This window comes from Gottfriedia luciferensis, assembly GCF_002156865.1.
In the GTDB taxonomy this organism is placed as follows: Bacteria; Bacillota; Bacilli; order Bacillales; family Bacillaceae_G; genus Gottfriedia; species Gottfriedia luciferensis.
On sequence record NZ_NCTA01000001.1, the window covers coordinates 230434 to 288104 of the forward strand.

Here is a 57671-nt window from a genome sequence, read left to right on the forward strand (position 1 = left end):
TACTAACTCTTTCAGTAAAGATCCCAAAGTCGCGCTCATAACTCCGGCTCCAATTAAGATAACGTCTGTTTTTTTCTGTATGTTGCTCATTATTATCCATCCTCATCCCAAATATTTGCTTAAAAGAGTAGGCGCTCCTGCTCGGGTATACAAAAAGCAAAGTGCCAACTAGGAATACAATTTTTCTGTTTCAAATTGAAAATATTATAAGTATATCATCTATTTTATTACAATCTAAAAAATAGTATAACACATTTGATTTAATTATTTAATATTAGTATATCACATTTTAACGTTAGTTTTTAGAAAAGAAAATCTAAATTAAAGATATTTAATCTTTCAATTTCATCACCCACATATAGGCAAATGCATATATTGCTAATCAATATATAGCCTAAAAAGGGGTGAATTTTATGCACGTCGACTTAACTGCCATTCACTGGCTTTATGTAGCATTTATAGGTTTAATTATTTTATTTTTAATTTTAAGACGTGACACAAGCCTAGTTTGCCTTGTAGGAATCTTTCTATTAGGACTAGTAGCAACACAGTCACTAACTAGTTCCGTCAGCATCTTGTTCTCAAGTTTCATATACGCCATCACAGAATTACTTTCAACCATATTGGTTATCTCAATTATCGTTTCAATGAGTAAAGCACTAACTGATAGCGGTGTACACCAAGCACTCATCAGTCCATTTACAAAAGTAATGAGAAACGCTACATTAGCATATTGGACAATTGGGATCGTTATGATGGTTGTATCATGGTTTTTCTGGCCATCTCCGGCTGTTGCACTAATTGGTGCAGTATTACTGCCAGTAGCATTAAGAGTTGGTTTACCAGCATTAGGTGTAGCAATGGCAATGAACTTATTCGGGCACGGTATCGCTCTTTCTTCAGATTACGTTATCCAAGGTGCACCAAAACTAACTGCCGACGCAGCTGGCATTCCAGTTTCTGACGTCATTCACGCTAGCATTCCACTTGTTATCGTTATGGGTGTAGTGACAACTGTAGTTGCTTTCTATTTCTTAAAACGAGATATGAAAAATGGTCTCTTACCAGTAGAAATAACTGAAAACGATTCCAAAACTGAGGAATATCTTCTTTCTTCAACACAACAAAAATGGATGGCCGCTCTGATTTTCATCCTATTTGCAGTCGATATTTGGGCAATGGTCCATTTCAACTTACAAGGTGGAGATGCAACAGCATTAATCGGAGGAACTTCACTCATCATCCTATCAATTCTTTCAATGCTCGGACATAAAAATAAAGGCTTTGAAGAAGTTACAAACTATTTAATCCACGGCTTCAAATTCGGATTCAAAGTATTTGGACCAGTCATTCCAATTGCAGCCTTCTTCTATCTTGGTGATAGTGGGTTTACTGCAATTATCGGTGATTACTTACCAAAAGGATCACACGGAATCGTAAATGATTTAGGATTCGCATTAGCACACTCAGTACCAGTAAACCCTGGCGTAGCAGGAGTGACATTAACAACTGTTGGAGCTATTACAGGGTTAGATGGATCAGGTTTCTCTGGCATTTCACTTGCAGGATCTGTTGCTTCGTTATTTGCAACAGCAATTGGTCATGGGGTTGCAACACTTACAGCTATGGGGCAAATTGCAGCGATCTGGGTTGGTGGCGGAACATTAATCCCATGGGCGCTAATTCCTGCCGCGGCTATTTGTAATGTTAGTCCGTTTGAATTGGCTAGGAGGAATTTGTTACCGGTGTTGATTGGATTGGTTGTTACTACTGTTGTTGCGATATTTTTGATTTAAGATTTAATTAAATAATATAATACGAGATACTTATAAAAGTATCTCGTATTTCCGATTATCGACAAAAAGGGGTTCAGAATGATCTTATTCCGAACCACTTTTGTCATTTTTTATATTTTAAGTGAGAATAGACTTTTATTATCCTCATGGTCCGTGATTAATGAATCTGTCAACACCATAAAATCTCGACCTTACAGTCTTTCGATTTACCGTTGTCATATGAAAAGAACTCATACTTTTTCGAAATATCATCTTTTATATTACGTTCTTATTTATTTTTGTTTTCTAATTTTTTTACATATTTAGCACAATACACCATTCCCCAAATACTAGCAACGATACCTGCTAAAAGAATTATATTAAATAAAGTACCTTCCATGCCGATCACCTCATTTATCTTTTATCGTAACACCATACATCTGAAATAAAATAGTTTTAGACTGTGACTGAATACATTTTCTCGAATTCATTCGGCGTAAAATAGCTAAGAGTACTTTTCTTTTTTCCATATACAATAATCTTTATATATTATATTTTATGCTATTCTAGTAAAAAGTTTATTTCAATTTTGAATTTTATGGTTTCATATTTAAAACTAGAATTTCACAAAATATACCAGCAAAGCAAAATTTTAATAAAATAATTTTGTTAAAATTGAATTATGCACGATAGAACGGCATCAGCTGGTGATACCAAAACTGAATACACGGAGTGTTGAAAATGAAAAAATACTTAATCTATAACACATTAATAGAAGGAAGCTACCTAGTTTTATTGATAGTAATGTTTATTAATTTTTCATATGAACCCATTACATTTAAATATATATTAATAGGTTCATTACTCGGGATATTTTTGTGTTTTATTAACTTAAAGAAAAATCATCCAAAATATACTAAAAAATAGTAAAAAAAGGAGAAATGCAGATTATGGATGAGAATATTTTCCTAAAGGAAGAGAAAGCTTTTCCCTTGTATAGAATACTATCTATTTCCTCAGGGATGCAGTTTTTCTTTATTATGTTAAATACACGTTTTACCATAGATGACATCGTTAATGTCATAGTATCATGTTTATTTTTATTAAGTTACTTAATTATCTTTATAATAATGCCTCGAACTAAACGAAACTATCAATATATTATTTTAAGTTTTTTATTATTTTTATGTGTATTAATAATAGGGATTGGAGGCCTTATATGTTAATTCTTAAATGTAGTTTTAGTATATCAATAGTTGAAGTATATCAATATTAAGTTTAACAAACGTATCTAATATGAAATACAACATATCAAATAAGGACTCACGCTTACTTCTATTAATGGATATATCCATGTATTTTGTAACCTATTGAAAATGTTTGTGAGCTAATATTGGCGTTGATATGACAGCAAAGCAAGTAAACACATAAATAGTAATTATGATAAGTCCAATTAACTTTCTAGTCATATATAATTCCTCGTGTTCTATGTATGTATTCTGATACTGATTTTCTTTTCATTACTTAATAAAACCCTCTGCTTTCTTTTTAGAAAATCCAGTAAAAATTAAACATGTAATAAATGCAACTGTAGTAACTACTATAGCTATTGCTAATCCGATAAAACTCATAAAAGTATCTTCACCAGGATAAGAAGGTTTTAAATTTACTATCTTATATAAGAATATTAAAGACATGATTACATAAAAACTACTACCAACTAATCCTAGGATAATCCGATTTTTGTTTGTACCTTGCCATGCATTATTAATAATGATCCACATATAAACACTTCCAATGACAGCAAAAAGCATTACAAACAAATGTAGAAAAGGAATTAAAAGAAACATAATTAGATAAATACATAGACATGAAATAAAAAACAAACTAGCATTCATGCCAAACAAGAATAATCCTGATTTCCACTTATTTTGAAACCAATTAGCATTTTGCAGCTTGAGTACAAGATTGTTATTTTCTCCACCCATTTGCATTAACTGATTCTTAGCAATTATGATAATTAACACCACTAATGGAATGAATAATAAAAATAAAGTTAATGACATTTAGATCCTCCAATGTGTAGACTTCTTTCTAATAATAAAATGAAATATTTCCCAGTTGCTTAAAAATGTGAAAATTTCATATTTAGATAGCAAAAAAAGCCCTTAAAAAAGGGCTCACAATCAATTCCATTCCATATTCAACAATCTCTTTACCTTCTCAACTTCAGTCTTTCCACTATCCTTATCAACTAGAGAAGTATACAAATGAGGAATGACCAACTCCGCTCCATTCTCTAAACATGTCTCAACAATCACCTGAACATTCTCCATATCAATCCCACCAGTCGGTTCAAAAACGTTAATCCCAGCATCAACTGCTGCTCTTACCATTGCCGCTACTTCATCCAAACGATTCACAGCATCAATCGGATAAAACTTAACTGAATGAACGCCAATTTCTGAAAGCATTGATGCTGCCATGTCACATGATACTTTCTCACGTTTTTCATAGCTTGAAGGACCAGTTGAAATAATAACTTTCCCTACTTCACCCGATGGTTCAATCAAAGCATTTACAATTGTATTTTTAGAATCTACTTGTTCCATTCTTCCAAGTGTATAACCAGCAGCTGGGAATACTTGATTAATATGCTTTGGTTTAGTAATCGATGATACATTTGCAACCATCTTCCACATGCTTGGGTCACCGGCACCAAGTCCAACTGAAACATGTACGCCATTTTCTTGATATGCTTGAACGTGTGCTATCGCTGCTTCTTCAGATTCAAATCCCTTCATCATCACACCGATTAAAACGCGATCTCCGCCGATTTCTGCAATTTCTTTTGCATTTTCTAAGTCTTTTGCAAGTACGTTGAAAATTACTTTTTCTTTCATTTATTTCACCTCAGCTAGTATTCTTTTAATCTCATTTGCTATGATTGTTTCTTGTCCTTCGAGCAGTGGACGGGGATCAACTGATAAAATTCCAATATTGACGTAATGATGTCTTAAATAAATGGCAGGGTTCCCAGATTCAAGTTTATGTAAAAGCGATTCCGCATCGATTCCAGCTTTTGCTGGATTCACTTCGATTTGTGCCCGGTAAATTGCTCTCCCTGCTTCATCTTGTTTAATCGAACAAGATAAACCTTCAATTTCATTTAATGAATTGCATAAGCTAGTCATCCGCTCGATTTGTACTTCTACATGATCTTCTTTAAATGGGTACTCATTTAGTGCAGTAATCAAGCCAGTAATATTTTCTTTTCCTACCTTCATTGCTCGCCCAACACCTTTATATTGTTTCCGGCAAGCTTCCATCAGCTCTTTTTTTCCACAAATGAAACCTGAAGTTGGCCCTTCTAACGCTTTTCCTCCACTATAAACCGCAATGTCAGCACCCATTTTTATATACTTTTTAAAGTCCTCTTCCGCTGCAGCATCAATGATAAATGGAATCGCATGTTTCTGTGCAATCTCGATCATTTTTTCAACTGATACCATACCTTTTTGAACAGCATGATGTGATTTTACGTAAAAGATTGCCGCCGTTTTATCTGATATCGCTTCTTGTATATGATCCACTTCTACCTTATTTGCATTACCAACTTCAATGACTTTTCCTCCACCAAGACGAATCATTTGGTCGATACTTCCACCGAAATGTACTTGATGTCCTTTTTGAATAATAATCTCGTTTTTTAGGCCATCTGAATTGGGCATTTTTTCAATTAAAGATAATTTTTTTCCTGCTATAACGGCTGCAGTTGAAATGGCTATACCCGCAGCTGCACTACTTGTAGGACAACCATCTTCTGCACCTGTATGTTCTGCAATGACTGTTCCTGCATATTCGATTAATTGATCGATTTCAACATAATCCTGAGTTGCATTTTTTACTGCTTCAGCAATCTTGTCAGTAACCGCTGAAGCTCCTAAAGCAGTCATCTTTCCACTAGCATTAATGACTTTTCTTAAGCCTAATGATTCATATATCCCCATGTTTTACACCTCATTGTATCGGTATTGGAAAGAATGCTCCTAACAGCATTGCACCTAAAATTGCACCACCAGCAACTGGTTTTTTCCATGCATAGAAAATTGCTGCGCCTATAACTGATCCAACTCCAATTGGGATGGATGCTGAGCAAGCTGAAATAATAATTAATGGCCCTAAAAAGCGACCTGATGCATTACCAGCACCCATCATTACATCTGCACCAAAAGTTGAATTAGATTGTTTAACAGTAAACTTACGAATTCCAATAATGATATACCCGGTTACAAGACCTAAAACTGCACCAGTAATTAATGAAAGAGCAAATGAATCAATTGGTGCTGTAATACCCGCCCCTAGTAAAACTGCCGGTACCCCAATTCCAATTCCCGTCTGAATGGCTCCACCAATATCTAAAATTCCGACTAGTGACCCTTCTAATACACGAGCAAATAAGAAACTCGCACCGAAAGCTGCTGCAGCGCCGTATCCTGCTCCTTCAATACCTGCCTGAAGCATTGCGACGATTGCAACATCATTAAATGCACCAATTTTATAGACATAATACATATGTGTCCCAGCAAACACTCCTGCAGATAATAGGGCTACAAATATCGGAAATGACCAATCCGCATACCAAAAATTCTTTTGGAGACTGACTTCATTTTTATTATTTACTACTTCAGTACTCATTTATTTCACCTCTAATCCAAGCATTTTATGAAGATTAATTAACCAATTTGGTACATCTAAATTAAATCCTCTTATGAAATTAATATCGAAGCCTCGGAAGAAAGCACTACATACAAATAAAATAATGACCGATGTTAATAAAGTTTTGGTTACCTTATTCCAACCATTTTCGTCGACACCTTTACCAATTAAGATCCCAAGAACAACACCGGGTACTGCATTTCCCATTACAAGGTGAGCAATTCCACCAAAGATTGTTCCCCACATACCAGAACGTTTTCCAGCATCCAATGCTGCTAGCCAGAAGATAACAGGCATGACCGGATTAATTAATAAATTTGCTGCTGGTACTAGTACTTTTAAAGCTATTGCTTGAAGTGATTCAGGAATTGCTGAAGCTGTTGAGTTCAAAAAAGTTACAACTAAGACACCAATAATTGCTCCTGCAATGGCCATTTTCTTTGGATTATGCAAAGTGTCTTCTGGTTTTCTACCTTTTCGCATTAATACAGCCGCTGCCCAGTTTGGAATAATTCGATGATCAACGTCTTGTGTAAACGCACCAGCACCTACTGAGGAAGCCCATGCATTAAAGAAAAATCCTAATCCGAATGAAAAATGTGAAGCTGCATCTCCTGCACAAGCATTTAACTCACCCAATGTACGAAACGCACCCATTCCTTGTACCTTTGGAGCATGAAACATACGAGCTGCACCAGCACCTACACTCAAGCCAACTAGAGCTCCAATAATGATCGACTTAAATATAATTTCAACCATTTCCATAAAATCCACCGCCTATCTCATTGATTGCTGTCCACCTAATATTGAATTCATTACACTATTTGATTGTTCGACTTGTTCAAATTGAATTTTATCTACTTCAAGGATAAAAAGATTTACATCAACATCCAGTACAACCTTATATTTTTGTCTTTTGCGCGGAAAGAAAATGAACAGAAAACGTTCTGTGTACGTCAATTCTTTCGCTTCAATTACTTCTACATGTAAAGGCTCGATTCGAATGATCATTCCTTTTTGCTCTGAAAGTATTTTTTTCTGTATATTTCCTAACGCGATACTGATTGCTTGTTCTTTTGTGTTTCCTACTCCTTCAACACAAACCGTTTGTTTTAACGTTTTTTCCATCGGTCTATCCTCTTACTTTCAGGAATGCTTCAGTTATTCTTTTTCCTAGTTCTTCTACATCCATAAACCCAAATCCTAGTACCTTCTTACCTTCTTGAATTGCAGTTATCCCCTCTTCAATAGAGCGCATTCCATAATGAGCTGGATAGCCATATTTTGACTGAGCAGTAATTGCCCCTGCTCCTCCACTTCCACAAAATGAGATTCCTAAGTCAGCATTTTCAGCTTTCATTACGTCACCTAATTTCATATCTGCACCAAACCCATCTATTACAATCGCTTTTCCACCTGCTGCCTCAATTCCTTTTGCAACATTTTGACCTTTCCCTAAACGATCTCCAATGACGATAACCACTTCGCTCATTTTAGTAACCTCCTTATAATGAATGATTCATTTTTGCAGCTTCAAAATGAATTGAAAGCAAGTATTTTTCATCTACATGTAAATTTGGCAACATCATACATATTTTTTCTGCTAGATTAATTGATTCGAGTGAAACCTCATTAAACAAATTCACATCAATCGGTGCAATTTGCTCCTTATGAATCGATCGATAAACCATTGCTGATAGATGTGATGTTAATGATAGCCATTGTGTATCATTCATCTTAACTTTCTCTTCTATTAATAAGTTTTGAGTATTGATCAACAACTCTTTACAAATTATCGCATTCCCACTTTTTTGAAGAAGAACTTCAATTTGTTCTTCCATCCCTTGTTTACTCATTTTTTAAAAACAACCTTTCCTTCTCTGATCGTCAAATTCGGTTTTAGTAATTTTTTACAATGTAATTCTTTTCCTTCAGAGTCAATTAAAGTTTCATTTCCATCAATAATTTCAAATACAGTTACATCTGCTCTAGTACCAACCTTGAATGTACCTTGGTCAGAAAGACGGATTGTATTTGCAGCATCCTTTGTTACCTTTTTAACAAGTACTTCTAACGGATAACCAAGTTCAAGTAGTTTAGACATTGTTTGCATTAAACTACCAACTGGTTTTTTATAATTTTTAAGATAAATATCTGTACTGACTGTAAATGGATAGTTATATTTCGATTTAAACTTTTTTAAAGTTTCATAACTAAAGCTCGAAGTTCCATGTCCCACATCAAAACAAACTCCACGCTCTAAAGCTTCAAATGCTTCATGAATCATTTCACCTGAATCACTTAGTATTCCATGTTTTTTACCGTGAAAAGCGTGCGTTACAATATCTCCCTTTTTTAATAGAGGAAATATTTCAGTTAAATTTGGTGGTGGATTTCCAATATGAACCATAATCGGAAAATCAAGTTGATCAGCTACTTCCCTAGCATGTTCCAGTGGTTTAATTCCACTTTCTTTTACAACTGAACCACTCATTCGTGCCTTTAACCCTACTATACTAGGATTATTTTTCATTTCTTTCGCTTCTTCAATTGTCATTAAATCCTCTAGATTTGAAAGCTCAGATAAACCGTGGCATAACCCTTTTCTAGATATATTTAAGAATGATAGAATCTCAGTTTTACTATGGTCAATTACCGTTTCTTTAAAGGTTGAATAATTTTGAGCACCTGCACTCCCTGCATCGACAATTGTTGTAACACCTTGTTGAATTCCAATTAGATCTGGATCGATACCAAGCTCTGTATAGTCTTTAAATACATGAACATGTAAATCAATAAATCCAGGTGCTACATAGCTACCTTTAATATCAATTACTTCGATATCCTCAAATTGCAATAAGACTTCCAGCTTTTCGAACTTACCATCTAAAATGGCAATATCACGTTTTTCAATTGTCAATGTTTCAGGATCAACAGCATAACCATTTTTAAGAATGACTCGATTTTTCATCATTAGACCACATCCATTACTTTAAATATTGGCAAAGTGTAATCATTTCTGTTTCGTTAATCTGAATCTCTTTTTCTTCTAAAATTTGTTTCAACTTTTCAATCCGTAACCCGTTCACCTCAAGGCTTTTTACTTTTGAATAAAGGTTTTGATCATACTGTTTATTAAAATAGTAACGATGTACCATTAGGAAAATATGTAGCATAAATGCACTTTTTCGATTTTCTTCAATCTCATCATGGAATGTTCCTAAGATTTCGTGGGAGATTTCAAATCCTTTTAGCAGAATTTCTTGGCTAATTGCTTCAGCATCGTCATTTTGTATTTTCTCAACCAATTTCGGTTTACTAGCTAATTTCCTCAATCCCATATTCACTATTTGCGTTACTTGATTTTGTATATCTTCTAGATCTCGTTTCGTTGGCACTGCTTCAACGACTACAACAGGAATATCTGATTCGATTGGAAAAACGCTGACGATTAAATCTATTTCTTCTAATTTACAAATCTCTTCAACCTCTAAAATTGAACAATATGTCACAAATTCAACTTCTTTAATTTCTTTTTCAACTCTATTTTTAATAAGTTTTGCAACACCTCTTCCAGTGGAGCAAACATATAGTGCACGTGCTTTTTGATGATTTTGAAAAGTATTTTCATATGATACGAGAAAGTGAAGCGCAATAAATGCGATAAATGAATCTGGCGGAGCGATTACTTGGTTTTGAATATGCTTATGACAAGCTTCCTGTATGCTCTTAAACAAACTTGGCTGATTTCGTTTAATTTCATCAGTAAAGGGATTATTTTCAGTAAATTGAATTGCCCCTTTTTGGAACCGTATTGTTAAATGGGCAAATAGATTACTATAAAGCTTCGAATCTTTATAATAGTTAATTCCTTCTTGTAAACTGACATGTTTAATAATTCCCTCTGTTATCTCAACTAAATTTATACTTTCAGTTTCTTTCACTAATCCTCCTGAAATGTATTGATATTCATCTTCAAACATCGGTAATCTTAATTCATTAAATATTTTTTCCATTAAATTAATAACAAAAATTGAAATGTCATCGTCGTAATGCATTTGGTCAACTAAACGATATCCTTTTAAAGTTGTTCCCATATTCATTCGCATGATCGAAATCGTTAGCCGAATTAAGATTCTAAGCAAGTCAGAATGATGTATTAATTTTGATAGCTTAGAGGTGAACGTATTTTGCATATGTTTTTCAACAATTGAATAGACAGATTGGAGTTGCTCTTCTAAAATCGGATCTGTCTCTAATTCATTTACATTTTTCATAATTCTTGTTGTTATTTTATAAATTTGGTAATTATTTAAACTAGTAAAAATTAAATGCTCTAAAAGCACCCGCAGATTAAGCTCCTGCCCAACTAATCGATAACCAGTACGTTGCTTCCGCTCAAGCTGAATCATCCATGACTCCACAAATTCTTCAACATGGTTCAAATCACTTAAAATTGTATTTCGACTAACCTCTATTTTCTCCGCCAATTCTGCTGCCGATAAATACTCATTTTGTAATAACAAAAGCATCGTTATTCTTTTAACTCGAATTGATTGATCAGGATAGATGCTAAATCTCTCAATTTGTGTTAACTGATTTCGCAACTCTTTACGCATTAAATCATCACAATCAACCCACAATCCTTTATTCGTTTGTGAATGTAACAAAATGCTTTGATCTTTAAACCAGCTCCGGACATTCTCCAGATCATATTTAATTGTTCGCGTACTAACTTGAAACTCATCAGACAAATCCTTAATCCGAACTAAAGACCTCGCATCTAACAGCTTAGTCACAATTTGAAGCTCTCTAACTGTTAACATTCTTATCACCGCTCTACTAGTAGTTAAAGATGTTGTAACCGATTACATCTTCATTATATTAATCTTCTAAAAAGTTAAACAGACAAAATGTTTTCTCTTTAATTGGTGAAGTAATTCTTCAAAGTAATTTTGAATCCTTTTAATGTTTCAAAAAAATTAAATAAACACTAAGATGATAACTCACTTACTTCGCGGTCTTTTATATAAAATTTGATAAGTTTATGAATTCTGATCGTAGTTGTAGTAATTTGTCACAAATACATCAGAAGTAATTACTAAAAAAATTTTAAAATTAACGAATCAATAGTAAGGAGTGAGATTATGAAAAACATAAAATTTAAAATTATATTGACTATAATTGCACTTTCATTAGTTGGATGTAATAGTAACAGGGGTTAAACAGCTAGAAGTATTGATGATATAAAAATAAGTGAACTTAAAAGCCACTTGGACTTTCCAGTAGTACGAAATATAAGTGAATTAGAAAATCGTTCTGAGTTCATCGTAAAAGTTAAGACGATTCAAGATGATTCTCAATTTATTCTAAATGGAATACCTTTAGGGCAAAGAAAACAAGTAGAAATACTAAAAAGTTATAAAGGTAAGTTAAAAACAGGCGAGAAAATTATGATTATTGAACGAACCTTCCTATTTTAATAAAAATGAATACGTTCAAGCTGATGCCTATGTAAAAATGAGTGATAATCAAGAATATATTTTATTTTTACGTCAGGGTGATACATCAAATGAATACGGAGTTACCTCGATTGGATTTGGAAAATATAGCATTACTGGCAAATCTCATTTAGGTAAGCTCTCTGAATTTAATAAATTCGGTGAAATTAAAAAATACGATTTTATTTCTGATGACGAATCGTTCGTCAATTACTATAGTGAAATTAAGAAAAATGTATTAAAAAAGTATATAAATTAGGCGATTGATTAAAATGACTCAGGTGGTAGATGTATTCAAAAAGGGCTGTCCCATAAACCAGTTTCCTAACTTATGGGACAGCCCTTTTGATAACTTTATATTGTTTTATTTTCCCTAAATAAAAACCGAATGATTACACCTATTATAAAAATAACAAAAGCCATTTTTTCTCCAACAATCTTTTGATCATACAAAAGAATGGGGCTGGTAATCATAAATATACCTATAATCCTAAAAATACTAATTTTCAAGTTGGAATACCTCTCTCCATTAAACGCCGTTACTTTTCTTTTTCAAAGTAATAAAAGAAGAAAATACTCCTAAAAACAAATATATTATGACTGGTATTAGCATACTCCCCATATTATACAAAATTGAAATTGGTAGGATAATTGCTAAAGATGATATTAAATATCCCACAATTAGAACTTTTTTTGAGTTTGAACAAAAAATACTTTGGAGTATAAATACCAAAGGAAAAAAATATATATTCCTAGTATTATATATTTACTTTCGGGATACAAAGAATCGACCAATATAAATGTGAAAATTAATAAACCAGGTAATATAGAACATAGTAAATTTTTCATGGTACCTTCCACTTTCACAATTTTAAAAATAATATACTTTCCAAGCACAATCATTTCAACTAGGTTTATTAAAATTTCATAGAAAATATACATTATTATGTCAATTTATTGTACTTTTAAATAAATGGGTACACGTAACAAAAACGGAATCTACTATAACTAAATTTATTTCATTTGTGAATTGTTGATTTTTACAAAACACATATTTAAAAAAGATTTTATGCAATTTAAAGAGATTGATTGGAGTGGAAGGTGGGAGACTCCTATGGGAGTAGCGGGAAGGGTGAGACCCCGCAGGCTTGCCGAGGAGGCTCAGCTCACGCCCCATGGAAAGCGAGCATCCTGCAAGGAAATCATCAACATTCTTTTTTTACAGAGCCAAAAATTAAATAAATTAATAAATTTGAGGATCATTTGTAATTTAATAATAAAATCAAAATAAACTTATGTTTCTATACTTGCTCTACAAAAAACGAAACTTGATTTATTTACCACTAAAAATGATATACTTAAACTATTAAATCCCTAATAAAGGAGAAATGATAAATGAACGAACATGAACTAAAAGAATATCGCGAAAATGTCATTACATCACTTGAAGAGGAAATTGCTTACTATGAAAAATTAATTAAACTAACTAGACATAGTAAACGTAAAGAACGCCATACATACAATCTTAACTTTATGAAAGAGCTTTTAAATACTGAAAAAGCAGAACAAAACATTTAACATACCCTTTTTTACTAAAACAAGAGGCACCCTCCTAAACTGAAGGTGCCTCTTGTTTTTTCTATCCTATAGTCTTAATTGTTTAATCCAAAAGCCTTAATTACATCTTGTTTAATGCTATTCCCTTGCTCATCCCAAGCGCTAGCTCGAAGTGATACAGAAGATGCGCCTTTACGATTTTCAACGTCGGCTGACCAACCATTTCCTTCAGCATTTAAATCTACTTTTTCCCATGACTTACCTTCGTCATATGAAACTTCAAGTGTAGCTCCTTTAATTTTACCGCTTCCTGGAGCATCAGCTACTTGAATCGCAGTTAATCCTAATTTGATTTTACGGCCTGCTTTTGCAATCCCATTCATATCAGTATCGACTTTATAATCAAGCGATAAGAATGGTAATTCTGTTTTATATTCTTCTTGTTGTTTAGACCAGAATGTCCATTCTGTATGTGTGCTAACCGATGTATTCCAACGTGCAGGGTCGCGCCAAGCATCAGAAACTACTTTGTATTCCGTGTTTTCAATTGGATAATTGATAAAGGAGTAAATTGCTTGTCCTTTTGCTTCTTTCATTAGTTTTGATCCTTGATAAAGTTTTACAGTTTGTGTACCTGGATAAGTAGTGTCCGACCCTGTGCTTCCAACTCCTGAGTCAGCCCATGCAGGTACGTTAATCACTAAGCTATTTCCTGTTCGATAAGGTTTCCAGAATCCATCCCCTAAACGAGGACGTGCAACTGGAGCGAACCATTCTTCATCAAGCGTTTGACCAGGTTTGTACATCGCTTTTGGTTGTCGCACTTCCCAATTTGCATCTAATACGCTAGCTTGATGGTACCATGATGTCCCCTCTTGCGCTGATACCCACTCAGTTCTAACAGAAGGTAGATTTAATTTAAATCGGAACCCTACTCCAGATGGACGGTAAGATGGGATATCCCAACGGAATTCCGCACCCGGTGCCGGACGGTCTGATTTATATTGAGTATTAATTTTTACAAGATCTTTCGGTTTTGGTGAATACGTTACGTCATTTGGAATTGCTTCATCGTGGTTATCAACAAGATCATAAACGTATTCAGTATCAGGATTACCTTTTACGTTTAGTCTTACTTTTCCAGACTTGGCAGCATCAATAAGATTAACAGCATCAATTCCATAGTTTCCTTTTAATAACGTACTTCCAGCCTGTGGGATTTCATCCAATATTTGGCCGCGGAAGTTAATCGTCATTACAGGTTCTGCAAGGCGCCAACGCGTGTTCATAGTAAACGTACCATTTTTAACTTTCGTTGTTGGGGCAGCATACATTTTATCCACCATAATTGGCATAACATAAATGTCGCCGACGCTATTTCCATCGATTTCACGGTAATATTCCATTTTTCTAAACGTCGCCTCGGTATCCTTTTGAACATTTGCTGTAATTTCATTTGCTTTACGAGCATCCAATTCAACTGTTTGCGGACCATTTAAGTTAATTTCTGGATTTCCGACAAGAGCAACTCCAGCATGATCTGTTTCGCTATCTACATCCATCATGGACATCGCTGAATAAGTTCCTGGTTTTAATCTTAATTCTGTTGTACCATTGACAGCTATAAACTGCGGAATCCCGTCAGGACCAAGTAAATTGATATATGCTAATGCAGGAGACCCGTCGCGATCAATCGCTTTTAGTGTAAGCGGATATCTTTCCTCTTCTTTAATTACTGCCAATGCTGTATGAACAACTGTTTTACCTTCTGCATTGGCTGAAATTTGTCCTTGATAACGTTCACCATTTGCAGCAACTTTTGGATCCAATGTTACAGTAACTTTAGCACTTCCTTTTGCTGGTACAGTAATCTTGTTTGTTGATAGTTTGAACAAATCAGCTGGTGCATCTGAATTATTTTTACCAGTAACCTTAGCTGAAAGGTCCAATGTTACAGGCTCATCACCATCATTTGTATAAGTTATTGTTTTATCAACGGATACGTCATTCTCATGTGGCCACTTATAGAAACCAAAATCAAGTGAACCTGTTGCACGTAACTTTCCTAAAGTTGCAGCTGCTACATCAAGTCGCCCAGTTCCACCCTCGAACGGCTTAATAGCATCTAGTTTTTTCGTTGTACTCATTAAAGCATCTTTCAACTGAGCACCTGACCAATCAGGATGACGCTGTGATAAAATAGCAGCCGCACCAGCTACGTGTGGCGTTGCCATCGATGTTCCACTCATTGAAATATAAGAACCGCTTCCTTTGTTGGCAAATTGTGATCTAGCCGCGTTAATGTTTACACCCGGTGCCGTTAGGTCAGGCTTTAATCCTGAACTTCCAAAACGAGGACCTTTTGATGAAAAGTATGCTAGATTATCAGATTTATCCACCGCACCTACTGTAAGTGCTGCATCTGCTGACCCTGGTGAACCAATTCCCTCAGCACCTGTGTTACCTGCTGCAATTACAAACAGCGATCCTGTCTCAGCACTTAGATTATTTACTGCTTGAGCCATTGGATCTGTTCCATCAGTTGGCTCACTACTGCCTAAACTCATACTGACAATTTTGGCATTGTGTGCAGCCCATTCCATTCCATCAATAATCCATGAATCAAGTCCAAACCCTTCATTACTTAGTACTTTTCCTACTAGTAAACTTGCACCTGGTGCTACACCTTTATTTTTCCCACCTGAAGCCGCTCCTGTTCCTAGTACAGTCGATGCAACATGTGTACCGTGTGCATTAAAGTCACGTATATCTTCACCTGGAACGAAGCTTTTTGCTTCCTTCACTTGACCTGCAACATCAGGATGCTCCGCGTCAATTCCTGTGTCAAGAACTGCCACCTTTACACCCGTCCCATTGTAACCAGCATTCCAAGCAGTTGGTGCCCCAATCTGTGGAACACTTTGTTCAAGTGTCGCTTTTACAAGACCATCTAACCAAATCTTTTCGATACCTGGTGCAAGTAATGATTTTGTTGCTTTTGAAGATTGTATATTTTTCTTAACATCCTGCCAGAATAATTTCGAATCCTTCTTATCAGCGGAAAGTGCCTCACCATTAATACTCTCAAGTTCATGTGTCTTTTTAGAAGCTTTTAGAGTAGGCTTTGCTGAGCGAGCTTTTGATTCTGAATATTGTACAATTAGAGGTAAAGTCTCTTGAGAAGCATCATCATACCCTTCAGCAATTAGATTAGTAATATTGAATAAATCTCGATCTAAAACCCCTGAAGCTAAGTAAGGCATCGCCTGATTAGGAATGACATATGTATCTTTCTTGACCGTAAGAAAACGTGCACCGCCTCCAGCTTTATCAGCTGGTTCAACACTGATGGCACTTTGACCATCCGCAAATTCTGTAACTGTAACAACATCACCAGTAATAAGAGTAATCACATGCTTTCCAGTACTTACTTTAGCGTTAATCCCCTGAAGATTTGTTTCTTCAGAAATGCTTTTTGCTGAATTTAAGAAATTATTGCTTGTCCCATCAGCAAACGCTTGAAAAGTAGGAACGGCAATAAGAGCCGTTGTTACTACCGCAGTAACATACTTCGTAAACCTAGGCTTTCCCATCATCTAACACTCTCCTATTCTGATAAAATATCTTAGCGAGTGCCAATATGAATCTTTTAAAAAAGATCTTTTAAGTTCATATTTAAACCAATTCGCTAAAGACGTTTACAATATCAAAATATAAAGAATATTCATTTTTTGGTCAATTGGGTTATAAATCTCTTAGATTCATTAGTATTCTGTTAGTTTTCACTAATTTTCCTGTTCATAACTTAATGAAATTAACCCAACTTAATAATAGTCAAAATTATATCTCTACCATTAGAACTAGTAGAATCTCATACCTCTCCCATCCACTGGTAATGACCAATTTTCGAGAGAATGTTCTAATTTTTAACACAAAAAACTCGAGTCCATTTTAGCTTGTGTATACTTGTTACACTTACAAATTACCTATCTATTTACAGTTAATGTATAAATAAAAAAACCACTTTATGTGGTCATAATAAATACATCCTCATTCAATATTGCTAACCTCCAAAACCATCTCAATCTTCCGCTTCTTCTTCTCAATCATTCTAGCAATAAATTCACCAAAATCTTCTTTATGACTCTTTTCATTTTTACTAGAATCTACACTTATTGTAGCGATTCTATACAAGATTTTTAGTTGCTCCATATGCTCATTTAGACTCATATTTGATAAATCCTCATATTGTTCAATAAGCCTTTTCCTAAAAATAATTTCTAAATCTTCATTTGTAGCTGTTTCATTTGAAGTATTCTTTCTAATATAGATTTTATCAGTAAATAATTTATCAGATCCTCTTTTGGCGATAAAGGGAATATACCGATTTTGTTCAGGGATATAAATAATAAAAAAGGTTTTACCACTAAAATATCCATACATTTCATTCTCATCATAATCAATTTGCTGGAGGTTATAACTTAAAATCGAAGGTAAATAACCATTGAGCTTTCTTTGAAAATCAGTGGGATCCTTCAATTCTTCTTTTAATACTCCAACTGGTTGATTATCGTCATTTACTCCAAATATGATCGACCCTCCGCCAGAATTCGCCATTGCAATAATTAATTTTGCAATTTGATCCTCTCTAACAAATGTTTCCTTAAAATCCAATGCATTATTTTCACCAAAAGACTGTTCAATCAGACTTTTAAGCGAAGCAATATCAAAATTCTTATCTGCATAATTAAAAGTATTTAGAAATTCCTGCTTATAAATCGGCCTTTTAACCATTTTTTCCACCTAGTTTCATTTTTTTTAAATCTAAACTAGATCTGTTATTACATTAAATGTTAGAAAAAAAGAAATGGCAACTAGAAAACGTAGTAAATTTTCAGGGTGAAAAACACAAAAAACCAAAGCAATTGGCTTTGGCAATTATAACCTCAAATTAAAAATCACTAGGTAATATTCTTGGTTTAAAATGATATTCAACCGAGCGAGTATTAAACAGATTACTATAATTAACTTTAATGTTCTTTTCTTCTATTCGCTTAACCTTATCTTCTAATGACTTCTTATCAGATCCTGTTAATTTCCCTTCCTCTTCTAGGCTGGAAATTTCATTTAATAACTCTTGAATTTGTTGCTCACGAAACTCTTTTTCCTGGTTTTGTTGATAAATACTCATTTTAGTATGAAGAATTGAATTCACTAATTCATCAGCCCCGCCTGATAATCTATTCAAGATTAATAGCTGCTCATTTAAGATTTCATTATCTAAATCATACGGATATCTTAATTGATGGTCAATTTCGCTCCATCCTTCTTCAAAAATCGTTCGAACTTGTATTTCTGCAAGATAGTTTACTTTTGTCATTTGCGATTTAATAACATAATGCCATGAACGATAACCGGCATCGTGAACTAAAAACTGAAATTTTTCTTCATCGATTTTTTGTTCACTTGTCATATCTCCTAATCGATGATAAATTGTTGCTTTTTCATGTAAATTCCAATTTTGTCTAATTGTTTTGTCGATATCAGCTGCTTGATACTTATATAAATGCAATGCTCTAATCCCAATTAAATCCGTTATTTCTACTTTATAATTCGAAACATTTATTTCATATTTTAGATCGGTCTTTTTACCTTTTATCGTTTTTCGAATAATTTTTTCGATTAAATGCTCTGGATATTTGATTCTTGACTTCACTGTATGTATTTCAGGATTTTTACGAAGTATTTCTGAAATAAAAGTAGCTACAGTTTCGAGATTTGGTATTTCTGATATGTATTCTTTGTAAATTTCAATATATTTTGACCAGTCCAAACAATACTGTTCAAATTCTTGTTCATCGATTTTATACTTTTCAAAGAAATTCTTTTGATTCTCTATTAAGCTCATTCATTTTCTCCTTAAACGATTTACCTAACCCTATCCTACCATATTTTGGAAAGAAACATACTTTATCTTCATACTTCACTTTAGTATTTTCTAAATAAACTTAAGTAAAATTTTCTACTAAACTCCATTAAAAAATAATTCAATAAAATCGCTCAACACGAACGTACGACCTATTCAAATTCTATTTTTACATAAAATATTATATATTTCAAAAAAAAATCACTTGCATAAGAACGAATGTTTGTGCATAATAAAAATACGAACACAAAACAGAACATACAATCTTAAAAACGAAAAAAAATAGAACGAATATAAAGGAGAGAAATGAAAAATGGAATTTATCATATTATGTAGTATCTTATTATCTTGGTGTATTTTTGAAGGTTTTAATAAATTTGTCGTAAATAGATAACTGTAAACGTTTGAACTTTGCTTAATATTGGAGGTAGTTATTTGACAGACCATGTAATTTCACAACGAAAAAAAGTGCTCTTATACTTTAAATAAAGATAAAGGAGCACTTCAAACAGCTTATTATTTAGCTATGTATTCTTCTAATTCTTTAATAAGTAATTTTGCACCAGCTTTACTTACAATAATTTTTCCGCTTTCAAAAGAAAAATTGTCTTCATCAACAACACCAGTTACCATACAAGCATTGTTTGAAACATATTGTTTAAGGATAATCCTTTGATTATCAACAAATACCTCGAATGATTCAGATATATTTAGATTTAACCTTTTTCTTAATTCTTTTGGTAACACAATTCTTCCTAAATCATCAAGTCTTCTAACAAAACCGCCAATTCCTGAAGCTTCATCATACTTTGTAAGAATAATCATCCCTTCTTCAATATGAATTTCAAAAGGAGCATTACTTTCTAAATTCATTGTATTTCTTAGCTCCTTTGGTAGAACAATTCTTCCTAGATCATCTGACTTCCTAATAATTCCTGTTGATTTCATAAATGCAACTCCCCATTTATCTCTATCTCTCTATTTTTTTATGTTCTCAAAGTAATTCAAACTAAAATACCTTGAGATTAAGATAATAATATCAAATTATTTTAATTTTCTCACTACTTATTATGAATCAATTATTCTAATAATAATTCGGATACCAGTTTCATTAATAATAAATGATATTTTTAAAAAATTCACTTAATAAGCTCACTATATTTTTTTGGAAATTTTTACCTAATATATTAATAGATATTTTAAATCTCAGCACTAAAAAGAATGTCGAAAATATTTCCCGAAAAATATTTTTTTAATATGAACATACTGACTGAAAGGTTAATCACATATATACCAAACCTTCCATATGATTATATAAATAAAACTTTTAAATCTGAAAGGAAGGTGTAACAAAAAAATGAAAGTAGATGGTATCTTTGAAGGTGGAGGCGTTCGAGGGATTGGACATGTTGGTGCCATTTGTGCTTTGGAAGAAGCAGGATATGAATGGGCACGTTTAGCAGGAACTTCCGCTGGGGCAATAGTTGCTACCCTACTAGCATGTGGCTATACCGGAAAAGAATTAAAAGAAATTATGGAAGAGTTAGATTACAAGAAATTCATTACAAAAACATGGTTGCACTACATCCCTTTAATCGGTTTAGGTTTAAATTTATTGTTTAAAAATGGATTATATAAAAATGACTTTGAAGAAGAATGGTTAGAAACTTTATTACTAAAAAAAGGTATTCGCTATTTTGATGATTTAGGTGAACGGAAATTAAAAATCATTATTTCAGATATTAGTAATGGTAAAATGGTTGTTCTTCCTGATGATTTAGCAGAATACGGCTTAACAACTAAAGATATTACTATTGCTAATGCTGTTCGGATGAGTGGTACAATCCCATTCTTCTTTCAACCTATTAAACTAAAAACTCCTACCTTTGATTACCCAATTTTTATTTTAGATGGTGGATTACTCAGTAATTTTCCAATTTGGATATTTGATGATCATCAAGAATGGCCAACTTTTGGCTTTCGATTAGTAGAAGATGAAATCACCGGAAAACCACTAGACGATCAGAACCCTATTTCATTTTACAAATCAATCTACCAAACAATGAGACAAGCACATGACCTTCGTCATTTAACTAGAGAAGTAAATGAACGAACTATAAAAATTCCTACTGGTAAAATTTCTAGTACAGATTTCAATTTAACAAAAAAAGAAAAACAATTACTTTATTCTAATGGTTATCATGCTGCTAAAAGATTTCTCAATTCTTGGGATTTCACCAAATTTAAAAGAAATTATCCAATTGAGCCATTTTGTAAAAAGCCTGAGTAGATTTAGAAAATAAAGTAAACTTGCCGATTATCGAGCCTTTATGCGAAGACAATGGCTTAGTTGCCTAACATCGGCAGTTTTCTAAACAGCTGCAAAAAAATGCATCTTTCTCAAATTAGAAAAAGATGCACTTTTTATTTCACTATTTAACTCTTACTTTAGCTTTGCCTTCAATATATGAAGGATAAAATTCCAACTTGATTTTCAAAGGGTTTTTAAAGTTTTGCTTAGAAATGCTTATACTCATTCTTTGCTTATTCTGACTAAATCCTTCATTAGAGGATCCGTTACTTTCAACTTCTTTCCCATTTGCATCATACATTAATCCAAATAAGAAGAGAAGTAATGAAATTCTTTCTTAGTATTTAAATTAAAGTATAAAGTTGACCCTTCCTTTTTAAAGTCAGATAAAAAATCCCCTTTTGGTTGTTTCAAAATTTGTTGTTTCTCGGTATCAACTAAAATATAATCTTCGTCCTTATCAACAGCTTGTAGTTTATTAAACACCAAATATAATTCTTTTGGATCCTTAAAGTAATTACTTTGTAGATATAGAATTTGCTCTCTATCACTAATTTTACTAGCTGTCGTTCCATTTTTTATTTTAGACCAAACCTCTCCTTTTTGATCTACGAGTCTTATATCAGGAAAATCTAAAATTTTCTTTGAGTTTGTTGCATCCATTTCTATTTTCACAGCTACACGAAGAGGATAAATTGTAACCGTTTTAATTTTTATTTTTTGCCCATCAATCACGACAGTTTTATTCAATTCATATATTTGTTTCGTTTTCTCTTGTTTTTAATCGAAAATGGAATTGAAAATTGTTCAGAAGCTTCTTTACTTTTTATCTTTAGATTTAACTTAAAATCATGTTGTTCGTACGGTTCATTAAAATAATATTCAATGCTATTTGTATAGGATTTTAATTCCTCTTTTACAGGAAGCTCATAATCTGCAGAGTGTTCTGGAAACTCATCTCCATTTTTTGGTTGAAGATTCATGTTCACTAATTGTAAATTATGTTGTAATTTTTTTGAATCGATCGTATAAAAAATAACGATTCCTTGTTCATCAGCAATAACAGAATTAATTGTTACCTTAACCCCATTCTTTTCTTGTGAAATGCCAATTTCTTGAGCATATTTATTTTCAAATGCAGAAACTAATCCTTTATCATTTTGGATAAGCTTAACGATTTTCTCCATTCCTGGGACATTCGTTATATAGCTTGCAAATGTAGGTGATACACGAATACTTGTTAAAAAACCAATAAAAAGGATAGCTGCTACTATACTTGACCAAATCCAAGTATTACGTTTCTGTTTTGCCTTTATTTTTGTCATTTTCGCTTTTTGAAAACCATTTTGAATCGCATTGTCTATCTCACTTAAAGGTATATCAACGTTCTCATACTGTTCTTTCCAGTTTTTAAGTTCATTTTCTTCTTTTTCAAACACGACCATTTTCTCCTTTCTCCTCAAGGATCCCTCTTAACGATTTAAGCGCTTTATTTAACCAGGTCTTAACTGTACCTTCAGGGCGATTCCACATAACTGCGATATCTTTTATTTTGACATCATGAAAATATTTTAAATGTAGGAGTTGGCGTTGTGTTTCATCAAGCTGAGACAATGCTTCTTCTATTTCTAGATATTGATAGTCTTCATTTGTACTCTGCTGTAATATATAGTCCTCATTAAATGCGACTCTATTATTTTTTTTAATAAGATCCTGACAATAATTAATCATAATCCGGATTAGCCAAGTTTTTACATACCCTGGTTCTCTCAAAGAATGGATGTTACGATAGGCTCGATACGTAACTTCTTGAACGGCTTCAATTGCTTCATCTTTATTTTTTAAATAGGCAAGCGCTGTTTTATATAAAGATAATTTATGTTCATACATAATTAATAGAAATGCATCTTCATCACCTTTAATAGCCCTTTCTACTAGATTAGAATCCTCCAAACTTAACCCCTCCATCTCGATGTACTATACATTAGACTCCTAAAATCAAAAAAAGTTTTAGTAAATTTTATATTTTTACAATAAATGGTCTTTTTTCCTTAAATTGTATGTCCATGTAATTATACATTGATGGATCTGTATTTATTAATACCCATAAAGAAAACTCGTCGTTTGGCGAACATTTAGGCGAACGAAGACAAAGGTTTAGTTGCACTTATTACTAAAGCCTTCTACATCGCTACCAATCTATACTTTCTTAATGTAAAAAAAGAAGATGAGTCCTGTACAATAGGACTTATCTTCTTTAAAAATATTATTATACTTTTAACCCTTAACTTATCTTGGTCGTTTATTTCGTTTGCGTAAGAAAGCAGGAATATAAGAAGTTTCTACTTCTTGTTCTGTATAGCGGTCATATTCTTGTTGTTCACTACGATTTACACGCTCGTATTGGTAACGATCATACTCTTGTTGCTCGCTACGACTTACCGGTTCATATTGATATCGATCGTATTCTTGATTCTGTTCACGGTTAAGTTGTTCATATCTATATCGGTCATAAGGAGATTGCTCTCTTCGATTCGTTCGTTCATATTGATATGCGTCATAATTTTGCTCTTGTTCGCCTCGGTTCACCGCATTATATTGATATCGTTCTTCCCTTTGATATCGATTCGTCAGTTCTTCCGTTGAAGGTTGTTGAGGTTGTGCTGGTATTATTTTATCCTTTTGTTCGGTGAATCCAGTTGCAATAACAGTGACAATAATTTCATCTTTTAAGCTTTCATCAATGACTGAACCAAAAATCATATTTAGTTCCTCATGAGAAGCTGCTGCGACAATATCTGCAGCCTCTTGAACTTCAAACAGACTTAAGTTGTTACCACCAGTTATATTCATAATGACACCATGAGCTCCATTAATTGAAGTTTCTAGCAATGGACTATTTAAAGCTTTTTTAGCTGCTTCCACTGCACGACCTTCACCTTTAGCTATACCAATTCCCATTAGGGCTGTCCCTTTATGAGACATAACTGTTTTTACGTCAGCAAAGTCCAGATTGATTAATCCTGGAACTGCAATTAGATCCGAAATTCCTTGTACACCTTGACGTAATACATTATCTGCTTCTCTGAATGCTTCAAGCATTGGTGTTTTTTTATCAACGAGCTCTAATAAGCGATCATTCGGAATAATAATTAGCGTATCAACTGCGTCCCTTAGCTCTCTAATTCCACCTTCAGCATTCGTTGCACGTTTTTTCCCTTCAAATTTAAAAGGACGAGTTACAACTCCAATTGTAAGTGCACCTAGCTTACGTGCAATCTTTGCAATGGCTGGCGCTGCCCCAGTACCTGTGCCACCACCCATTCCCGCTGTTACGAAAACCATATCTGCACCTTTTAGCACTTCTTCAATTTCTTGTTTACTTTCTTCTACGGCATTTTTTCCAATTTCCGGATTCGCACCTGCTCCTAACCCTCTAGTTAGAGTTGCACCGATTTGCATCGTAAGCCCTGCTTTTGATTGCTTAAGTGCTTGTGCATCTGTATTAAAGGCTATAAATTCTACACCTTCAACTCCATCTTCAATCATACGGTTTACGGCATTGTTTCCGCCGCCTCCAACGCCAACTACTTTAATTCTAGCGAATTGTTCTAAACTTGTATCAAATTCAAACATGATTATTCCTCCCCGTCATACAAATTGCATAATTTCATGTTCTTCTCATCTTTAGAAGAACGACTCATATTCGTTCGAAGTTTTATCTGTTTATGTAGTTTTTTAATAGATTAAGAGAATATTTTTCTATAGAAATCACATTTATTGTCCTATTCCCCCTTACCCTACTATACAAGAAAAACACTTATATACTTTTCGATAATTATTCCTTAATATAGCTTTAACTAAATCACGTATATTAACATCTTAATGTAATATCTATATCCACTTTGTAATAATCTCCCAAAAAATATCATGGTACATTTCATAATTTATCTTTATTTAATTTGTAATCTATTGATAGGTGATCCCATTTTCATAAAAAATTCAAATGTGATTTTCTTCACAATTTATTCAAGTTTACAACTCCTAAAAATAAATATAATTGGTAAAATATTAAAATAAAGGAAATTTATTCTTTTAAAATAGTTAAAAGGAGCGAAAAATATGAAAAATTTTTCTACAGGATTAATTTGTTTAATTTGTGTTTTACTAAGTTTTTCTATTCCTATCAAAACAACTTATGCCTACAATACATTTGGTCATAAGCTAGTTAATGGGGTCGGTTATTATGGTCAAAATAGACAATATTATTTTCTTAATAATTCATTAGGTTCCGAAAAACAGAAATTTATAGATGCTATGGATAAATGGATTTACGGAACTATTACTACCCCAATTTCTTTTAGAGAAACTACAGCTCAATCATCTTCAGTTATTGATGTCTACAAAGTTTCTTCACCCAATAACGGAGTAGCCGCTCTCACATATTTCATGTATGGTGATAAAAATGTAGATGCTTCAAAAACTGATTGGTATTGGGCTAAAATTGATTTACAATCAGGTACTTACGATAAATTAACCGATTGGCAAAAAAGACTTGTTCATGCACATGAAATTGGACATGGACTTGGACTAAATCATACCAATATTAATGGAAATTTAATGCATTCTAATGGAAACTCCTCAACTACCAACATCCCGCAAAATGACCAATTTAATGGTATCAATTCTATTTATAAATAAGGGTGGAAAATATAATGATAAAATATAAACTGATTCTTACTACTTTACTTATTACCTTATTAGTTCCATTCATTTACTTAAACCATCATAATCAAGAAAAATTTAAAAAAACTAATCTATTACCGAATTTAAATAATGAAAAAAAATATATTAAAAGTGAAGAATTAAGTAAAGAAAAACAAAAACTTTCTTCTCACATATCCTATGATCAATCAAATCAAAAAAAAGATGTCATCATTTCGAATGCATTACTTTTTGGTAACTTCGATAGTACCGAAGCATTAATGAAAGATTCTAATTTAGTAGTTAAAGGTACAGTTATTGCATCTGAGCCATATATTTTTATGAATGGAGATGACAGTGGCACACCATATACTAAGTTAAAATTTAAAATAAAAAAAGTCATCATTGGTGACAAAAATTTGAAAGGAACTATCATTACAATTTTAGAATATGGTGGAGAAATTACAAAAAATGAATTTGGCCTAAATAAAAAAGGCACGAAATTATCTAGAACAGAGTCACAAGAAAAAATAAAGGTGATGCTTGAAGGTATTCCGAATTCTACAGTTGGGCAAAACATTATCGCCTTTTTAACTGATGATACCGGGACTCTGAATACGGATTTTAAGTTTTATGGAATAATGGGTGGATATAAAGGTAGATTTACTTATGATCTCAAATCAAAGAAATACAATCGAGGTACACCTATGCATATTACTGATAATGAAAGAGAAAAAGAATTAAAAATAAATGAAGAAATTACAGATTTAAACAATAAAATAGATAGCTAATTTATAGTTGAAGGTAGACTTTATCTAGTTATTCAACAAAATAAACATGAAAAGCACATTACTCTTTTAATTGAAATGATAACGTGCTTTTCTTTAACATTATGTACTTATTTTGATGCAATCTTTGCAGAAAACTCTTCCTCTAATAGAGCCAAACATACATGATCATACCACACATTATCAATTTTCAAATTCTTTCTGTAGTAACCTTCTTTAACAAATCCTAGTTTTTCAAGCACTCGTAAAGAAGCAAAGTTTTCTGGATTTACTTCTGAAGTAACGCGGTGGAATTTCAAATCTTCAAAAGCAATTTTCAATGCCATTTCCAATGCTTTTGTCATATATCCATGTCCGTTAAACTTGTCACCAATGTGGTAGCCTACCATACAAGATTGTTTTGGTCCTCTTTGTACAAAGATAAACTGGACTTCTCCTATTAAAGTAAGTGAATTATCCTTTTTTATAAAAATAGCAAAATCGTATCTAGTATCCTCTTCACTATTTTTCATCATTTGTTTAATGCTTTCGATTTGACCCTCTAATGTGAAAAATTCTTCCGTTCGTCTAGTTGGGGACCATTTCTGAAAGTGTTCTCTATTTTCTAAATGTAAATGCAGCTTATCTTCTGCATCTTCGTATGTATAAGGACGTACGATTAATTGTTCCACGTTTAATTCCTCCATTTTTTCGTAATCGATTTCTTATATGAATAAACCCCTATATTTACCTTCTATATAAATCTTTAATTTCCTTTATTATTATATGACTAAAATAAAATAAATGTTTTTGTATAGTTTCATAGAGTCAATAAAAAAGACAATCATCAGGATTAATCCATCTAGATTGTCTTAAAAAAAACTAATTTAATATTGTGATGATCTACTTGATAGCTGTGAGTATTGTTGAGAGATTAGCTCGTTTATCCAAAGGTAAAAATTTTACTTATTCATTCAAACCAATCTAATAAATTACATTCATAGAAACATTTTATTATTTTTCATCACTAATCTTTTTCATTAATCGTTTTAATTTACTTTCTGTTTCTGTTTCTTCAACTGGTGTATAAATACTACATCGTAGATCCATTTCACCTTGAACTTGGAGAGATGTTAAGTTAAACAACATCTTCCCTGCCTTAGCATGTCTAAATTCAATGATCATCTCTGGCGCTTTATTTACTTGACTTTCTTGCCATAAATTTTGGAATTCAGGATACGAACTACTCATTTCGCTTATAAATTGATTATACCATTCATCCCCTAAATAATGGCCATAATACGTACGAAATATTGCAAGAAAACCTTTTGCAAAATGTTCCCAATTAACCGCTAATGCTTTAAATTCTTTTCGTGTGATAACTAAACGAATCAAATTTCTTTCATCATTTGGAATTAATTCAAAATCTAAAAAAACATGGGCAGCTGCAGAATTCCAACCCACTATATGGCAATGTCGATCTGTAATAATCGTTGGACAATATGTTAATTCATTTAATATCCGTTTTAAAGATGGACTAAGCGTTGTTTGTTCCTTTTTTTGATCAATCATTTCTAATTTTGATTCTAATGCTAAGTTATATAAGTAGTCTCTTTCATCACTATTTAATTGAAGTGCTATTGCGATACAATCTAATACACTCGAAGAAACTTTTATATTTCTTCCTTGCTCTAACCATGTATACCAAGTAGTACTTACTCCGGCTAATTGAGCAACTTCCTCTCTCCGTAACCCTGGGGTTCTTCTCCGTGTCCCAGCAGGCAAACCAATAGACTCAGGCGTAATTTGGGAACGCTTTGTTTTTAAGAATGTCGACAAAGATTCAAGCCTCGTTTTATCATTCATTTTTAAAACTCCTCATCAATTCAATTAACCTAGTATTCGTTATACCAGGATAAACTATCCCTTGTAATAGGATAAATAGTTTGTAAAATACAAGTATATTCTTAATTTGGAGTGATGAAAAGTGGAACGAGTTGTAATTACTGGAATGGGAGTAGTCTCTCCTATAGGTAATGATATTGAAACATTTTGGAGCAATCTGATTAAAGGTGAGTCTGGTATCTCATTGATTGAAAAATTTGATGTCACTGAGCAAAAGACGAAATTCGCAGGTAATGTCCATGATTTTAATGCAGATGAAGTTTTAGGAAAAAAAGAAGCGAAACGATTAGATCGCTTTGCACAATTTGCTTTGGCTGCAGCTGAACAAGCTTGGACGGATTCAAAGTTAGACCTCGACAAAATAGATGTGGAAAGATTAGGAGTTTACGTAGGATCCGGTATTGGTGGTATCGAAACATTTATTGAAAATGTTGATATCCTTAGACAAAAAGGACCTAAAAGAGTTAGTCCAACGTTAGTACCAGCTATGATTTCGAATGCAGCTGCAGCGCAAATTAGTATTAAGTGGAACGCAATGGGTCCATCCTTATCACCTGTTTCTGCTTGTGCAATTGGTAATACATCGATTGGCGAAGCCTTTCGATTAATCCGTTTAGGCGAAGCAGATGTAGTATTTGCAGGAGGCACAGAGGCAGCGATAACTGACTTATCAATCGCTAGTTTTGGTAATGCAACAGCACTATCAACAAGAAACGATACGCCTACTAAAGCTAGCCGTCCATTTGATGAAAATCGAGATGGATTTGTCATGTCAGAAGGTGCAGGAATTTTAATTTTAGAATCTTTATCCCATGCTTTAAGTAGAGGTGCTAAGATTTATGCCGAGGTTATAGGTTATGGTGCAAGTTCAGATGCACATCACATGGTATCTACGCATCCAGAAGGACAGGGTGCCTATCTTGCAATGAAATCTGCTTTAAAAAATGCAAATTTAACTCCTGAAGAGATTGATGTAATAAGTGCCCACGCAACAAGTACACAAGTAGGAGATATAAGTGAAACGAAAGCAATTAAGAAGTTGTTTGGAGAACAAGCTTATCAAGTTCCAGTAACAGCTAACAAATCCATATTTGGACACATGTTAGGTGCAGCTGGTGGAGTTGAAGCCATTGCATTAGCAATGAGTTTAAAGGAAGGGATCATTCCTCCTACAATTAACTTAGAAAATCCTGATCCATTATGTGACTTAGATTATGTACCGAATGTTGCTCGTAAACAAAATATAAATACTGGTCTATCGAACTCATTTGGTTTCGGAGGACATAATGCAGCGATTGTTTTAAAGAAATACGAGTGATTTTCACTCGTATTTTTCATTAATTCCTACTACTAAAATAAATGTTTTACTACTAAATCTTGGGCAAAATTATAAATAAGCCATCCTACAATTCCAAGGCCGATTGCGCTAATCAAGTGCAATGAATGTTGAAGTGCTACGCCAATAATCAGTAGCATAACTAATGTAGCTGGGATACCTAATGCGACACCATAAGCGAATTTACTTAACGTTTGCATCTGTGCCCCTTGTACATTTAGCCAAATTAAACTTAAAAGACTTACGATCGGTAATGCCGCAATTAAGCCACCTTGTGTCGGGAATCTTCTCGCTATTTCAGTAATAACGCCAATTATAATTGCTGATGTCAAAATTTTAATGATCGTGTACATTTTGTGCTCTCTCTTTCATTAAATCAAATGCTTTTAAAATAGATTCTCTTTCTTGTTCAGTCATGTGTTCAAAAAGAAGTTGATGTAGCTTTTCTTCATCTAAACTAGAATTTTGTAGCAAGACCTCTTTTCCTAAGTCAGTCAGCTCTAATGTAACTTTTCTTTGATCAATCTCACCACGAGTTTTGAAAACATATTCCTTGTCTAATAAGCGCTTAACATGCTCTGAAGCTGTGTTATGAGACACTTGAATCCCTTCAGCTATATCTTTTATTCCTACTTCATTTTCTTTATCGATAATTTGTAAAATCCTAACGCTCTGATGGGTAATCTGCTCTTTATGTTTATATCGTAATACGTAATAAATATCGGTCCATAGCTCATTCAGTCGTTTAATTTCATTTGACATGTTCATTCTCCTTATATCGTATTATACGATTATATCTTCCAAACAGATTATATCTTACAATGCGATATATACAAAACGTTTCGTGCAGGATTTAGGAAAGTCAGGACTAATAGGATTGGAAAAAACGTTATAAACTATCAGAATTAAGCATAAAAAAAGAGCCTCGAAAAGACTCTTTTTGAAATCTATTAGATGAAATATTCTTGTTAAATCGAGATAGGTGGCAAAGTGTTGCCTGTTTCTAGTAAGCTTTTCAAGTTGCTTAATATTGCTGGCCAGCCATTGTTTAATCCTTCGAATGTATCATCGCGATCCACAATGTCTGTAGGTTCTAAATTTTCGTGTTTAAGAGTCAGTTTTACAGTTGAATCTAATGGTTTTAACTCAAATGTAACAACTGATGGTTCCTTGCGATTTGTTTGGTCATTTGTATGATTCCAAGTAAAAGTCAGTAAATGATATGGGTTGCATTTTAAAATCGTTCCGTAATCAGTGACTTCTCCATTTCGCAAATATGAAATCGTTGATCCTTCTTGCAAATCTGATTGAATTGCAGTTCCAAAAAAGTATTTTTCAGTAAATTGTGTGCTTGTCAAAGCTTCCCATAGTTTCTCTTGTGTAGTTGCTATATAGGTAACGTAAACAAATTCGGGCTTTTTCATTCGTTCTCATCCTCCAGGAGATTCGATTTTAACTCACTCAGTGCATCTAAACGACTTTGTTCATATTTGTTAATCCATCGTTTAGAAATTTCGCTTATTGGAACTGGATTAAGGTAATGAAGTTTGTTGCGTCCGTTCCACTCTACAACAACTAGATTTGCCTCTTCTAAAAGTACTAAATGTTTCGTTACTGCTTGCCTGCTCATGTCAAGATGTTGGCATAACTCACTTAATGTTTGTCCGTTATTCATGTAAAGTTCATCAAGAAGTTTTCTACGACTTGAATCAGCAAGTGCTTTAAAAACGTGATCGATTTCATTCAGCCTCCTCTTACATTCTATATTAAGCAACTAAATAGTTGCATGTCAAGGTGAACAAAATGATTGGTTAAAAAAAAAGAGGAATTGCCAGAGCAATTCCTCTTTTCATTATTAATGTACTTTTACACCTTTTTTCCAGACTTGATTCACATGGTTAACGCCGAATAAATATTGTAATTCTTGATAGTTTTTAACATTCCATAGAACGATGTCTGCTTGCTTTCCAACTTCAAGTGAGCCAATTTTATCTTGACGATTGATTGCACAAGCAGCATTGTATGTTGCTGCTGTTAAACTTTCAGCAGGTGTTAGTCGCATCGAAATACAAGCTAAGTTCATCACTAGTGGCATAGAAGTCGTTGGTGAAGAACCAGGATTGCAGTCAGTTGAAATTGCAACAGCTACTCCTTCATCAACCATCTTTCTACCTTTTGCAGCATCTTCACGTAAATAAAGTGCTGTTGCTGGAAGTAGACAAGCAATTGTTCCTGATTTAGCCATTGCAGAAATGCCTTCATCTGATGCTTTAAGCAAATGCTCAGCTGAAATTGCGCCAACTTTGGCTGCTAGTTCTGCTCCACCATACGGTTCAATTTCATCAGCATGAATTTTTGGAATTAAATCATACTTTTTACCAGCTTCTAAAATTCGCTCTGATTGTTCTGGTGTAAATACACCTTTTTCACAGAAAACGTCATTAAATTCAGCTAGTTTTTCTTCTGCAATAATTGGAAGCATGTCATTGATTAAGTGATCAATGAACTCGTCTTCTCTACCTTTAAATTCTTTTGGCACAGCATGAGCACCCATAAAAGTAGGAACTAATTCAACTGCATGCTTTCCCTTTAATCTTTTCATAACTCTTAACTGTTTTAGTTCGGTCTCTAAATCCATACCATAACCGCTTTTACTTTCAACAGTTGTCACACCGTGTGCAATGAATGAGTCTAAACGGCGCATTGTTTGCTCCATTAATTCTTCCTCAGTCGCTTCACGAGTCATGCGGGCAGTTGCATGAATTCCACCACCCGCATTCATAATATCCATATATGTTGCACCTTCAAGACGCATTTCAAATTCACGCTCGCGGCTTCCACCGTACACAACATGTGTGTGCGGATCAACTAGTCCAGGAGTAACCAATTGGTTTGAAGCATCAACTACTTCTGCTTCATGAATTCTTTCTGCATAGCGATCTTGAATTTCTTTTGTTGTACCTACAGCTTGGATTACTCCATCTTCAATCCATAAGCTGCCATCTTCAATTAAGCCAAGCTCTGACATTGCTTCCTTTGAGCGAGGACCTTTAACTTCAGAAGCAAGTGTAGCTAATTGGGCTGCGTGTTTAATCCAAATTGGTTTTGTCATTACTTATCAGTTCCTTTATCAAGCATTGGAATGTTTACTCCTCTTTCACGTGCAGTTTGCTTAGCTAATTCATAACCTGCATCAGCATGACGTACTACACCCATACCAGGATCAGTTGTTAATACACGTTCAATACGTGCTTCTGCTTCTTTCGTACCATCTGCAACGATTACTACACCTGCATGTAATGAGTAACCCATACCTACTCCACCACCGTGGTGAACAGATACCCAAGTAGCTCCACCTACAGCGTTGATCATTGCATTTAAGATTGGCCAGTCAGCAACTGCATCTGAACCATCCATCATACTTTCAGTTTCACGGTTTGGAGATGCTACAGATCCTGAGTCTAAGTGGTCACGTCCAATAACGATTGGTGCTTTTAATTCACCGCTTGCAACCATGTCATTTAAGATTTTACCGAAACGAGCGCGCTCGCCATAACCTAACCAACAAATACGAGATGGTAGACCTTGGAATTCAATTTTTTCACCAGCCATACGAATCCAGTTACATAAGTGCTCATTATCAGCAAATTCACGTAAAATAGCTTGGTCAGTTTTGTAAATATCCTCAGGGTCACCTGATAATGCTACCCAACGGAATGGTCCTTTACCTTCACAGAATTGTGGACGAATATAAGCTGGAACGAATCCTGGGAATGCAAATGCATTTTCTACACCTTCATCTTTCGCAACTTGACGGATGTTATTACCATAGTCAAATGTTACAGAACCTTTTTCCATCATTTCTAGCATTGCTTTTACATGAGTCGCCATTGAAGCTTTTGAACGTGCAATGTAAACTTCTGGGTTTGATGCTCTTAATTCTGCCGCTTCTTCTAATGACATACCAGATGGAGTATAACCATTTAACGGATCATGAGCTGATGTTTGATCAGTTAATACATCTGGAATAAAGTTTCTAGCGATCATTTCTGGTAAAATATCAGATGCATTTCCGATTAGACCGATTGATAATGCTTTACCTTCTTTTTTCGCTTCTTCAGCAAGACGAATTGCTTCATCTAATGAATCAGTTTTTACATCAGTATATCTAGTTTCAATTCGACGATCGATTCTTGTTTCATCTACATCAATTCCGATACAAACTCCGCCGTTCATTGTTACAGCAAGTGGTTGAGCTCCACCCATTCCACCAAGACCAGCAGTAACTGTGATTGTACCTGTTAAAGTACCGTTGAAATGTTGTTTTGCTAATTCAGCAAATGTTTCATATGTTCCTTGTACAATTCCTTGAGAACCGATATAAATCCAGCTACCAGCTGTCATTTGTCCATACATCATTAAGCCTTTTTTATCTAATTCATGGAATGTTTCCCAATTTGCAAATGCAGGAACAAGGTTTGAGTTAGCAATTAAAACACGTGGTGCATCAGTATGTGATTTAAAGATTGCTACTGGCTTACCTGATTGAACTAATAATGTTTCATCAGCTTCTAAGTTTTTTAAAGAATCAACGATTGCATCAAAGCACTCCCAGTTACGAGCTGCTTTACCAATTCCGCCATATACAACAAGATCCTCTGGACGTTCTGCAACTTCTGGATCTAAGTTATTCATTAGCATACGAAGAACTGCTTCTTGTTGCCATCCTTTAGTATTTAATTCTGTACCTCTATATCTTATAACTTTATCTTGTGTAACCGTATTCATAATTTATTACCCCCTCGTTGTGATGTTTTCAGTTTAACACGAATTTTCCGATATCTTATTATAAAATGATGATTATTTTATAATTTATTTCATTATTTTTATTTGTTAATTTCATTTTTATAATTTATCTCAATTTCTCTTTATAAATTTGCTTTTTGGGGTGTGATTTTTATTAATGGATAAGGCTGCTCTCTTTATTAAAAGCGAACATTAAGTGTATTTTATTGATAAAGATGTGAACTTTGTTGATAAAGTGATGATTTTTATTGATATATGTACTATTTTTATTGATATCGTACTGATTTTTGTTGATAAGGTAGTGTTTTTCTTTAAGATAGTACTGATCTCCTCTGATAAAGCCGTGATTTCCACCTGAGTAATACTGATTTCCCCTGATAAAGACGTGTTTCCCTCTTATATAGTACTCATCTCCTCTGATAAAGATGTGTTTTCCTCTGAATAGGTACTGATCTCCTCTAATAAGTAATGAATTCCACAATAAAAGTAATTCCAAGAAGTAATCTCAATCATTTCAACAAAACATAAAAACGGCTCAGGTTTATAACTGAACCGTTTAGCTTGTAGACAAAGTCCTATTTATATGATTTTCAGACTGATTGAAAACGTTTGTCTTTCGAGGAGCGGAGTTACCTTTAGACGGTAATGAGCACCGCAGGCAGGCGAAGCAACGAAGAAAGCGAGCGTTTGGTGGGCAGTCTGAACGGCTCAGTTTATAACTGAACCGTTTTCTTATAAACCTGAACGATAGACTAGTGGCGTGCAGCCTTCTATTTGTTTAAATTTCGCGTTAAAGTAGGACTGATGTGAATAGCCTATTAATCTTGCTATTTCATCTAAATGTAGATCTGTTTCTTGCAATAATCGTTTGGCTTCTCGTATACGAACTTCATGAAGTGTTTCTCTGAATGATTGGTTCGACTCTGCTGCAAAGCGTCGGCTTAGTGTACTTTTATTGATTCGAAGTGCATCTGCACATGCAGTTAAGCTCCATCCGGCATCCCAGTAGTTAGATTCTATTAGCTCTCTAGTTTTTTCAACAAGGGTGCGGTGACCTTCTTGTAATTGCTCATTCCCTTGTAATAATAAACTAGTTGTAAAGGCAAGTAACTCTTGAACAATTTGATAAATTACCGGGTCATGTACAATTTTTTGGAAAATATCATAATAGATAACTTCCCATGATGCATTTTGAAGATTATTCGATTTCATATATCGTCTAATTTGAGCAAGTACACTCGTCAATCGAATCCGAACAATCTCCGGGTCTGGGTAAGGCTTTTGAAAAGTTAGAAATTCACTCTCCATCCAATCTCTGATTGCTTTTGCATCTCTTTTCTCAAGCATCTCAATCCAATGGCGTTGCTCTAACGGAGTAAGGAATGGATCCATTTCCTGATAGGATAATTGCTCATTTTCCGCCAAAATTATATCATAACCTTCAAAAAAGATTCTTCTTGTCAGTTGAAGTGTTTGTTGGTATATATTTTTTAAAGTTTCTTCTGGAGTTCCAACTTTCATTACGATCGCAAGTGGTTCATCCATCATTTCTTTCCAGCGAGCTAGAAATGCATTATATTCATCTAGTAATTCTTCTTCTGCCTCGTGGACACATAAAATAAATTCAGCTAATACGAATATACGATTTTCTCCTGTAAACGGATTACGTTCCAATGCATTATAGACAAGTGGTAGTGTTTGTGACTTTGGCGTCAAAAACGCAACCATCGTGATTGGACTTTCATGATTTCTCTCATTTAAAAGCAGGTCCGAATAATCTATATTAAAAGAGGATATTTCTTCAATATTATTTCTAGTAAAATTACTTTCTTTATTACGAATTTGGTAGCGTAATTGTTGAATATGCTTAATTAAATCGGTTGGGGAAAACGGTCGAAATAACACATCTTCTGCTCGAAACTGTAATGCAAGATAAGCTGTTTGAAAAATTCGCTCAGATGATATACCTAACCAACGAATGGAATATTTTTGAATCAGCTCACCAAATCTTTCACTTTCATTTTTCCATCCATCCATATCCAATAAAACGAGATCAGGCTGTTGCTTTTGTATACCCTTTTCAAATTCGTCCATTGTTTTCCACGTAATCAGATTAATTCCAGTAAAGTGCGATTCCACGACCCACCGAATTCCTGAAGCTTCTAGCTCATCTTTTGCTACTAAATGAATTTCCATCGTGTTTCACCGCCACTTTTAGTTTTTCTACCATCATAGCAAATTTATCTCATTTATGTAGAATAAAAAACTCTAATATTTTCAATTTTTTTCGATTGAATTTTTTATGAGATTTGAAATGATTAATACAATCCCAAAAGAAAAAGACCACATAAAAGTAGTCCTAAATGAAAGCACAAAAAGATTAATATTTAAACATACTTAACGTCTACCTTTAATCGTTTCTAATTTACATTTGATTAAACGGTGTAATCGGCGGCATGATATGAACTTTTTTATTTGGATAAATTCTATCAATAACAGTTGATTGCAATAATCGTTTAATATCTTTACCAGGTAGTTCCATTGAAACGCCATTAAGGGCAGATTTATAAGTATGCCTTACTGCATATGGTACTTGATGATCTGCTAAGAGACTTTTTAATTCACTTTGAAATTTTTGATGACTTTCTTCAACCTGCTTCGTTGCTTCATCCAATGTAAGTTGTTTTCCTGATGCTTGAGCCTCTTTTACCGCTATTACAGCAGGTTTTATTTTGAATTCAATAATGATTGAAGTCATTTTATCACTCGAAAAATCGATAGTTGGATCAAGATAGATTGAAGTATTCATTTGTCCACTAGCCTCCAAATTCTCTTCAATAGATTCATACTTTTTAAATGTATATTTATTCTCATTACTTATGCTTGAAAGAATCATTCCAAATAAAATAGCACCTATATAAATCTTCTTCATCCTAACATACTCTCCTTTAAACTTGTTTTTTTCGTCTAATAAAGAAAACTCGCCAGTTGGCGAGCCTTTAGGCGCAGACAGAGGCTGAGTTGCATTTATACTACACCGCTGCCATTTTTTACTTTAATGAAAAAAAGAACCAACTCAAAAATTTGGTTCTTTAATTAATCGCTTATTTTAAAGGATTCATAGTCACTGAAAAAATATAGCTTTGATATTTATCACAGCCTTCATAACTATATCTTCTTCCATCCTTTGAAAATGCTCGTCCATCTTCATGAAAACCTAAATCATGCAAAACATCCTTAATTGAACCATTTTCATAATCTTTACCAACAGGAAATTCAATGCTCATACTAATCACCTTTTTTGATTTTTCTTATTAATTTGCTTACTATTGATTACTTTTATACATTATTTACCTAAATCTAGTTTACAAATCAGCTATGTTTTCCCTTAAGAATATCAATATATTTTTCCATAATACGATTGACTAAAAATAGGTTGGTTTCTTGTACCACAGAATTAGTATAGTAAATGCACTAGTAGAGCAAATTAGTATTAGTAAATTTATTCCATTTTAATCGAGGTGAGGAACATTGAAAAAACCTCCAGGGAGCGCATTAGCTTTACATCAAGAAGGCGACTTAAATTCAAATATTGAATTATTACATTCTTTGTTTCCTACCTCAGATTTAACGATAAAAAAGGCATTGTTTGGAGAGGAAAAAGGTATCATAGCTTATGTAAATAGCATAGTAAAAGAAGAGAAAATAGACCAGTTTGCAACAGATATTCTCGAATATAAAGAATCTATTTATCAATATCTTTATTCTCATACAACAGTTACAAAAAAAATTGAAGAGATCGAACGTTCAATACTTGAAGGTAAAAGTGTTTGTTTTATTAATGGAGAAATACATGCATTTCTTTTTTCTGCTGAAGAATTTCCAGAACGGCCATTTTCTCCTCCAAGTATCGATAATTCTATTAAAGGTTTAAAAATATCATTTGTAGAGACAATCCATTCTAATTTGGCATTGCTTCGACGTTTAATTCAAAGTCGAGATTTATTATTTAAGGAAACTAAAATTGGTAAGGAAAATAAGTCTATTGCTACACTTGCTTATTTAGATGGTGTTGTAAATTCCGAATTAGTTTCACAGATTGAATCAAAGCTCTCTACTATTACATTTGACACGATATTAAATTCCAATCAAATAGCTCAAATGCTAGAAAAGTATCCATTTTCACTTTTCCCACAGCTGGTTACAACAGAAAGACCAGATATTGCAGCAGAAGCAATCCAAAAAGGAAAAGTTGTGATTGTGTTAGATCATTCATCCGAAGTTATTATCTTACCCGGATCATTTATTTCTTTTTTTAAAAGTATTGACGACTCTTCTTCAAGACCTGTCATTGCATTTTTTACTTTCTTTTTAAGAGTAATCGCACTATTCATAACACTTTATTTACCGGGTATTTATATTTCAATCGTTTCATTCAACTATGATGTTGTTCCATTAAAATTAATTATATCGATTGGGGAATCGCGAGCTAATGTTCCATTCGATCCACTAGTTGAAGCATTTATTATGGAATTAACACTGGAGATGTTGAGAGAAGCAGCTATTAGGCTTCCTACTCCAATTAGTACTACAGTAGGTGTTGTAGGAGGAATTGTTATCGGTCAAAGTGCCGTTCAAGCTGGTATTGTAAGTAACATTATGGTAATTGTCGTTGCGATAACTGCAATTTCTTCTTTCATTATTCCAAATTATGATATGGCAACAAGTTTACGCATTTTACGATTTCCGATTATGATAATGGCCTCCATATTTGGGCTAATTGGGATTATTGCTAGTACAATGATTATCATCGGGCACGGATTAAAATTATCGAGCTATAACGAATCTTATACTCAGCCTTTTTCTCCAATGAGTTTTAAGCAGCTAAAGAATAAATATCAAAATAGCGCATTATCAATTCTTTTGAAGCATCATATTACGAGTCAAAAAAAGAGGAAATAACATGAAACAGAATATACCTAGAATTACATATGTTCAATTTATTTTATTGGTATTTGGTGTTCAAACAGGAATTGGAATGATTTCTTTACCTCGAGTATTAGAGGAGAAGGCTGGAACAAGCGGTTGGATTTCTCTAATCATTAGCGGTTTCCTCTCTTTAATGATTAGTATTTTGATGGTTAAGCTACGTGAAAAAGACCCTTCCTGCTCATTTAATCAGTACTTAACTCATAATTTCGGTAGAGTGATTGGAACATTATTTTCACTTTTCTTTACACTTTACTTTCTATTTTCGGGCTATGTAGTTTTTTTGCGAACCATGTTATTTGTACAATCATATATTTTACAAGATTCTTCACTTGTGATCCTTATTGTTTTGTTTTTAATTCCAACCTTCCAATTCGTATCAGGTGGGATCCAGATGATTGGAAAATATATCGAAATAATTTTTCCAATCATAATCTTTTTTTCAGTTATGCTACTATTCACATTAAAAAACAGTAATATCCATTTCATTTTACCTTTGATTAAAGATGGATGGTTACCGATTTTTAAAGCCATCCCTTCTACAGCTACATCATTTTTAGGGATTGAAATTATTTTTGTTCTTTATCCTTATTTAGATGAAAAAGAAAAGGCTATTAAAGGTGTACTAATTGCAAATGGGATGATAACCGCACTATATACTTATGTTTGTATGATCTGTTTTGTCGTTTATAGCCCAGATGAAATTAGGTTAATCTTTGATCCAGTTTTAGACATTTTAAGTGTAATTGAATTTCAATACGTTGAAAGACTAGATTTAATTCTTTTTCCACTTTTTCTTATGGTTATTTCTAAAACTTGGATTACCTATATTTGGATTAGTGTGACAAATCTAGCAGAAATGTTTCAGCAAAAAAGAATTGAATATCTATTTATCGGATTATCAGTTGTTTTTATTCTTTGGACCTATCTATCTATTCCAACTTTTAAACAAAATGATCTTTTTATGCAACAATTATCTATTTATGGTTCAGTCGGTTTGTTAGTCATAGTAGTACTCATTTGGTTACGTTCATTAGGAAATAAGGTGATTGGATGAAAAGTATAAAAATCGCTTCAATTAGTTTATTACTGTTCGTACTATTAACTGGTTGTCGAAAAAACATCAATATTGAAGATATTACAATGGGGCTAATATTAGGAATTGACACAAATGAAAAACAACAAATTCAAATATTTATGTCTAGCCCAGTTTTTAGTGCAGAAGCTCAAGAAAAAAATGAACAAATCCTGGTAGATGCTTCATCAGTTCGAGAAGCTCGTAATTTATTTGATGCGAAGGTAACAGGGGTATCCACTGGTGGAAAGTTACAAGCATTATTAGTTAGCTCTAAATTTATTGAGCATAAAGACTGGTCGGGAATTTTAGATTTATTTTACCGTGACCCAAAATTAAGACAAAATTCAGATCTTGTATTTTTTGATGGCGATATTTCAGAACTACTTAATTTAAAACAAAACGATAAGCCGAGATTATCAATCTTTATCCCTCAACTTATTGAGACCGCTGATTTTCGAAATATAACGAAGCGTACATCGATACGAATGTTTCATCAGATGCAGTTTGATCATGGAATCACGCCATATTTACCAAAATTGTCAATTAACGAAGGTGAACTCGAAATGAATGGAGTAGCATTGTTAGATAAAAAACTACTTCTTAAAAGAATTCTTTCAATAAGAGAAACACAATTATTACGACTATTACAAGGTAAGCTAATTGGGCAACTAACTCCAATATCTTCGTTTAAAGGAAAGAAAGAAAAAGGGAATTTATTTGACACAAAACAAACTAGCTATAATGTGAAGGATATTAAAAGAAATGTAGACTGCAAGTTCATTCATAACCGTTTTGAGTTTAAAATTTCATTAACAATTCCAATCATGATAACCCAATCACCATTTAAATTAAACGACAAAACAGTTGATCGACTAAGTAATGAAATCGAAACTGCCTTAGAAAAGGATCTAAACAATTTTGTCCATTCACTCCAAGCCGACGAACTCGATCCAATTGGCTTAGGTATTTTAGCAAGTTCATCTCAGCACCAACAGTGGAAAAAAGTAAAAACAAACTGGCCAAAAGATCTAAAGAACGCAAAGATACATGTCAAAACAAAGGTTATAATTGTTGATAAAGGAATTTCTTCGATGTAAGAGTAAGAAAAAACACATGCATATGTAACAAAAAAAACTAAAAAAGCAGGATCAGCCCCTAAGCTCCTCCTGCTTTCCCTGCCCTTCAGCCTTCCTGCACTCCCTGCACTTCCTTCCCTTAACTGTAATAGGAAAAAAGTAGCATCAATCTAAAAAAATTCGAGTTTATTTTTTCCATTTTTTAGCTAAATTTAATACAATTTGACTATTTAAATTTAATATATTGGAAATAATGACCATATTTTAGATTATTTTCCCTTCACAGAATGCAAATAATGTAGTTTTTTGTTGTTTGAAAACTCAGAAAGTTAATGTTACGATAAATTCCGCAATACCATATATGTTAACCCAGGGAGGAATTTAGGTGAACAAAAAAGTTTTAGCGGTTGGATTATCTGTAGGTTTAGCAGCAAGTTGTTTTTCAGTAACAAATACATATGCTGCACCAAAAAATGTATTGTCTAGTTACAAGTATAATGAATCGGTAGGATCTCCTGAGTTTGTTTCAGGACAGCTTACAAAACCTTCAGCAAAAAGTGCTGAGAGCATCGTACATGGTTATGTCAATGCTAACAAAGATAAGTTTAAATTAGGTTCAAAATCTTCAGAAGATTCATTCATCGTTAAGTCTAGCAATAAAGATAAGTTTGGTACTGCTCTTCGACTACAACAAGTATACGATGGTGTACCTGTTTGGGGTTCTACTCAAACAGCGTTAGTTGGAGATGATGGTGTCCTATCAGTTTTCTCAGGTACGGTTGCACCTAATCTTGATACGAAAAAAGGACTTAAATCTGAAAAGAAAGTAAACGCCAATAAATCGATTAAAATCGCAGAAGCAGATCTTGGTTATACTCCCGACTATGAAAAAGACCCTACAGCTGACCTAGTAGTTTACACAAATGGCGATGAAGCTACATACGCTTATCTAGTAAACTTAAATTTCCTTTCACCTAAGCCTGGAAACTATAATTATTTCATTGAAGCTTCAACTGGTAAAATCTTAAATAGCTATAATAATTTAGATGAAGCAGATGGCGGTACTGCTGCTAGCAAAGCTGGTGGACCAACAGTTACTGGTTCAAATGTAAGTGCAACTGGGAATGGTGTACTTGGCGATACAAAATCACTAAATATGACTTTATCTGGCTCTAGTTATTATTTACAAGATAATACAAGAGGACAAGGTATTTTCACATATGATGCGGCAAGCCGTACTCGTCTTCCTGGTACTCTTTGGACAAGCCCTGATACTCTTTTAAATAGCACATATGATGGAGCTGCAGTTGACGCTCATTATTACGCTGGTAAAACTTTTGATTATTATAAAAACGTTTTCGGACGAAATTCTTATGATAATAAAGGTGCTGCTTTAAAATCAAGTGTCCATTATAGCCGTAGTTATAACAATGCGTTCTGGAATGGAACTCAAATGGTTTATGGTGATGGAGATGGAACAACATTTATCCCATTATCAGGCGGACTTGACGTAGTAGGGCATGAGTTAACTCACGCAGTTACAGAAAACAGTTCTAATTTAATTTACCAAAATGAATCTGGTGCATTAAATGAATCAATTTCTGATATTTTCGGAACGCTTATTGAGTTCTATAATAATAACAATCCTGATTACGAAATTGGAGAAGATATTTATACTCCTAATGTACCTAATGATGCTCTTCGTTCAATGAGTGATCCAGCTAAATATGGTGATCCAGATAATTACTCAAAACGTTATACTGGAACATCAGACAATGGTGGAGTTCATACAAATAGCAGTATTATCAATAAAGCTGCTTACTTAATTGCACAAGGTGGAACGCATTATGGCGTGACAGTTACTGGCATCGGTAATGATAAGCTAGGCCAAATTTTCTATCGTGCTAATACTGTTTACTTAACTTCTTCTGCAACTTTCAGCCAAGCACGTGCGGCACTAGTTCAATCAGCTGCAGACTTATTCGGTGCAAGTTCTGCTGAAGTAACTACTGTGAATAAAGCATTTGATGCAGTAGGTGTAAAATAATAATCTCTTTTTCTATAAAACTAAGTCGATTTCCTATTATTTAGGAAATCGGCTTTTCAATTCTTTAAATTGTTGATGATACGGGAAAGCATTGTAAAAATGCCCTCCCATTGAATTTCATTTCAAAAATTTTATCTCGTTAATCTGAAATTTTCGTACCATTTAAAAAGTTCATCAATTCATTAAACGTATTTTGAGCAGCTTTCGTATTCATTTGGAACTGGTATTCATGACCTAGTTCACCTTGTGATTTACTATAAAATACTTGTTTAACACCCGTTCTTTTTTCTAATAAAGTTGCAAATCTTTTACCTTGTGATTCAAAAGAAGCTGTATTTCCATCAGTTATAAATGTCGATACGAACTGATCGGGTACATTTCTTAAAAGTGATGCTTCTTTTGTCATTTTTTCATCTTCCCAATTGTATTTTCCAAAATATGCCCATCCAACTCTTTTAAAGACAAATTTCATAAATCTAGATGAAGCTTTCGTTTCAACTTCCTTCATATCATATGGACCGCAAAGAAGAATCGCACCTCGGATTGTATTTGGAACAACACTTTGACCTATTTTAGCTGTTTTTGAATAGTTTTTATTCATTTGAATGCTAACAAATTGAGCAGAAAGCTGTGCACCAGCCGAATCTCCTGCAAAGTATATATTATTCAAATCTAGCCCATATTTATCAGCATTTTTTTTAACAAAACGATAAGCTTGATCAATTTGCTGTAAAGGTACAGGATAAGCGACATCAGGAGCTAAGCCATAGTTGATATTTACCACATTATAACCGTGACTCGCAATATAAGTAGCGTATTTACGAACATCAATTTTATCCCCTGCTACAAATGCACCACCATGAATCCAAAAAATGGTTGGAACATATTTCAAATCACCTTTATACCGAATCAAATCAAACGTACTGTTTTTAAACTTTGAATGATATTCGATATCCGTATCCATCCTTGTTTTCTGTTTTGCTATACTGAAATCCGCTGCCTCTACCTCAATGCCACCAGCAAAAGATTTCTTCAAAAACCAAGTAACTGGCCTAGGTGAAAGAAAAACTGACCCAACTCCAATTACTAAAATAATGAGAACGCAAATTCCAAATATTTTAAGAATACGCTTCATTCATTCGATACCTCCTTTTAACGCTTACTGAAGATTATTATTTGATTTCCAAAAAATATCATACATATTAATAGCAGGATACAGGGAATAAGGAGTGCAGGTTATAGGATTTTCTTTCTTTTGGAATATCTTTAATATCTTCAATAAAAAATAGAAGTCCAAATAGAACTTCTACATTTTCTAACCTATTGAATTATAAGATCAAACATAACTTTCCTTATTACTATTCAATATTTCTACTAATTGCTCTACCTGCTTGTCTTCCTGAAAATAAACATCCACCTAAAAAAGTTCCTTCCATTGCTCGATAGCCATGTACGCCACCGCCTCCGAAACCAGAAACTTCACCAGCTGCATATAGTCCTGGAATCGCTGCTCCTGATGAATCTAACACATTACCATCTAAATTAGTTTGTAGTCCTCCTAGTGTTTTACGGCTAACAATATTTAGACGAACTGCAATTAAAGGACCATTTTTTGGATCCAAAATTTTGTGTGGAGGTGCAACACGAATTAATTTATCTCCTATGTAATTTCTTGCCCCTCTTAATGCTGTAATTTGTAAATCTTTCGTGAATTTATTATCCATTTCACGATCACGTGCAACGATTTGACGTTCGATTTCTTCATATTTTAATAAATTTTCACCTGTCAGATTATTCATACCTTCCACTAGTTCTTCAAGCGTATCGGCAACAATAAAGTCTTCTCCTTTTTCCATAAAAGCTTTAACAGGAGCAGGTATTCCAGATGTTGCTCTTTTCATTACTTGTTTAATACTTTTGCCAGTTAAATCCGGATTTTGCTCTGATCCTGAAAGTGCAAACTCCTTTTGAATAATTTTTTTCGTTAAAATAAACCAGGAATAATCAAAACCTGTTTTTTGAATTGCTTGAAGGGTACCGAGTGTATCAAATCCAGGAAAATTGGGTGCTGGAAATCGTTGTCCATGTGCATCTAACCAAATTGAGGATGGACCTGGAAGAATTCTGATCCCATGATTGCTCCAAATTGGGTTCCAATTTTTTATTCCTTCTGTATAATGCCACATGCGATCACGATTAACAATTCTCCCACCAGCATTTTCTGTAATCTCAAGCATACGACCATCAACATGTGCAGGAACACCAGAAATCATCTTTTTTGGTGGAGTACCTAGTCGACTTGGCCAATTTTTACGAATTAAATCAAAGTTTGCTCCAATGCCACCACTAGAAACTAAAACAGCATTCGCGCCATAATTAAACTCTCCAATTACTTCACGTGAACTATCTTGACCACGTTCAGCATTACTTGGCTCAAGCAATGAACCACTTACTCCTACAACAGCTCCTTCTTGAGTTAATAGCTCATCAACTCGGTGGCGAGATCGGAATTCAACCAATCCCTTCTTCATATGCTCGCGAACTCTCCGTTCAAAAGGTGCAACAATTCCTGGACCTGTTCCCCATACGATATGGAATCTTGGGACTGAGTTACCATGCCCTTCCGCAAGATATCCACCACGTTCAGCCCATCCGACTACTGGAAAGAAACGTACACCCATATCATATAACCATTGCCTCTTTTCCCCTGCCGCAAAATCTACATAAGCTTCCGCCCACTTCTTTGCCCAGAAATCCTCATCTTCTTCACGATCGAATCCTGCTGTTCCAAGCCAATCTTGCCAAGCCAATTCCTTGGAATCCTTTATTCCTAATCTGCGTTGTTCTGGAGAATCTACTAAAAACAAACCACCAAATGACCACCAAGCCTGTCCACCTATTGATGCTTTCGGCTCCTGATCTAATAACAATACACTTTTCCCTGCATCAGCAATTTCAGCAGTTGCAACCAATCCAGCTAATCCAGCCCCGACTACGATTACATCAAATTTCTCCATCTATTTACCCCCTCCTTATTAATCTTCTAATCTATTAAAAAATAATTTCATCGTTAATTTTCTAAATTTTCAGTCATCAACTAAATAATACATTAAAACCAAAATAAAGAAAAGGAAAGAAGGATTAAAACCTCACATCCCTCTCCCTTTTCAGTACTTTACTTAATGAACATTCTTCTTTTTAAATCTACCTCCACGCACCTCAGCAATATCCGAAATTGCTAAAAATGCATTCGGGTCAAAATCATCCACGATTGTTTTTAGCTCCGCTTCTTCTAATCGCGTAATGACACAATAAATTACTTTTGTCATTTCACCAGAGTATGCCCCTTTACCATTAATATAGGTTACACCTCGGCCCATTCTGAATAATATCGCCTCACCAATATCTTCACTTTTGTCACTAATAATCCATGCTGATTTTGATTGCTCTAGACCTTCCACAACAATATCAATCGTTTTAAACGCGACTAAATAGGCAATAATCGAGTACATTGCACGATCCCAAGAAAAGATAAATCCTGCAGCCCCTAAAATAAAGAGGTTAAAAACCATAATAATTTCACCAACAGAAAACGGAATCTTACTATTGATTATGATTGCAAGTATTTCGATTCCGTCTAATGCTCCACCAAACCGGATTGCCAATCCTACTCCAACACCTAAAACCATTCCTCCAAATATCGTTGCAAGTAGAACGTCTTCTGTAAAAGCGGGAACATGATGAAACATACTTGTAAAATAGGAAAGAACTGTGATACCAAGTATCGTAGAAATTGCAAAAGTTTTTCCTATTTGTTTATAACCTAAATAAAAAAATGGTAAGTTTAATACAAAAATAAACACTCCTAGAGGCAGACCGGTAAGATGTGACACCATAATTGAAATACCTGTTATACCACCATCGATAACATCATTTGGTACTAAAAATATTTCAAGTCCTGTTGCCACAAGCAATGCACCCACTAGCATTGCAATCGCTCTTTGGAAAATTTTTAATTTATGTGACTTTCCACCTGTTTCATTCATTGCCACAGCCATCTAATTTACCGTCCTTAACTATTGTAAAATTTTTCTATAGTTAATATTTACTCTTAAGCACAATTTATACTCTTTTCGTTCAATCACTAGACATTCGCAATTTATTCTAATATAATTAGCTAGACAACTAATTTAGTTAGCTAGCTAACTATTTTCTTATAGGAGATTTTTTATGCGCAATAAGCAGCCTTTCTTTTTTTCATTAAATCAAACGACACGTCAGTTTTCGAAGTCTTTTAATGAACAGCTTGTACCATCTGGCTTATATTTAGCCCAATGGTCAGTCATTCATTATATTTATGTACACGGACCATGTACGCAACGAATGATTTGTTCCAGTTTGAATATCGAACCACCTACGCTAACAAGAACGCTATGTAGAATGGAAACAATGAATTTAATCGTTCGGAAAGAAGGTTCTGACAAAAGAGAAAAAATGATTCATCTTACTGATCAAGCATTCATTCAGTTTGATGGTTGGAAAGAAAAAATTATCTCATTTGAGAATGAAGTTACAAAAGGTATACCCGAAGAAGAGCTTGATATTGCACTTCAAGTTTTTCAAAAAATGATGAACAATATGAAAGCGTCGGAGGTAACAAATCAGGGGGAATAAAAATTGAATAAAGAACGTCTATGGACAAAGGATTTTATTAGTGTTAACTTAAGTGGTTTTTTTGTGTTTTTAGTGTTTTATACTTTAATGGCTACACTACCGATTTTTGTGATTGATAATTTAGGCCAACAGGAAAGTAAAGTAGGGCTTGTTGTAACTTCTTTTCTAATCGCGTCAGTTTTAATTCGTCCTTTCGCTGGGATTTGGTTAGATACGATTGGTCGTAGAAAAATCTTAATCATTTCTTTAGTGTTTTTTACAATTACTACTTTCATTTATCCTTTTATAAATAATTTTGCACTATTACTATTGTTACGATTTGCACAAGGGATTTTCTTTGGTTTAGGAACGACAGCAACTGGAACAATTGTTGCTGAAACTGTACCGGCTACACGTAGAGGAGAAGGTATGAGTTATTATGGCTCGTCAATGATTCTAGCAATGGTTTTTGGCCCTTATCTTGGTATTAACTTAATGAATCACTTCAACTTCCACATTTTATTTTTTGTTTGTGGATTTTTTGCAATCATCTCTTTCCTTTTCGGATTAAATATTGCGATTCCAAAACAAACATTAAAAGCGAAAACTCGAATTCAACCATCTCAATTAATTGAGCGCTCAGCATTACCAATCTCAATTACTGCAGCAATTATCTCTTTCGGATACAGTGGAATCATTTCCTTTATTACATTGTACGCAAAAGATTTAGGTTTTGTAGAAGTTGCTAGCTTCTTTTTTATTGTTTATGCCATTTTCATTTTAGGATCAAGACCTTTTACAGGAAAACTTTTTGATCGTAAAGGCGCAAACATAATCGTATACCCAGGAATCATTTTATTTTCAATTGGACTTTTCGTATTAAGTTCTTCAACGATTCCGTCAATCTTTTTATTATCAGCTGCTTTAATCGGAATCGGTTATGGCTCAATTGTACCTGGATTTCAAACATTGGCGATTAATACAGCAGCTCCAGCAAAAAAAGGGATGGCGACAGCAACGTTTTTTATGTTTTTTGATGTAGGAATGGGTATAGGCTCTTATGTACTTGGTATTGTCCAAGCTAAAACCTCTTTCCAGTCAATGTATATTTTAACTGCATTTTCTGTTTTACTAACAGGTGTAATTTACTATTTATTACATGACCGAAAACAAAAATCAAATCCGAAACTTGAAAAAACAGCCGCTTAAACAAGAGGGTGCCCTACTTATTAATTGGGGCACCTTCTTTTTTATAGTGGCAGTATTAATAACTGGAATATGAAGAGTAGTGGTAATATAGTATGAGCTGCAAATAAATCATGGAAAACCGCAATTAAATTTTATGTGTGCAAATAAAACATGGAAAACCGCAATTAAAAATTTTATGTGTGCAAATAAATCATGGAAAACCGCAATTAAAAACGCAATTAAATTTGGTAAAATCGCAATTAAATTAGCAGAATCACAAATAAAATTAGCAAAATCGCAATTAAAACCTTAAGAATAGCAAATAAGATGGAAAATTACCTATACTAGTTAAGGTATTAAGTCTTTAAAATTGATCCATTCTTGTTAATTTCTATTGAAAATAAACAAATATGCTCTAATTCTTTCTAATTTAAATCAAAAATTGATGAAAATCTGTTATTTTCTATAAAAAAGAGCGATATTTTCAAATCCAAATGAATAGTTCCTCCCAGATACCCTCCCCTACAAAAAAGGGTGCCCTCATTAGTCACTTATCATGACTTCTGAGACAGACCCTTCCAACGTGTTTAAATTGATATTCCTTTATTAGTAATAAATGCAGCTTAGTGAAAAAATGGATTTAGTATGCAACTTTCGTTAAAATAAACAATAAACGGAATATAAAATGGAGGAAAATAGATGGCCGTCGCAGTTAATTCAAAATTTAATGAGTATAAAGAGAAGATTTATTCCTTATCCCCCACTCTCGAAACTAGCGCGCTAAAAAATGAAGAATTTCTAATTGATAAAGATGAACAGAAAAATTTAGAAATTTATTATGCTCCGTTTGAGTACATTAACGAAAAAGCAAAAATCTTAATTGTAGGAATTACGCCTGGTTTACATCAGATGAAGCAATCTTACTCAACAATTATAAATCTAAAAGATAAACCGTTAGATGATGAACAGATTTTACATGAAGTGAAAAAGAATTCTAGTTTTGAAGGTCCGATGAGGAAAAATTTAATCGCAATGCTTGATGAATTAGAATTACATAACTATCTGGGAATAAATTCGACAAGTGAACTTTTCAGTACGTCTAGTCATCTTGTCCAAACAACTTCTGTTATTAAATATCCTGTTTTCTATAAAGGAAAAAATTATAATGGTTCAACACCAAATATCTTAAAAACTGAGTTACTTAAAAAGTACATAGTTGAAAATTTCGCGAATGAAGTCATCCAATTACATAACCCATTAATCATTCCATTAGGTGTAAATGTTTCAAAAGCATTATCCTATTTAACAACGAATGATTATTTTAACTCGGATTCAATTTTATATGGATTCCCTCATACATCTGGAGGAAATGGTCATCGACATAAGCAATTCGCTGAAAACAAAGAGGATATGAAAAGGAAAATCAAAATCTATTTTGAGTAATTGATATAAAGGAGAAGCAGAATGATTTTACATATTATCGAAAACAAAGAGTGGCAAAACGTGAAAAACGAGGGAGAATATTCTCCACCTAGTTTAAAAAATGAAGGATTTATTCATTGCTCTACGACCGAACAAGCTGTTGAAATCGCAAACTTATTTTTTAAAGGAGCCAACGACTTAAAAATATTATGCATAGATGAAGAGAAAACAAAATCTAAAATCGTTTATGAGGATACAGAAAACTTCGGTCAGTTATTCCCTCATATATACGGCTCATTAAACTTAGATGCTGTTTTTAAAGTTGTTGATTTTGAATTGGATCAAAATGGAAAATTCATTTTACCAAATGAATTAAAGGAAACGAAGAATTAACGAGTTCTCTCTTAGAGCGTTACCCATACTTTTAAAAGGCTATCAGAAATGATAGCCTTTTAGTGTGTAGACAAAGTCCTATTTATCTGATTTTCAGACTGCTTAAAAGACTCCAACAAGAGCGCCTTTATAAATTACAATCGCTCTTACAACATGAAAAATAGCTACTAAAATAATTGTTACCTCGTATGCTGATACATTCAAAAATTCGAACTTTCTACGCAGTACGATTTTACGAAAAAGTGCTGGAAAACCTTCATTTACTTTTAAACAAATAAAATAGAATAGTAGAATGACGAAGTATAAAAAGAATCCCACATCGACATACGGCCAGTTCAGCCAATTAGCAAACAAGCTACATAACCAAACTATCAATCCATTAACAATGCAGGCAAAAATCCAATTGGAGAAAGAAGATGTTGTATAAATCGTTTTCATGAAAATCACTTCTCCTTCTATTTACAGATTCATTCTGTAGTCAATTTTTACGCTTTTGTTCCTTCTTTTATGCTTATTAAATGACATTAAATTATTTTTTTTATATAAAGATTCTGTTGGATTTTCAATTAATTGTCATGACTTTCTATTCCATTCTCATGTTAAAATGAAACTATTATGACAAGAAAAGGGATGAACTACTATTAACCTTCAAGACAAAGTCAAAAGCCTGCCTTTATCCCCTGGCGTATATTTGATGAAGGATTCTAAAGGACAAATCCTTTACGTCGGAAAAGCGAAAAGCTTAAAAAAACGGGTACAATCTTATTTTCAAAACTCTAAAGGTCATTCACCAAAAGTAAAAAAGCTCGTCACTCATTTAAAGGATTTTGATATCATACTAACCGATACTGAATTTGATGCACTCATGCTAGAATGTCATTTAATTAAGGAAATTAAGCCAATGTATAATCGGATGATGAAAAGTCCACAATCATTTACTTATTTGATCATCAATCTTGCTAAAAAAATTCCTTCATTTGAAATTAGTTATGAACCGATTGAAAATGAAAACTCATTAATTTTTGGTCCTTTTACAAGTAGAAGTACAGTTGAAAGGGCAATGAATGGTATAAAAGAATGCTTTAAAATTAATTGTGGTCATTCAACAGTTAAAAATAGTGCTTGCTTAAATTATTCTTTAGGATTGTGTAATGGTGTGTGTTTAGGTGGACCGGCAATAGATGAATACAATTCGATTATACAGAAAGTCATTCATTTCCTTGGTCGAAAAGACAATCGTCTTCTTGAGGAAATGGAAAGTAAAATGTTAGCTGCATCTGAACAGTTTGATTTTGAAGCTGCAGCCAAATACAGAGACTGGATCGAATTGGTTAAGTCACTATTAAATAAAGAAAAAGTCATTGAATTTACCGAGCAAAATCATAATCTTGTTACGCTCGAACAAATAGATGATAAAACATATAAATATTTTTTAATTAAACGGACGCAAATATTGCATTGTGAAATGATTCATCTAGAAAATAATTCACTCGAATCTTTAAATGAACAAATAATATCAAACGCCATTTCTCATTTCAAAAACACAAATGATGAGCTAAACAAAGATGTAAGCCGAGATGAAATTGATGAAGCTCAAATTATCTATAGCTATTTAAATAGTACAAACTGTCAACATTTGATTCTTCCTAAAAGCTGGCTTAGTGCAAATAATCGTCTTAAATTTACGAAAGAACTGAATAAACTATTTGGTTCCTTTAAATAAAAATAGCTCAGGGCAAGATTGCATGCCTGAGCTATTTTTTATGCTTTTAACTGTTCATATTGTTTCCAGTTTACTGATTTCTCTAACACAATCGATAGAATTACTCCCATAATAAGTCCATTCGTTAAAAATGGCTGTACAATCATCGGAAGATTTCCGAATGTACCAGGTGCAATATTCATCAAGCTGACACCTACTAATACTGGTGCCGCCAGTCTAAAGATTGTATCTGATGTAAATACTTTTCCATTTGTACTACTAAAAGCTGTACCAAACAATTGAAGATAAGCTACAAATAAAACTGCATTTCCTACTGTTACTGGCATCGTAGCTAAAAATGAAATTAATGGCGGAAGTAATCCAATAATTGTTAATAAAGCTCCTCCATATATAAATGGTTTACGTTCATAAATTTGTGTACTTTGCAAAAATCCAAGCGATGAAGTAAAAGGAGTATATGGAACGATTCCAAAAAATGAAGCAATAATTGTGAAGCTACCTGTTATTAATAATGAAAAACGATATTGTTTTGTACTCGCTTCTTCTTTTAATAACTCTGAAGCTGCTTTAATGGAAGCAAACGTATTGCTTAAATTCATAATTCCCGCAAAAAACGATATTGCGATGATCCCTACTTCTAAATTAGGTGCTCCTAATGGGAAAAGCGTAAAATGAGCACTAGTCGTAGCAACCTCTTTCGTATCAGATCCAAAAAGTATCGAATAAAATAACCAACCTACGATTATCCCAATTAAAATTGAAAAATTACTAATTATGCGAGATCCTTTTAATTTTAAGATACTTACAAATAAAACGATGCATAATGAAAGTGCACTAATTGAAAGGCTGATTTGTCCTTTACTTGTTATCCCAAGCATTCCTTTAAAGAAAACGAAAATAAGTTGAAATGATAGCAAAAATAAATAAACTGTCATAACCATTGGAGTAAATATTTTTTGAAGAAATGAAATCAAATTAAATGCAGATAGTAGCAATGTTACAATGCCCGCCGCAATGAATCCAGTTGCGATTCCTCCTCCAATTTCAGTATAGCTTAATCCAAATGCCGAAGCTGATAAACCTAAGTTCAGCATAACTCCCCACAATAAACCAGAATGTCCTTCCATTACAGGATACTTGTGACCAATCCACCCTTGTAAAACGGAAGCAAGTCCAGTGAAAATTAGTGAACTTCTTATTGTGCTTTCGATTACATCTGATGGAAGATGAAATGCTGCCCCTATTGAAATTGGAACTACAATTGTATTCGCAAAAATAAAAAATAACCATTGAACCGATGAAAAAAGAGTAGTAGAAACCCTCAAACTTTTCATAGTTTCCTCTCCTCCTCTAGCTTAAAAATGCTTTGTTTCTTTTCTATAAATAGGGTCCTCGATCGTCCTTTTCCATTTTAATAAAGTTGATAGAAAAACTCCAATAATAATTAGCCCCCCACCTAAAATTTGAGAGCTAGTAATATTATTTTTTAATACAATTAAACCAACAATCATTGCAACAAATGGCTCTAAATTAAGAAACATGGCTGCCTTTGACGCTCCAACTAGTTGGATTTGATGATTCCAAATAAGTGTACAAATACCATGCATAATAATTGCAGTTACAATTAATAGTATCCAAGACATAGCATCCCTACTCATCTGTTGTGAAAAACTTGATCCAAATACAATCGGCAATAAACCACTAAATCCAACTAAGTTAGAGTAGAGTGTAATTGACGTTGAATCGTAATTTCTAGTTAACTGTTTCATCATAATAATGGAAGTTGAAAATGTCAGCATCGTTATGAAAATCCATATTAAGCCAATTGTGAAATGCAGCTTTTCTCCATTCGTAATCACAAAAAATACGCCAATAAAAGCTACAATTGATCCTATTACAAAGCCCTTTGTTAGTTTCTCTTTTAAAAACACTGAAGCCAAAAAAGATGTAGTAAGAGGAGCAAGAGCCAGAATTAATGCGGATGTCGTCGGATGGGTTGTTTCTAATGCGGAATAAAATGACCATTGATTAATACAAGTACCAATTAATCCTAATAAAACAATCGAAATCCAATCTTTTTTCTGAACCGGCTTCCATTTTCCTTTCACCAATCCATAAAAAACCATAAACAGTAATATAAAGAACAATCTTAATGCTGACAATAAAACTGGTGGGAATTCCTTCACTAGCATTGCTCCAAAAATAAAATTACTACCCCAGCAGACTACACAAAAAAATAATAGTAAATAAGATCGGACCATTTTAATATCCTACTTTCATACAACAAATTTACATAATGAAAAAGGAAATCCAGAAAAATTCTGGAATTCCTTTTCATAATTATTTGGGGCTTATTCATAACTTTTATGTCATTTAAGAAGGAGTTTCGTCAATTGAACTTAGGAATGCTCGTTTTCCTTGGGGAGGACTTTGAGCGCCTCCCAGTTCAATTAAAAATCCTTATTAATCTAACAATCTTTCGAAATGAGCAATTCCTTATACATTAATCGATTGATTAATTTTACTTAAAGAACCAACTACAATATTTCCATTATAAATAACTGCCTTCCGTTCTGCTCGTCGTGCAATCGTCTCCGCCGAACAGCTAGCATCAACTAAAACTAAATTCGCTGCATCTCCAATTTTGGGCCATACTTGGTTTCCTTGGTGATTTAAAGGCGTTTTTCCACCTGTAATATATTTTAGTGTTTGTGCTAAAGAAACTTCATCAATCCACTTGAATCGTTCAGCAAGTCGACCAGCTCTTTCTAAAATATCTCCTGTACCTAACGGAGACCATACATCAAAGATGTTATCATTCCCTACTGCTACGTCAACACCTCTTTCGTTTAATAAATCAACTGGAGGCATCAATCTATTTATCGGTACACTTGTAACGATGGAAATACCCGCATCACTTAAATGATTTGCCAATTCATATGCTTCTTCTCTTGGAACGTCACCTATTCCAAACGCATGGCTAATTGCTACTCTACCTTCCCATCCTGCTTGTTTCGTATATTCAACAATCCGTTTCATTGTAAATGTTCCAAGACGACCCGGATCATGTAAATGTAAATCAATGTCTGCGTCAGCCTCGACCGCTAAATTAAATAATTGATATAATGATTCTTCAATGTTTTGATCGACAATTGCAGGATCAACTGAACCAACAATTCCCGCTCCATTACGTAAAGCCTCTCTTACATAATTAAAAGCATTTGATCGTAATAATCCATGTTGTGCAAATGCGACAATTTCAGAGCTAAGACTGTTCGAATAGGTAGTTAACGCATGTTGGACTTGCTCTAAATTTTTCAAACCAACCTCTGGATAGATATCAACATGTGTTCTAACGTGAGTAGAACCAGACGCTAATAGAATTTCTAGTAATGCTTCTGCACGCTCTTTCGTGCTAGACGCAATCGTTGGTAGAATCTTCTTTTCACTTTCAAATCGTTCAATAACGCTCGATGTGAGAGTGCATGCTCTCCAAACATCACCCATTAATGTTTTATCAAGATGTACATGTTTTTCGATAAATGAAGGTAGAACAAGTAATCCACCTGCATCTTCAACTTTTATATCATGTGAAATGTCAGCTTCATCTTTTGTAATTTTAACAATCTTACCATTCTCAATTAATAGATGAAATAATTCAGTAGCTGTACCTACCACGATTCCATTTTCTTTTTCAAAACCAACTTCTAATAGAGCATTCTTTAACCAATAGATCGATTTCATGAATCTCACCCCTTCTTTTAATCGTCGTCCATTTAATTCAAAGTAGTTGCG

General features: G+C 33.6%; 55 protein-coding genes (2 of these 55 only partly in view). 17 read left to right on the forward strand and 38 right to left on the reverse strand.

The annotated features are described in order from the left end of the window. Positions 1-90, reverse strand: the 5' end (the start) of a protein-coding gene (locus B7R67_RS01150) for a malate:quinone oxidoreductase (protein ID WP_088066753.1). It extends 1410 nt beyond the left edge of the window; only the first 90 of its 1500 coding nucleotides appear in the window; it begins with the start codon at positions 88-90; the stop codon falls past the left edge of the window. Between the two features lie 323 nt (positions 91-413). Between B7R67_RS01150 and B7R67_RS01155 the strand changes: the two genes are divergently transcribed. Next, positions 414-1796 carry a hypothetical protein gene (locus B7R67_RS01155; protein ID WP_088066755.1) on the forward strand — a complete coding sequence of 461 codons (1383 nt, stop codon included), beginning with the start codon at positions 414-416 and terminating at the stop codon, positions 1794-1796. A 1499-nt stretch (positions 1797-3295) separates the two neighbouring features. Here B7R67_RS01155 and B7R67_RS01160 read toward each other — a convergent pair. The 10 genes from B7R67_RS01160 to B7R67_RS01205 all read right to left on the reverse strand — a co-directional run bounded on the left by B7R67_RS01160 (position 3296) and on the right by B7R67_RS01205 (position 11320). Further along, complete coding sequence (locus B7R67_RS01160) at positions 3296-3841, reverse strand: hypothetical protein (RefSeq protein ID WP_088066756.1); 546 nt, start codon at positions 3839-3841, stop codon at positions 3296-3298. Positions 3842-3961: 120 nt separating this feature from the next. After that, complete coding sequence (locus B7R67_RS01165) at positions 3962-4678, reverse strand: KDGP aldolase (protein ID WP_088066758.1); 717 nt, start codon at positions 4676-4678, stop codon at positions 3962-3964. Beyond that, complete coding sequence (locus B7R67_RS01170) at positions 4679-5785, reverse strand: DgaE family pyridoxal phosphate-dependent ammonia lyase (protein ID WP_088066760.1); 1107 nt, start codon at positions 5783-5785, stop codon at positions 4679-4681. Between the two features lie 10 nt (positions 5786-5795). Then, on the reverse strand, positions 5796-6473 hold the full coding sequence (locus B7R67_RS01175; RefSeq protein WP_088066762.1) for a DUF4310 family protein: 678 nt from the start codon (positions 6471-6473) through the stop codon (positions 5796-5798). Further along, positions 6474-7259, reverse strand: coding sequence for a DUF4311 domain-containing protein (locus B7R67_RS01180; protein WP_088066764.1), 786 nt, complete (start codon positions 7257-7259; stop codon positions 6474-6476). A gap of 12 nt (positions 7260-7271) precedes the next feature. After that, complete coding sequence (locus tag B7R67_RS01185; RefSeq protein WP_088066766.1) at positions 7272-7622, reverse strand: DUF4312 family protein; 351 nt, start codon at positions 7620-7622, stop codon at positions 7272-7274. A gap of 4 nt (positions 7623-7626) precedes the next feature. Next, complete coding sequence (locus B7R67_RS01190; protein WP_088066768.1) at positions 7627-7986, reverse strand: SFCGS family glycine-rich protein; 360 nt, start codon at positions 7984-7986, stop codon at positions 7627-7629. 13 nt (positions 7987-7999) lie between these two features. Then, entirely contained in the window at positions 8000-8350 is a 351-nt protein-coding gene (locus B7R67_RS01195) for a PRD domain-containing protein (protein WP_088066770.1), read from the reverse strand. Next, the gene (locus B7R67_RS01200) at positions 8347-9468 is read right to left on the reverse strand and encodes an amidohydrolase/deacetylase family metallohydrolase (RefSeq protein ID WP_088066772.1); all 1122 of its coding nucleotides are present in this window, start codon (positions 9466-9468) and stop codon (positions 8347-8349) included. The genes B7R67_RS01195 and B7R67_RS01200 overlap by 4 nt, the downstream gene beginning before the upstream one ends. Positions 9469-9481: 13 nt before the next feature. Continuing rightward, on the reverse strand, positions 9482-11320 hold the full coding sequence (locus B7R67_RS01205; RefSeq protein ID WP_088066774.1) for a BglG family transcription antiterminator: 1839 nt from the start codon (positions 11318-11320) through the stop codon (positions 9482-9484). 447 nt (positions 11321-11767) lie between these two features. Between B7R67_RS01205 and B7R67_RS01210 the strand changes: the two genes are divergently transcribed. The 3 genes from B7R67_RS01210 (at position 11768) to B7R67_RS01220 (ending at position 13573) form a co-directional block, all read left to right on the forward strand. After that, positions 11768-11977 carry a hypothetical protein gene (locus B7R67_RS01210; protein WP_088066776.1) on the forward strand — a complete coding sequence of 70 codons (210 nt, stop codon included), beginning with the start codon at positions 11768-11770 and terminating at the stop codon, positions 11975-11977. Then, on the forward strand, positions 11955-12254 hold the full coding sequence (locus tag B7R67_RS01215; RefSeq protein WP_088066778.1) for a hypothetical protein: 300 nt from the start codon (positions 11955-11957) through the stop codon (positions 12252-12254). The genes B7R67_RS01210 and B7R67_RS01215 overlap by 23 nt, the downstream gene beginning before the upstream one ends. 1136 nt (positions 12255-13390) lie before the next feature. Beyond that, the gene (locus B7R67_RS01220; protein WP_088066780.1) at positions 13391-13573 is read left to right on the forward strand and encodes a hypothetical protein; all 183 of its coding nucleotides are present in this window, start codon (positions 13391-13393) and stop codon (positions 13571-13573) included. A gap of 74 nt (positions 13574-13647) precedes the next feature. Here B7R67_RS01220 and B7R67_RS01225 read toward each other — a convergent pair whose 3' ends face one another. The 4 genes from B7R67_RS01225 to B7R67_RS01240 form a co-directional block, all read right to left on the reverse strand. Then, positions 13648-17148 (reverse strand): S8 family serine peptidase, encoded by a 3501-nt coding sequence (locus B7R67_RS01225; RefSeq protein WP_235822055.1) that lies wholly within the window; start codon positions 17146-17148, stop codon positions 13648-13650. Positions 17149-17602: 454 nt separating this feature from the next. Continuing rightward, positions 17603-18346, reverse strand: a complete 744-nt coding sequence (locus B7R67_RS01230; protein ID WP_088066782.1) for an AlbA family DNA-binding domain-containing protein — start codon at positions 18344-18346, stop codon at positions 17603-17605. A gap of 157 nt (positions 18347-18503) precedes the next feature. Continuing rightward, complete coding sequence (locus tag B7R67_RS01235; protein WP_088066784.1) at positions 18504-19460, reverse strand: nucleotidyltransferase family protein; 957 nt, start codon at positions 19458-19460, stop codon at positions 18504-18506. 534 nt (positions 19461-19994) lie between these two features. Beyond that, the gene (locus B7R67_RS01240; protein ID WP_088066786.1) at positions 19995-20426 is read right to left on the reverse strand and encodes an AbrB/MazE/SpoVT family DNA-binding domain-containing protein; all 432 of its coding nucleotides are present in this window, start codon (positions 20424-20426) and stop codon (positions 19995-19997) included. 409 nt (positions 20427-20835) lie between these two features. Here B7R67_RS01240 and B7R67_RS01245 point away from each other — a divergent pair, with 409 nt between their 5' ends. Further along, positions 20836-21768 (forward strand): patatin-like phospholipase family protein, encoded by a 933-nt coding sequence (locus tag B7R67_RS01245; protein ID WP_088066788.1) that lies wholly within the window; start codon positions 20836-20838, stop codon positions 21766-21768. 321 nt (positions 21769-22089) lie between these two features. On the opposite strand, the gene B7R67_RS01255 is transcribed toward B7R67_RS01245, so the two are convergent. From B7R67_RS01255 to ftsZ, 4 genes are all read right to left on the reverse strand, one after another. Further along, complete coding sequence (locus B7R67_RS01255; RefSeq protein WP_158094996.1) at positions 22090-22524, reverse strand: DUF5643 domain-containing protein; 435 nt, start codon at positions 22522-22524, stop codon at positions 22090-22092. Between the two features lie 11 nt (positions 22525-22535). After that, complete coding sequence (locus B7R67_RS01260) at positions 22536-23234, reverse strand: DUF4179 domain-containing protein (RefSeq protein ID WP_088066793.1); 699 nt, start codon at positions 23232-23234, stop codon at positions 22536-22538. Beyond that, complete coding sequence (locus tag B7R67_RS01265; protein ID WP_088066795.1) at positions 23221-23742, reverse strand: sigma-70 family RNA polymerase sigma factor; 522 nt, start codon at positions 23740-23742, stop codon at positions 23221-23223. Before B7R67_RS01265 ends, B7R67_RS01260 begins: the two co-directional genes overlap by 14 nt. A gap of 336 nt (positions 23743-24078) precedes the next feature. Then, positions 24079-25425 carry a cell division protein FtsZ gene (ftsZ, locus tag B7R67_RS01270; RefSeq protein ID WP_235822056.1) on the reverse strand — a complete coding sequence of 449 codons (1347 nt, stop codon included), beginning with the start codon at positions 25423-25425 and terminating at the stop codon, positions 24079-24081. 486 nt (positions 25426-25911) lie between these two features. Here ftsZ and B7R67_RS01275 point away from each other — a divergent pair, with 486 nt between their 5' ends. Together B7R67_RS01275 and B7R67_RS01280 are read left to right on the forward strand one after the other, a co-directional pair. Further along, positions 25912-26490, forward strand: coding sequence for a matrixin family metalloprotease (locus B7R67_RS01275; RefSeq protein ID WP_088066797.1), 579 nt, complete (start codon positions 25912-25914; stop codon positions 26488-26490). Between the two features lie 14 nt (positions 26491-26504). Beyond that, positions 26505-27284, forward strand: coding sequence for a hypothetical protein (locus B7R67_RS01280; protein WP_088066799.1), 780 nt, complete (start codon positions 26505-26507; stop codon positions 27282-27284). Positions 27285-27391: 107 nt separating this feature from the next. Here the strand turns inward: B7R67_RS01280 and B7R67_RS01285 are convergent, their stop codons facing one another. After that, a complete protein-coding gene (locus B7R67_RS01285; protein WP_158094997.1) occupies positions 27392-27952 on the reverse strand; it encodes a GNAT family N-acetyltransferase in 561 nt (186 codons plus the stop codon). A 322-nt stretch (positions 27953-28274) separates the two neighbouring features. Further along, complete coding sequence (locus tag B7R67_RS01290) at positions 28275-29126, reverse strand: helix-turn-helix transcriptional regulator (protein WP_088066803.1); 852 nt, start codon at positions 29124-29126, stop codon at positions 28275-28277. A gap of 121 nt (positions 29127-29247) precedes the next feature. Between B7R67_RS01290 and fabF the strand changes: the two genes are divergently transcribed. Beyond that, entirely contained in the window at positions 29248-30483 is a 1236-nt protein-coding gene (gene fabF, locus B7R67_RS01295) for a beta-ketoacyl-ACP synthase II (RefSeq protein ID WP_088066805.1), read from the forward strand. Between the two features lie 32 nt (positions 30484-30515). Here the strand turns inward: fabF and B7R67_RS01300 are convergent, their stop codons facing one another. The 9 genes from B7R67_RS01300 to B7R67_RS01340 all read right to left on the reverse strand — a co-directional run bounded on the left by B7R67_RS01300 (position 30516) and on the right by B7R67_RS01340 (position 38594). Then, complete coding sequence (locus B7R67_RS01300) at positions 30516-30854, reverse strand: DUF3147 family protein (RefSeq protein ID WP_088066807.1); 339 nt, start codon at positions 30852-30854, stop codon at positions 30516-30518. Continuing rightward, on the reverse strand, positions 30838-31263 hold the full coding sequence (locus tag B7R67_RS01305; RefSeq protein WP_088066809.1) for a MarR family winged helix-turn-helix transcriptional regulator: 426 nt from the start codon (positions 31261-31263) through the stop codon (positions 30838-30840). The genes B7R67_RS01300 and B7R67_RS01305 overlap by 17 nt, the downstream gene beginning before the upstream one ends. A gap of 206 nt (positions 31264-31469) precedes the next feature. Next, entirely contained in the window at positions 31470-31925 is a 456-nt protein-coding gene (locus B7R67_RS01310) for an SRPBCC family protein (protein WP_088066811.1), read from the reverse strand. Then, entirely contained in the window at positions 31922-32275 is a 354-nt protein-coding gene (locus B7R67_RS01315; RefSeq protein WP_208615617.1) for an ArsR/SmtB family transcription factor, read from the reverse strand. The genes B7R67_RS01310 and B7R67_RS01315 overlap by 4 nt, the downstream gene beginning before the upstream one ends. Positions 32276-32356: 81 nt before the next feature. Further along, positions 32357-33613, reverse strand: coding sequence for an imidazolonepropionase (gene hutI / locus B7R67_RS01320; RefSeq protein ID WP_088066813.1), 1257 nt, complete (start codon positions 33611-33613; stop codon positions 32357-32359). Next, positions 33613-35289 (reverse strand): urocanate hydratase, encoded by a 1677-nt coding sequence (gene hutU / locus B7R67_RS01325; RefSeq protein WP_088066815.1) that lies wholly within the window; start codon positions 35287-35289, stop codon positions 33613-33615. The genes hutI and hutU overlap by 1 nt, the downstream gene beginning before the upstream one ends. Positions 35290-36039: 750 nt before the next feature. Further along, positions 36040-37503, reverse strand: a complete 1464-nt coding sequence (locus tag B7R67_RS01330; RefSeq protein WP_088066817.1) for a response regulator transcription factor — start codon at positions 37501-37503, stop codon at positions 36040-36042. 229 nt (positions 37504-37732) lie between these two features. Further along, complete coding sequence (locus B7R67_RS01335; protein ID WP_235822058.1) at positions 37733-38239, reverse strand: protease inhibitor I9 family protein; 507 nt, start codon at positions 38237-38239, stop codon at positions 37733-37735. A 172-nt stretch (positions 38240-38411) separates the two neighbouring features. Beyond that, a complete protein-coding gene (locus B7R67_RS01340; RefSeq protein WP_088066819.1) occupies positions 38412-38594 on the reverse strand; it encodes a hypothetical protein in 183 nt (60 codons plus the stop codon). 244 nt (positions 38595-38838) lie between these two features. Between B7R67_RS01340 and B7R67_RS01345 the strand changes: the two genes are divergently transcribed. The 4 genes from B7R67_RS01345 (at position 38839) to B7R67_RS01360 (ending at position 44497) form a co-directional block, all read left to right on the forward strand. Continuing rightward, entirely contained in the window at positions 38839-40269 is a 1431-nt protein-coding gene (locus B7R67_RS01345) for a spore germination protein (protein ID WP_088066821.1), read from the forward strand. 1 nt (position 40270) lies between these two features. After that, positions 40271-41353 (forward strand): GerAB/ArcD/ProY family transporter, encoded by a 1083-nt coding sequence (locus B7R67_RS01350; protein WP_088066823.1) that lies wholly within the window; start codon positions 40271-40273, stop codon positions 41351-41353. Then, positions 41350-42471 (forward strand): Ger(x)C family spore germination protein, encoded by a 1122-nt coding sequence (locus tag B7R67_RS01355; protein ID WP_088066825.1) that lies wholly within the window; start codon positions 41350-41352, stop codon positions 42469-42471. Before B7R67_RS01350 ends, B7R67_RS01355 begins: the two co-directional genes overlap by 4 nt. A gap of 364 nt (positions 42472-42835) precedes the next feature. After that, positions 42836-44497, forward strand: coding sequence for a M4 family metallopeptidase (locus B7R67_RS01360; RefSeq protein WP_088066826.1), 1662 nt, complete (start codon positions 42836-42838; stop codon positions 44495-44497). Positions 44498-44636: 139 nt separating this feature from the next. On the opposite strand, the gene B7R67_RS01365 is transcribed toward B7R67_RS01360, so the two are convergent. The 3 genes from B7R67_RS01365 to B7R67_RS01375 all read right to left on the reverse strand — a co-directional run bounded on the left by B7R67_RS01365 (position 44637) and on the right by B7R67_RS01375 (position 48543). Next, entirely contained in the window at positions 44637-45632 is a 996-nt protein-coding gene (locus B7R67_RS01365) for an alpha/beta hydrolase (RefSeq protein ID WP_088066828.1), read from the reverse strand. Positions 45633-45855: 223 nt separating this feature from the next. Beyond that, a complete protein-coding gene (locus tag B7R67_RS01370; protein ID WP_088066830.1) occupies positions 45856-47514 on the reverse strand; it encodes an FAD-binding dehydrogenase in 1659 nt (552 codons plus the stop codon). Between the two features lie 162 nt (positions 47515-47676). Then, positions 47677-48543, reverse strand: coding sequence for a YitT family protein (locus B7R67_RS01375; RefSeq protein WP_407920363.1), 867 nt, complete (start codon positions 48541-48543; stop codon positions 47677-47679). A 184-nt stretch (positions 48544-48727) separates the two neighbouring features. Between B7R67_RS01375 and B7R67_RS01380 the strand changes: the two genes are divergently transcribed. From B7R67_RS01380 to B7R67_RS01395, 4 genes are all read left to right on the forward strand, one after another. Continuing rightward, complete coding sequence (locus tag B7R67_RS01380; protein WP_088066834.1) at positions 48728-49171, forward strand: MarR family winged helix-turn-helix transcriptional regulator; 444 nt, start codon at positions 48728-48730, stop codon at positions 49169-49171. A 3-nt stretch (positions 49172-49174) separates the two neighbouring features. Further along, entirely contained in the window at positions 49175-50359 is a 1185-nt protein-coding gene (locus B7R67_RS01385) for an MFS transporter (protein ID WP_088066836.1), read from the forward strand. A 678-nt stretch (positions 50360-51037) separates the two neighbouring features. Next, a complete protein-coding gene (locus B7R67_RS01390; RefSeq protein ID WP_088066838.1) occupies positions 51038-51781 on the forward strand; it encodes a hypothetical protein in 744 nt (247 codons plus the stop codon). A gap of 21 nt (positions 51782-51802) precedes the next feature. Then, a complete protein-coding gene (locus tag B7R67_RS01395; RefSeq protein WP_088066840.1) occupies positions 51803-52153 on the forward strand; it encodes a DUF952 domain-containing protein in 351 nt (116 codons plus the stop codon). A gap of 102 nt (positions 52154-52255) precedes the next feature. Here the strand turns inward: B7R67_RS01395 and B7R67_RS01400 are convergent, their stop codons facing one another. Beyond that, positions 52256-52591, reverse strand: coding sequence for a hypothetical protein (locus B7R67_RS01400; RefSeq protein ID WP_088066842.1), 336 nt, complete (start codon positions 52589-52591; stop codon positions 52256-52258). Positions 52592-52820: 229 nt separating this feature from the next. Between B7R67_RS01400 and B7R67_RS01405 the strand changes: the two genes are divergently transcribed. Continuing rightward, on the forward strand, positions 52821-53876 hold the full coding sequence (locus B7R67_RS01405) for a GIY-YIG nuclease family protein (protein ID WP_407920364.1): 1056 nt from the start codon (positions 52821-52823) through the stop codon (positions 53874-53876). A gap of 38 nt (positions 53877-53914) precedes the next feature. Here the strand turns inward: B7R67_RS01405 and B7R67_RS01410 are convergent, their stop codons facing one another. From B7R67_RS01410 to B7R67_RS01425, 4 genes are all read right to left on the reverse strand, one after another. After that, positions 53915-55210 (reverse strand): uracil/xanthine transporter, encoded by a 1296-nt coding sequence (locus B7R67_RS01410; RefSeq protein WP_088066846.1) that lies wholly within the window; start codon positions 55208-55210, stop codon positions 53915-53917. A 21-nt stretch (positions 55211-55231) separates the two neighbouring features. Beyond that, positions 55232-56137, reverse strand: a complete 906-nt coding sequence (locus B7R67_RS01415; protein ID WP_088066848.1) for a DMT family transporter — start codon at positions 56135-56137, stop codon at positions 55232-55234. A 235-nt stretch (positions 56138-56372) separates the two neighbouring features. Further along, positions 56373-57620, reverse strand: a complete 1248-nt coding sequence (locus B7R67_RS01420; RefSeq protein ID WP_088066850.1) for an amidohydrolase — start codon at positions 57618-57620, stop codon at positions 56373-56375. Between the two features lie 32 nt (positions 57621-57652). Continuing rightward, positions 57653-57671, reverse strand: the end of a protein-coding gene (locus B7R67_RS01425; RefSeq protein WP_088066852.1) for an amidohydrolase family protein. Its footprint extends 1223 nt past the window's final position; 19 of the gene's 1242 nt are visible here — the last part of the coding sequence; its start codon lies off the right edge, out of view; the stop codon is at positions 57653-57655.

Bases quoted from the DNA above. Each gene is read 5' to 3' on its own strand.
- B7R67_RS01155 (WP_088066755.1), top strand. From the start codon at position 414: ATGCACGTCGACTTAACTGCCATTCACTGGCTTTATGTAGCATTTATA.
- B7R67_RS01160 (WP_088066756.1), bottom strand. From the start codon at position 3,841: ATGTCATTAACTTTATTTTTATTATTCATTCCATTAGTGGTGTTAATT.
- B7R67_RS01165 (WP_088066758.1), bottom strand. From the start codon at position 4,678: ATGAAAGAAAAAGTAATTTTCAACGTACTTGCAAAAGACTTAGAAAAT.
- B7R67_RS01170 (WP_088066760.1), bottom strand. From the start codon at position 5,785: ATGGGGATATATGAATCATTAGGCTTAAGAAAAGTCATTAATGCTAGT.
- B7R67_RS01175 (WP_088066762.1), bottom strand. From the start codon at position 6,473: ATGAGTACTGAAGTAGTAAATAATAAAAATGAAGTCAGTCTCCAAAAG.
- B7R67_RS01180 (WP_088066764.1), bottom strand. From the start codon at position 7,259: ATGGAAATGGTTGAAATTATATTTAAGTCGATCATTATTGGAGCTCTA.
- B7R67_RS01185 (WP_088066766.1), bottom strand. From the start codon at position 7,622: ATGGAAAAAACGTTAAAACAAACGGTTTGTGTTGAAGGAGTAGGAAAC.
- B7R67_RS01190 (WP_088066768.1), bottom strand. From the start codon at position 7,986: ATGAGCGAAGTGGTTATCGTCATTGGAGATCGTTTAGGGAAAGGTCAA.
- B7R67_RS01195 (WP_088066770.1), bottom strand. From the start codon at position 8,350: ATGAGTAAACAAGGGATGGAAGAACAAATTGAAGTTCTTCTTCAAAAA.
- B7R67_RS01200 (WP_088066772.1), bottom strand. From the start codon at position 9,468: ATGATGAAAAATCGAGTCATTCTTAAAAATGGTTATGCTGTTGATCCT.
- B7R67_RS01205 (WP_088066774.1), bottom strand. From the start codon at position 11,320: ATGTTAACAGTTAGAGAGCTTCAAATTGTGACTAAGCTGTTAGATGCG.
- B7R67_RS01220 (WP_088066780.1), top strand. From the start codon at position 13,391: ATGAACGAACATGAACTAAAAGAATATCGCGAAAATGTCATTACATCA.
- B7R67_RS01225 (WP_235822055.1), bottom strand. From the start codon at position 17,148: ATGATGGGAAAGCCTAGGTTTACGAAGTATGTTACTGCGGTAGTAACA.
- B7R67_RS01230 (WP_088066782.1), bottom strand. From the start codon at position 18,346: ATGGTTAAAAGGCCGATTTATAAGCAGGAATTTCTAAATACTTTTAAT.
- B7R67_RS01235 (WP_088066784.1), bottom strand. From the start codon at position 19,460: ATGAGCTTAATAGAGAATCAAAAGAATTTCTTTGAAAAGTATAAAATC.
- B7R67_RS01240 (WP_088066786.1), bottom strand. From the start codon at position 20,426: ATGAAATCAACAGGAATTATTAGGAAGTCAGATGATCTAGGAAGAATT.
- B7R67_RS01245 (WP_088066788.1), top strand. From the start codon at position 20,836: ATGAAAGTAGATGGTATCTTTGAAGGTGGAGGCGTTCGAGGGATTGGA.
- B7R67_RS01260 (WP_088066793.1), bottom strand. From the start codon at position 23,234: ATGGTCGTGTTTGAAAAAGAAGAAAATGAACTTAAAAACTGGAAAGAA.
- ftsZ (WP_235822056.1), bottom strand. From the start codon at position 25,425: ATGTTTGAATTTGATACAAGTTTAGAACAATTCGCTAGAATTAAAGTA.
- B7R67_RS01275 (WP_088066797.1), top strand. From the start codon at position 25,912: ATGAAAAATTTTTCTACAGGATTAATTTGTTTAATTTGTGTTTTACTA.
- B7R67_RS01280 (WP_088066799.1), top strand. From the start codon at position 26,505: ATGATAAAATATAAACTGATTCTTACTACTTTACTTATTACCTTATTA.
- B7R67_RS01290 (WP_088066803.1), bottom strand. From the start codon at position 29,126: ATGAATGATAAAACGAGGCTTGAATCTTTGTCGACATTCTTAAAAACA.
- B7R67_RS01300 (WP_088066807.1), bottom strand. From the start codon at position 30,854: ATGTACACGATCATTAAAATTTTGACATCAGCAATTATAATTGGCGTT.
- B7R67_RS01305 (WP_088066809.1), bottom strand. From the start codon at position 31,263: ATGTCAAATGAAATTAAACGACTGAATGAGCTATGGACCGATATTTAT.
- B7R67_RS01310 (WP_088066811.1), bottom strand. From the start codon at position 31,925: ATGAAAAAGCCCGAATTTGTTTACGTTACCTATATAGCAACTACACAA.
- hutI (WP_088066813.1), bottom strand. From the start codon at position 33,613: ATGACAAAACCAATTTGGATTAAACACGCAGCCCAATTAGCTACACTT.
- hutU (WP_088066815.1), bottom strand. From the start codon at position 35,289: ATGAATACGGTTACACAAGATAAAGTTATAAGATATAGAGGTACAGAA.
- B7R67_RS01330 (WP_088066817.1), bottom strand. From the start codon at position 37,503: ATGGAAATTCATTTAGTAGCAAAAGATGAGCTAGAAGCTTCAGGAATT.
- B7R67_RS01335 (WP_235822058.1), bottom strand. From the start codon at position 38,239: ATGAAGAAGATTTATATAGGTGCTATTTTATTTGGAATGATTCTTTCA.
- B7R67_RS01340 (WP_088066819.1), bottom strand. From the start codon at position 38,594: ATGAGCATTGAATTTCCTGTTGGTAAAGATTATGAAAATGGTTCAATT.
- B7R67_RS01350 (WP_088066823.1), top strand. From the start codon at position 40,271: ATGAAACAGAATATACCTAGAATTACATATGTTCAATTTATTTTATTG.
- B7R67_RS01355 (WP_088066825.1), top strand. From the start codon at position 41,350: ATGAAAAGTATAAAAATCGCTTCAATTAGTTTATTACTGTTCGTACTA.
- B7R67_RS01365 (WP_088066828.1), bottom strand. From the start codon at position 45,632: ATGAAGCGTATTCTTAAAATATTTGGAATTTGCGTTCTCATTATTTTA.
- B7R67_RS01370 (WP_088066830.1), bottom strand. From the start codon at position 47,514: ATGGAGAAATTTGATGTAATCGTAGTCGGGGCTGGATTAGCTGGATTG.
- B7R67_RS01375 (WP_407920363.1), bottom strand. From the start codon at position 48,543: ATGAATGAAACAGGTGGAAAGTCACATAAATTAAAAATTTTCCAAAGA.
- B7R67_RS01380 (WP_088066834.1), top strand. From the start codon at position 48,728: ATGCGCAATAAGCAGCCTTTCTTTTTTTCATTAAATCAAACGACACGT.
- B7R67_RS01390 (WP_088066838.1), top strand. From the start codon at position 51,038: ATGGCCGTCGCAGTTAATTCAAAATTTAATGAGTATAAAGAGAAGATT.
- B7R67_RS01395 (WP_088066840.1), top strand. From the start codon at position 51,803: ATGATTTTACATATTATCGAAAACAAAGAGTGGCAAAACGTGAAAAAC.
- B7R67_RS01400 (WP_088066842.1), bottom strand. From the start codon at position 52,591: ATGAAAACGATTTATACAACATCTTCTTTCTCCAATTGGATTTTTGCC.
- B7R67_RS01410 (WP_088066846.1), bottom strand. From the start codon at position 55,210: ATGAAAAGTTTGAGGGTTTCTACTACTCTTTTTTCATCGGTTCAATGG.
- B7R67_RS01415 (WP_088066848.1), bottom strand. From the start codon at position 56,137: ATGGTCCGATCTTATTTACTATTATTTTTTTGTGTAGTCTGCTGGGGT.
- B7R67_RS01420 (WP_088066850.1), bottom strand. From the start codon at position 57,620: ATGAAATCGATCTATTGGTTAAAGAATGCTCTATTAGAAGTTGGTTTT.